The sequence below is a fragment of the Thermostichus sp. OS-CIW-33 genome, from assembly GCF_054059615.1.
In genome coordinates, this window is record NZ_JBSSCH010000014.1 from 1 (window position 1) to 54,550 (window position 54,550).

Sequence of the window (54,550 nt, forward strand, 5' to 3'; positions counted from 1 at the left end):
GGCTCATAAGTTCATTGTACTTCATCAAAGCGCATTCCTCCCGGCACTGACCCTACGGGTACAGTGCGGGGCTCCTGCGATTTCTAGCTGAGCTGGGGGCTCAGAAGCCGTGGGCCAATACTTCCTCGGCGGCGCGAGTTCCCGCCCCTGGGGTGAAGTCGCTGTAGCCCACGGTGTGTAAAGCTGACTCCAGAGCAGCCAAGGTCATCAGCACATCGCGGTCGCTGATAAAGCCCAAATGGCCAATGCGGAAGATTTTGCCCTTGAGGTGGTCTTGTCCAGCGGCAAGGGCGATGTCGAAGTGTTTCTTCAAGGTGCTGCGGATGGTGTCAGCGTTGATCCCTTCGGGAGCGAGTACAGCTGTTACCGAAGGACTGGCCGCTGACTCTGGATCAACCAAGAGCTTTAGCCCCAGAGCCTTGACGCCAGCACGGGTGGCCTGGGCCAGCTTGGCATGACGCCGGTAGATGGCCTCCAAACCCTCTGCCCGCATCATCTGTAACGTCGTTCGCAGGGCATAAAACAGGTTCACCGCCGGGGTAAAGGGAGTGGTGCCTTGGCGCAGGGCCTTTTGCGCCAGCTTAAAGCTCCAGTAGTACTTGGGAAAGGTCGAACGTTGTGAAGCGGCCATGGCCCGTTGGCTCACGGCCACAAATCCCAAGCCCGGTGGGATCATATAGCCCTTCTGGGATCCCGAGGCCACCACATCCAAGCCCCATTCGTCCATTAACACCGGCATTGCCCCCACGCTGGTGACCCCATCCACCAGGACGAGGGCTTCCCCGTGCTCGCGAGCAGCAGCAGCAATGGCTTGCACATCGTTGGCTACGCCGCTGGAAGTCTCCGAGTGGGTGAGGATGACGGCTTTGATGGTTTTTTCCCGGTCGGCAGCCAGCTTTTCTTGAAAGATCTCGACGGGGTAAGGGATCCCCCAGGGGGTTTCCACCCGCTCACACTGAAGGCCAAACTGCTCGGACATTTCCGCCCAGCGCTCCCCAAACTTGCCGTTCACCCCCACCAAAACCCGATCCCCAGGGCTGAGGGTGTTGAGGATCCCGGCTTCCATAGCGCCGGTGCCACTGGCGGAAAAGACAAACACATCGGAGGTGGTTTGGTGCAGCCAGCGCAACCCATCGGTGACCTCTTCCAAAATGGCGGTGAACTCTTTGCTGCGGTGCTCGATGGGCCCTCGTGCCATCGCCAGCAGCGCACTCTCGGGAACGGGAGTGGGGCCGGGGATCATCAATATCAGCTTGTCTTTCATGCTTGCCCTGCTTGGGATGCAAGTAAGGTTTAAAAGGTGGCGGCCAGATTCGAACTGGCGCATAGAGGTTTTGCAGACCTCTGCCTTACCACTTGGCTACGCCACCCCATTGCTCAACTGGGCGCAGATATTGTATCCGAAAAGGGGATCCCCCTTCCAGTAACCAAAAGTAGCAGTTCCCAGCTCAGCTAGGCCTCAACCCTTTCTTCCTGCACCTTTAACAGACGGGATCCCAGCAGGCGCTGCAGCCAAGGAGCCAGAAACTTGCGGTTGGCCAACTGCTGCTGGGGATCCTGAGTTTCCAGAGGGAAGGGGGCAAGAGCCCGCAGGGCGGCAGTGGTAACACAGAACATGGCCTTTTGGAAGCTAAGGCAGATTTTCACCCGCAGGTCATCATCCCCGCGAGGCTGGCGGCGGTAGTGCTCTCGCAAGTAGGGGGGCAGGTGGCGCATCATATCCTGCATCAACAGGGTAGGCGGGATCCCAGCGCTGCCTACCGGCAGCGGATCGGCGTAGAGGGCGCCGTAGGCAAAGTCAGCCTGCTCTTGCGGAATCTGACCGGCCTGGGCGTTGTAGGAAACCGTGCCCATAAAGGGAAAGGAGCGGAAAAACACCGCCTCCACATAGGGGATAGCCGTATCTGATAGGAAAGTCAGACCCGCCGAGAGAGGGATGATCTCGTAGCGGCGGCCCCAGATGCAGGGAGCGTAGGTGATAGGCTTGTCGGCAGCTGCCACCAACCCCTGCTGGATGTGAGCCACCACGTCGGGAATGGTGAGGTGGGGTTCTGTCTCAGAGCGCTTGGCCAGCGCCAGGAAAATATCGCTCATCACCCGCCAAAACTGGCCCAAGCCGCTGTACATAGCCAGCATGCGCACCTGTTCTAGAGCAAAGTCGGGAAACAAGATCCCCAAGCCCTGCAAGAAGGGGTTAAAGCGGATTTTGGCCCGGATGGCTCTCTTGGCCCGCTCGACAAATTCAGGGGTATCCAGGTAGCGGTCTAGCCCCCCTCCCCCATGCCAGAGCATGGCCTTCATGCAGTATTCAGCAAACTCGTAGTTGATGCGGTCATGCCACAGGTAGCGCAGCCATTTGCCCAGGGTAATCTCGCCGTTGAAATACTTAAACGCCGGGAAGAGCTCCAAAAATTGGTGGTCGGCAATGAAGATCAAGTTGCGAGAATAGGCGTCCAGAACCTCTCCGTAGCTGTGCAGGATCCCGATCACCTCCAGGCGATGGATCTGCGCATCCGGCAAGAGGGCTCCCCCTGCCTCTAGACGCTGGACAATAGGAGCCAGTTGCAGTTGCTCCAGAGGAGATAAGCCGGCCAGAAAGAAGCAGGAAGGAGCAGGAGCAAGAGTGGCAGTCATGGGAGCAAAAGAAACTCCGTCGATCTCATCAAATCATCAAAAGTCTCATCAAATCATCAAAAGTCTCATCAAATCATCAAAAGGAAGACAACCCAAACTGAAAGGCAGTGACCAGTCCTGCAACACCAGCTAGGTTAGCCTTGGCCAAGGCCAAGGTGGTGGACTCCACCCAGCGGGTTGCCCAGCTAGGCTGCAGGCCCAGTAACACCACCAGCGTTGCCAAAACAACAGCAGGCAGGCGCTCTTCAGTGGCGTGGCGTTGCATGGCTATGGCCACTTGCGAGAGGCGCCCAAAAAAGACACGGTTCACCATCAGCAGAAAATAGGCCGCCGTCAATCCCGTCCCCACCATGCACAGGAGCGTTTGCAGGGGAAAGACGGCAAAGCTGCCCCGAAAGAGGGTGAACTCAGCTATAAAGCCCACCATGCCCGGTGTGCCGCCACTGGCCATCACCCCTAGCACCATCAAGCTGCCAATAAGCGGTAAGCCCCGCTCCGGGTTGAGCAATCCCCGCAGCAGCTTGAGATCCCGTGTGCCGGTGTTGGCATAGACGGCTCCCACCAGAAGAAACAGCAGCGAGGAGATGAGGCCATGGCTGACCATCTGAAAGATGGATCCCACCAGGGAGAGGGGAGTGGCTGCTGCTACAGCCAAGAGGATGTAGCCCATGTGGGCAATGGAGCTGTAGGCCACCAGCTTTTTCATATCCTGCTGCACCAAGGCGTTCAGGGATCCATAGAGCACGTTAACCACCGCCCAACCGGCCAGCCAGGGCCCTGCCTGCTGCCAAGCATCCGGTAAGAGCTGCAGGCCAAAGCGCACCAGGCCGTAGGTGCCCAACTTCAAAAGCAAACCCGCCAGCAACACGGAAATGGGGGTGGAAGCCTCCACATGGGCATCCGGCAACCAGGTGTGGAAGGGCACCAAGGGGATCTTGATGGCCAGCCCCAGCAGAATGGGAATAAGCAACAGGGTTTGTTGCACCAGGGGCAAGGGGTGAGCCTGCAGGACGGTATAGGTAAAGCTGTGGGCATCGCTCAGCCAACTGAGGCCGAAAAAGCCTACCAACAGCAGGATCCCTGACAGAGCTGTGTAAATCAAGAACTTGGTGGCTGCATAGGTGCGGCGCGGCCCTCCCCAGATGGCGATGAGCAAATACAGGGGGATCAGCTCGACTTCGTAGAACAGGAAAAACAGCAGCAAATTCCGAGCCAAAAAAGCTCCGGCCACCGCTGCCGCCAGCATGAGCACCAAGCTGTAGTAGAGGCGGGGCCGCTCCACCTGGCCGCTGGCCCAAATGGCCATCAGCACCAGTAGCCCGGTCATCACCACCAAAGGCAGAGAGATCCCATCCACTCCCACCTCATAAACCAAGCCCAACTGGGGGATCCAGGCCATCTTTTCCGCCAATTGCAGGGATCCAAGGTGGGGGTCAAAGATCAGCAACAGCCCCGCGCTCAGGCCAAACAAAACCCACCCAAACCCCAAGGCCAAAGCCCGGTGCAAGCCCTTCCCCGCCTGCTCGGGAATCAACCCAATCAAGATGCTCCCCAACAACGGGATCCCAATCAAAAGGCTCAACATGGCTCTCTCCCATCAATAGGCCAACCCCAAATGGGGCGAACGCAGTAGCCAAGCTGTAACCAACACCATCCCGATGACAATCACCAGCACATAGAGTTGCATCCGCCCCGACAGGGTGTACTTGAGGGCTTCGCCGCTGAAGAAAAAGGCCAGGCTCACCCCGTTCACCAAGCCGTCCACTCCGTTGCGATCCAGCCACTCCAATCCGCGGGAGAGGGCGCTGACCGGTTGCACCACCAGGGCTTGGTAGAGGTGCCCCGTGTAAAAGTCGTGGGCCAGCAGATCCTGCAACTCCGGCCAGGGCAGATATACCCTCCGTTGGTCCCCCCAGTACAGCCAGCCGCCAATGGCTGCCCCCACCAGCCCAGCAGCCGTCAGCAGAGCCGCCATCCACCTCAGCTGCGGGTTCCAGTCGGGATAGAGCCCCCAGCGCCCCAACAGCCAGGGCATGAGCAAGGTTTGCACCGTCAGGATGCCCATGGGCAGAGCCATCAACCAGCCCACCTCAGGGGCCCGGCGGGTTTTGGGTTGCGGGGATCCCAAAAAGACCAGGCCAAACACCCGCGCCAGGTTGAGAGCCGTCAGCCCATTCACCAGCAGCAGCACCCCCACCAGGGCCGGCTGCACCCCGCTGTAGACCAGCGCCAGGCGGGTCAGCGTCCAAAAGCACCCTAGGGGCAGCAGAGCCACCATCCCCAGGGATCCCACGGCAAAAGCGGCCACCGTGGCCGGCATGCGGCTGCGCAGGCCCCCCAGCTCTGTCAAATCTTGGGTAGAGGTGGTGTAGATGAGGGATCCCACCCCCATAAACAGCAGCGCCTTAGCCAAGCCGTGCATGAGCAGCAGCTCCAGGGCCAAATCCGGCTGCTGCATCCCCACTGCCATAAACACCAACCCCAAGTAGGCGCTGGTGGAATAGGAAAAGGTGCGCTTGAGGTCAATTTGCGCCAAGGCCACCAGGGATCCGCCCAGGGCTGTGATCGTGCCGATGACCACCAAGACCCCATCTGTAACTGGCGATAGGGCCAAGAGCGGCTGCAGCTTAATCAGCACAAAAGCCCCGCAGGCCACCACTGCCGAATTGCGCAAAATCGAAGCCGGGTTGGGCGCTTCCATCGCCTCATCCAGCCACAGGTGCAGCGGAAACTGGGCGCATTTCCCCAAAGGCCCTGCAATCAAAGCCAACCCCATCAAAGCCGCCCAAGCCGGATCCAAGCTAGTCGTAGCCGCCCAGTCCCGCAGGCCGGAAAAGGTCAAGGCCCCAGAAAAGTTGGAAATTGCCACCACCCCCATCAGCAGCAACAGATCCCCTACCCGCTTGGTTAAAAACGCATCCCGCGCCGCCGTCACCACCAGAGGCTGGGCGTACCAAAAGCCCACCAGCAAATAGGTGGAAAGGGTGAGCATCTCCAGCAGGGCATAGCTGAAAAACAGCGAGTCGCTGAGGGCGATCCCTGTCATTCCCCCCTCGAAAAAGCCCATTAGAGCGGCAAAGCGACCCAGGCCCCAGTCCCTATCCAAATACCCCAGCGCATAGATCTGGGCCAGCAAGCTCAAACCGCTGATCCAGACGACGGCCCCCATTGTCAGGGGCGAGATCTCCAAAGACAGGGTCAAATCCAGATCGGCCACCCGAAACCAGAGGTAGTTCAAGATCTGGGGATCCCGACCCCAAACCTGCCGCAACAGCCAAAGGCCATGGGCAAAGGCGGCAAAAGTCAGAAGGATGTTGAGGTAAGCTGCCGGGCGCGGGCCACTGCCCTTGACCCACCCCGTTGCCCAGGGAATGGCCAAAGCTGTTCCCGCCCACCCATAGCAAGGGATCCACCAACTGCTCTCTAACCCCAAAAGAAGGTTCAAGGCCATCAAATACTTAAAAACGGAAAACTAAACTTAACAGCAATATAAACTTAACAGCAATAAGTCGGGCCTTTTAACGACCTGCTCCCCATTTCACAATATATTTCACAATGTGTCTGGCTCACAATGTGTCTGGCTCGAACGGTTCCAAAACCGGGCCGGATGGCTTGAGCCAATCTCGAAGTTGAGCGGCAATGCGCCGGGCGGCCCCTGGGGGTCCCATGCGGCGGCGTCCATGGGCCCGCAACTCAGCCGCGTAGTTGGGATCGGCGGCCAGGCGTTCCAGAATCCGGCCAACCACGGCGGGAGCCTGCTCCACTGAGGTCAGGTGGACGGCGGATCCCAAAAGACGGGTCTGCGCTTCAGCAAAGCGCGGGGTAAACTGGGGCCCTTCTCCCGGCAGGGTTACCACCGGTTTTCCCAAGCCTACACATTGCTCGGTAGCCGTTCCCGCCATGGCCAGCACCACTGTTGCTCGTTGGGCACAGGCCCCGAAGTCCCCCCAAACCAGAAGCACATCGCTGCGCTGAGATGGGATCCAAGCCTGAAGCGGGTCTCGCTCCAGGTTGGGGCTGAGGGCAGCATAGACTTGCAGCTCCTTTGGGAGCCGCTCCACCACCTGCATCATCAGAGCCCAGTTGCGATAGGCTTCCGGCGGACGGGATCCGGGCAAGAGCAGCAAGGCCGGTCGGTGGGGATCCAAAGGCAATGTCCCGCGTGGCTCTAGGCCATCCATCATCGGGTTGCCCAGGTAAAAGGCCCTTAGGCCCCGTTTTTGCAAAGCTGTAGTCGTCAGCTCATCCCGCAAAAAAGAACCCAGGCAGCGTCGGTGGGCCATCAGCCAGCGCTCCCAGGGCAGGTAATCGGAAATCGGCTGCCCAAAAGGGATCCAGGGGTGTCGGTAGGGACCCCCTTCATCCCGCCAGTAATAGTCCGACTTGGCCGTGCCCACAAAGGCGTAGGGGATCCCGCTCCACCATGCCATCAGCAAGGGCACAATATCCCCCACGGCCAGCACCAGGTTCCTCTGGGCTGCTGCCCGCCGAACCAACGCCAATTGCCGCCCCGTCAGCCCCAGCAAACCGGCCCGCAAATCCCGCCACAACTGCCGCCAATCCTGATAAATAAACCCCCCCGACGGCATCACCTGGGCAATGGGCAGCAGGGGGATCCCTTGGCGTTGGTAGGCTGTCCCTTCTCCCACAATCGGCAAGGCTTGCACCGGGATCCCCAGTTGGACTAGGGCAACAGCAAGGCGACTGCCCACCTCATCTTCCCCGTGTCCATTGCTCAGACACAGCACCTGCGGTGGATTCGTTGGATTCCATTGGGTTTCCACAGCTTGCCGTAGGCGCAATCTGGGCTGAATCAAGAGGGATCCCCCAGCTCACCAGAAATCTCCTCATAGAATAGAGCCAATCCGAGCAGGGAACCGGGGAGATGATCCGAAATGAGCGACAACGAGCCGAGCTGATTGCAGCGGTAGAAGCCCTTCAGCTGGAAGGCCCCTACTTTATAGAAGAGCGCCTCGCCCGCCATCGCGGCCCTTTCTTGCGGGCAGTGAAAGATGTGCCCGTAGGGGGAACTTGGTGGGAGATCCGCTACTTTCCCGCCTGCGAGCGCTATGCTTGGGCCTACTTGCCGGAAGGGGCCGGCCCACGGGCCTTCGCCTGGGGACACACGCCGCAGCAAGCCTTTCTTAACGCCTTATGGCATCACCCTCTTTCTCCTCAGGGCCAAGGACAGCCTCAGGGAAACCATTCCGATTTACAGTGAATTGACTACTCTCCACCCTACTGACTTGCTTCCGGCTAAGGGTAGGACGGGGCTTTAGGCGCATTTTTTTGGTAAAAATTAAGCAACTCTCTTCCCACGTATAGGGAACATGAAACCCCAGGCCGTCGCCCGTATTCTGGATGCCAACCTCGATCGAGCTCGTGAAGGACTACGGGTATTGGAAGAATGGTTTCGTTTCGGCCTGGAAGAGGGAGAGCTCTCTGCCGAATGCAAGGCCATGCGCCAAGCCCTAGCCCGCTGGCACAGCGATCCCCTGCGTTTGGCCCGCGATACCCCCGCCGATCCAGGCACCCAGATCTCCCACCCCCAAGAGGAGCAACGGCGGGATCTCCGCCACCTCTTGCAAGCCAATTGCAGCCGTGTGCAAGAAGCCCTGCGGGTGTTGGAAGAATACGGCAAGTTGGCCGAATCCCACCACTGGGTGGCCCCTGGCCTGGCCAAGCTGGCCAAAGACATGCGCTATCGGCTCTACGTCTTGGAAAGTGAACTGCTGGGCGGATCCCTGCGGCAGCGTCTCCTGGCAGCCCATCTTTATTTGGTGACCAGCCCTGTGCCCCACTGGCTAGAGGTGGTGGAAAAATCCCTGCGGGGCGGGGTGACCCTGGTGCAATATCGCCGCAAAAACCTCCCCGACGGCGAGATGCTGCGGGATCTCAAGCAGTTGCGGCAACTGTGCAACCGCTACCAGGCGCTGATGATCGTCAACGACCGCGTGGATTTGGCTCTGCTCAGCCAGGCAGATGGGGTACACCTGGGCCAGACGGATCTGCCGGTGGCTGAAGCCCGACAACTGCTGGGATCCCAGCGGCTCATTGGCCTGTCCACCACCAACGCCGAAGAGTTGGCCCAAGCCCTGAACAGCGACGTGGACTACATTGGCGTCGGCCCCGTTTACCCCACCCCCACCAAAGCGGAGAAACCCCCTGCCGGCCTGGAGTACGTGCGCCTGGCTGCCGAGAAAGCCCACCTGCCCTGGTTTGCCATCGGCGGCATCGATCCCCACAACCTGCCCGAGGTGCGTCGAGCTGGGGCCACCCGTGTAGCTGTGGTGCGGGCTTTGATGGAAGCTGCCGATCCCACCCAGACAGCCCGCACCATGCTGGCCGAACTGCAAGGGATCCCTGCCCTATCCTAAAGATCAACCGTGAAGCTCAACCGTGAGCATTTTGCTGCTTATTGGCTGTTCCAATCCAAATGGTTTCTGAACAAGTGAGAGGAAGATGAAGTAAGGATGTTCTAAACTCCAGAGGCGATGACAGAAGCCGCAAGAAAAACAAATCCAGACAGCAGGGATCCTGCCCTGGTCGAGATCCCGGCGGAGCTGCAAGCAGGGCTGGTGACAGAGCTGGATTTGATGATCCGGGCCCGCTACCCCCTGGTTTACTTGGTCTCTCCAGAAGAAGAGCCTGCCGATGCCGTGCTAACCCAAGTAGCCAGACGGACAGACCCACCGCGGCAATTGTTGTTCTGGGACTTGGTGCGGGGCTGGCAAGATACAGGCGAGGATCGGGGCTCCATCATGGCAGCTCTGGGGCGGGTGTGGCGCTCTGCCCCCAACGAGGACACCCTGTTTGTGCTGCGGGATCTGCACTTTGTGTTGCGCAACGCCAGCAGCGACAAAAACGCTCCCATCATCCGGGAGCTGAAAAACCTCAGCCGCGAGCTCAAGCGCACCCGCAAGATGCTGATCCTGCTCAGCCACACCCTGGAAGTGCCCAGCGACCTGACGGAGGAGATCACCGTCGTCGATATTCCCCTGCCCAACAGCGAAGAGATCAGCCGCCTCATCCAGCTCTATGTGGCTCCAGATAAGCTCAAGCTTACCCCTCTAGCCCGCGAGCAACTGGTCAAAGCCTGTCAAGGGCTGAGCCGAGAACGTATTCGCCGCGTTTTGGCCCGCGCTTTGGCCGCCAAGCAGGAGGTCAATGAAGCCGATATCGACCTGGTGCTAGAGGAAAAAAAGCAGGCCATCCGCCAAACCGGCATCCTGGAGTTTTTCACCGCCCGCGAGACCCTCAAAAGCGTGGGGGGCCTAGATAATCTCAAGGCCTGGGTGCGGGTGCGCCAGGAAGCCTTTACCGAAGAGGCGCGGCGCTATGGCCTGCCCAACCCCAAAGGCGTGCTGCTGGTCGGGATCCAGGGCACCGGCAAATCCCTCTCCGCCAAGACCATCGCCAATGAGTGGCGGCTGCCCCTGCTGAGATTGGATGCCGGGCGGCTGTTTGCCGGCATCGTCGGCGAGTCGGAAAGCCGGGTGCGGCAGATGATCCAACTGGCAGAGGCGATGGCCCCCTGCGTGCTTTGGATCGACGAGATCGACAAAGCCTTTGGCAACATCACCAGCAGTGCCGATGGAGATTCTGGTACCAGCCGCCGGGTGTTTGGCAGCCTGATTACCTGGATGCAGGAGAAGACCAGCCCCGTTTTCATTGTGGCCACCGCCAACAACGTGCCTCTGCTGCCGCCGGAGCTTTTGCGCAAGGGCCGCTTTGACGAGATTTTCTTCTTGAACCTGCCCACCCAGGCTGAGCGCAAAGAGATCTTCCGGGTGCATTTGCAGCGGTTGCGCCCCAGCCGCCTGCGAGAATTTGACCTGGAAGCTTTGGCAGCCGCAGCTCAGGATTTCAGTGGTGCCGAGATCGAGCAAGCCATTGTAGATGCCATGTACAACGCCTTTGGGGGCAGTGGCAGCGGCGCCCGGCGGGACTTTACCCAAGAAGATATCCTGCAGGCCATCCGCGAAACCGTGCCTTTGGCCTCGATTGCCCGCGACCAAATCGAGAGTCTTAAGTGCTGGGCTGCTCAAGCGGGCGCGAGAACGGCCTCTCAAGATGCCCAGGTGCTGCAGGAGATGAAGCAGTGTTTTGCCTCTTCTTGAGATTCAGAATGGGTGAAATCCACCTCCCAGCCCAAATAAGGCGGCTAGTATGCCAATACCCACAGCAACTCCAGCCGCTATCTTCAAGTTTTCTTCTAGGCTTTTAGCATCTGCCTTTTCCTTCATTGCAGTTAGCAAAAATAGCTGATCCTCCCCACTCAGCCCACTTATAAAATGGGGATATAGATTCGATAGGGACAGCTTTAAAATGATCGATCCTACTTCTACAGTGAAGCTCAAGCTGGGAAAGCTTCGAGTTCCTATCTTTCTCTATCTGGGCTATTACTGATTTTGCCTCTTCCTGTAGCTTCTTAGCGCTCTCAACTTGCGACTTGCTATATCCTTTATCAAAAATGGCCATAAAAAGACTAATAACTGAGATTAAAAAGAGCACAAGCCCGATTGAGCTACTTAAGGCACCAATGAACAAGCTCAGGACTAAAAGCGAGAGGGCACCCAGTATAGTGTCACTTTTGGTGGCAAAGGTATGATCAATTTTAGCTTCCTCTTGTTTTATTTTATTTTATTCTGATAGAGATCAAGTTTCTCCTTAACTCAGACTTAACTTGCTCTACTCTTTGGTTATAGTTGGCCTCGATGTTTTTCTTACGACGTTCTATCTCTTCTGCAGCTTCCTTTATCTTGTCGAAGTCAAAGGGCCAAGGTTTGCCATCTTGGGTGCTGTAGCTGCGTTCCGCTTTCAAGTCTTGGCCATGCCCGCTCCCTTTCGTGGACGAAGTCTGGGAAAGTCTTTGGGAGTCATAGGCTTTTCGCTTCACAGGATCGCTCAGTATCGAGTACGCCTCCTGAATAGACTTAAACTTTTCCTCAATGTACTGCCGCGCTTTAACAGGCGTATCTGGGTGAAGTTTATCGGGATGGTATTCTTTGGCAAGCCGCCTATAGCTCTCTTTAATTTCTTCTAAAGTTGCATTGGGCTGTAATTCCAGCTCGCGGTAAAGGTCTTTCATGGGAGGATCCGGCGCAGGGGGCCTTGTGCCAGCTACTTTGATGCAGGGATCCTATTCCCTGAGGGGAAGCCTTGCAAAGTGCTACTCAATACCTAGACTCTTTTTTAAGCCTATTTTAGGGATCGGACAGCTCCAGCCAAGCAGCCCTTGGCTCCTCCCTCAGTAGATGCTTTTTCAAGGACCAACGTCCAGAAAGGCGGGGTTATGAGCAAGCTGCTGCGGCTTGCCGCGCCAAGACCCACTCCACCAGGGTGCGCACCCCATAACCGGTGGCCCCTTTGTTGTTGTAGCCTGCATCCTTCTCTGTCCAAACGGGGCCTGCTATATCCAGGTGGGCCCAAGGGGTTTTCTCCACAAACTGCTTCAGGAACAGGGCAGCGGTGATGGATCCCCCTGAGCGGGGACCAGTGTTTTTCATGTCGGCCACAATGGAGCTGAGACCCTCGAAGTAGCCTTCCTCCAGCGGCAGGCGCCAGATTTTTTCGCCGGAAAGATTGGCAGCCTGCTGTAGCTCCTGGGCCAGCGTCTCATCTGGGGTGAACAAGCCGGCAATTTCTTCCCCCAGAGCAATCACACAAGCACCGGTCAGGGTAGCCAGATCGAGGATGGCATCAACGCCCAGCTTTTCCGCAAACACCAGGGCATCTGCCAAGGTGAGGCGGCCTTCTGCATCGGTGTTGTTGACCTCAATGGTCTTCTGGTTAGAAGCGGTGAGGATATCCCCTGGGTGGATGGCATGGCCGCTGATCATGTTTTCCGTGGCAGCGACGATGAAGTGCAGCTCCACTTGCGGCTTGAGGGCGGCTAGGGCCCGTGCAGCTCCCAAAACTGCCGCTGCTCCCCCCATGTCGGTTTTCATCATGGCGATGCTGCGGGAGTCGGTTTTGATGTTCAGCCCACCGGAATCGAAGGTCAGCCCCTTGCCCACCAGGGCCAATTTGGTAACAGGATCCCCTTGTGGCGGCTTGTAGGTGAGGTGAATGAACTGGGGCGGCAGGTCAGAGGCTTTGGCCACACCCAAAAAAGCCCCCATCCCCAGAGCCTCGCATTCTTCCTGTCCCAAAATCTCCACCTCTAGGCCATATTCCTGGGCCAGTTGGCGGGCGGTATCGGCCAGGGCAAGAGGAGTCACAATGTTGGCGGGGGCAGCCACCAATTCCCGAGCCAAGATGGTTCCTGCGGCCATCTCAATGGCCCGCTGCAGCGCGACTTCGTAATCGGGGCGAGCCTGGGCCAACCCCGGCACCAAAAGGGTTACTTCCTGCACAGAAAAGCTGTTTTCCTCTTCCCCTTTGGCTGAAGATTTAAACCGATTGTCCCGGTGCGCCACCAGTAGGCAGGCTTCGGCCACCGCCTGAACCCCGCGCACCCGATCCAACCCCGTCTCCGGCAAAGACAGCATCACCTGCTTGGCTTTTAGGCTGTGAGCCTGGCGCAGGCCGTTGGCTGTGGCCCGTCGTAGGGCTTCTAGCGTTAGGGCGGCGGGATCCCCTAGCCCCACCAACACCAGTTTGCGGATCTCTCCTGTCAGGCGCAGGGCAACACTGCTATTCGGCTTCCCCTGAAACCCCTGCTCCTGAACGGTTTCCGCCACCAGCCCTGACCACGCCTTTTCATCCCAAGAGGCGATCTCAGGGGGCAGAGGAAAGCGGCCATTCCCGCCGGAAGCGGCAAAGCAATAAACCAGGGCACATTCCCCTTGAGTGAGTGGCGGCTCGCTGAGATGAAGCTGCATGAGAAATCCTTGACCAAGCTGTTGACATGGGATCCCCAGTCTATCCAATTTCGCCGGCTCTTAGGGCAAGGGATCCCCCCTCTAGTGGGCGGGCCGGAAGATCCCGAAGCAGGAAGTGTAGCCGTGTAAAAAGGTGGATCCCCCAACGGGGCCGATCTCACCATTGCAAAAGAACCCCCCCAAGGGCAGCTCTCCAAGCAATTCCCGAAACCGTTGCGAGTCAAAATCGGGAGTGCCGTACAGGCCCTTGCCTCGCCCCAAACAGGAGAACATCAACGCCCCACAAGGCTCCGGCCTCGGTTGAGAGGGGCTTTGCCTCAAGTTGCGCTCGGCACAATAGCGGCTGAGGGCCCAACGCAGATCTTCTGCCGAAGTCTGGGCATCCCGCAGATGAAATTGCACCGTCTGGCCAGGGCGCACCTGATCCCCGATGGCCAGCGCCCCCACGCGCGGATCAACGCCCAAGATTACGCGAATGAGGAAATCTCCCGGCGTCGGCTCCGACTTGAACTCATCCATCAGCAGGCCGATGAAGAGAGAGTGGCGGGCCAATCGCTGATCCACGGGACTGAGCCGCTCTGCCAAGTCCTGCAAAACCGCTAGAGGAGGGCGACCCTCCAAGCCAAGAATCACATTCCCCTCTGCTTCCGTCACCCGCAAGGGATCCCCAATGGGGCGACACCCTTGGGCCACCACTGCATCCAGCACCACATTGCCGTAGAGCGCCAACCCCACCGTCCCTTCTCGGTACAGCTCCCGCCGAGGTGTGGAGGTACGCGCATCCAGCAAAAATAGGGCGTTGCCTCGAGGGCCGCGGCCCCCACTGGCCAATCCCCCCACTTTGACGGATCCCGGATAGGCGAAATCCAACCCCTGCAGCAACTCTGAGATGCCAGAGGAAAATCCATCGGCCAAGAGCAGAAAATGAGGCTTGCTCTGCGGCGAAACCCCAACACAATCGACCCAGGCAGAAGGAGCCGCATCCAAGTCTGGCAATTGGTTCCCCCGCAGATGAAAAGGATGCAGCACCACCTCCGGCATGACCGCCAAAGACAAGGAGAGAGCCGGGCCATCCTCAATTTCATGCCCGCCACCCACAATGCCACCGCCGGAGCAGCCGATCAAAACGTCCACCTCCAGCAGCCCCGACAGCAATGGCAACACCCGGATGTATTCGCTGGCAAAGGCCGCCGACACAAACAAAACCCCCAGGTTGGGCCGCAGAGGCTGAGAGGGGACATACCCCGTCAGCAGCCCCGGCAACCCACCGGATCCCACCGTCTGCACCTGCCGACTCAGGACACTTTTCAGCTGGGCCGCCTGAAGCTTTGCCTTGGCTTCCTCCACCACCTGCCGCAGAGCCGCTTCTAGGGAAGGGAGCTGGGAGAGCGCGTTCACCCACTGCATCGGCGTGTTCCTACGGTCTGGAGTTTGCTGTCTTTAGGCTAGCAATTTATGGCCGGGCTGGCTGTTCTGCACGGTCTCTGTTCAAGACAGGATCAGGGCAGATAAGGCCGGGGATCCACAGGCGCGCCCCCGCCGGGGCGGACTTCAAAGTGCAGATGCGGCCCTGTGCTCCAGCCGGTGCTGCCGCGGCTCATGATTGTCTGCCCCTGCTGCACGTACTGGCCTGTGGAAACGTAAATCTGATGGCCGTGGGCATAGCGAGTAACAATTCCGTTGGGATGGCGAATGTCCACTCGATTGCCGTAGCCATCCCCAGCATTCCCCGCGAAGATCACCACTCCCTCCTGAACGGCTACAATGGGGGATCCCACGGGGCCAGGAATATCTACCCCTGCATGAAGGCGACCGCGACGGTAGCCAAAGCCAGAGGTGATTTGCCCGGGGACCGGCCAGATAAACCCACTGCTGCGGGCCTGAGGAGGAGCTGGAGGAGGCGCTGGCGGCGCTGGCCGAGCTTGTGGCTGGCTCTGAGCTCGTCGGGCAGGAGCAGGGGTGGGCTGCGTACCCGGCGCCGGAATCGTAAGGCGTTGGCCAATGCGCAGCCAGTGGGGATTGCGCAAGTTGTTGGCTTGAATAATGGATCGCTGAGTTACCCCATAGCGGGCGGCGATCCGTTCGATGGTGTCACCGGCTCCAACTGTGTGGGTCAGGGATCCACCGGCCAAGAGGGCCTGCCGTTCTTGTTCCATTTGCTGGGCCCGGCGTTGCTGCTCCGCCTGTAATCGAGCTTGGGCTTCGGCTTGGCGTTGGGCTTCCTCCTCTTGCTGGCGGCGCTCTTCCTCTTCGCGAGCTTTCTGGGCAGCGATCATCTCCTTCTGACGCTGGATCAACTCGCCCACATCGCCGGGGATGAGCAGGCGTTGGCCAATGCGCAGATATTCCGGGCGATCCAGAGGAGTCGCTTCGATAATCCGCTGCTGGGGAACTCGGTAGCGGTTGGCAATGTCCTCCAGTGTGTCTCCCTGCTTGACGGTGTAGATCAATCCCGGCTGGCTGGGGATGAGGAGAACTTGCCCCGGCTTCAGCTCAGTACTGGCCTGAATACCATTGGAGACGGTGATGGCAGCCGCGTCGAGCTGATACATCTGGGTCAGTTGCCAGAGGGTTTCCCCCGGCTGAATTTCATGCTCCAGAATGCCTCTGGGCCCTTCTCCTGTCGGGATTCGCCCTTCTGCGAAGGCTTGGCGCAGCTGCTCCTTTTTCCGCTCGTAGTTTTGCTGCAGAGCGCCAGATAGCGTATGCACAGAGGGTGGGATCGGCTCTACCGCCGGAGACAGGGGGCGATTCAACTGTCGCTGCTGTAGGGTAGCGACTCCGGCCAAGCCCAGCATCAGCAAAAGACCAGTGGCCCAAGCCGGATATCCCCGACGCGCAGGAGCAGAATCCCCAGCCTCTGGATGGGCTGTCTCAGGCTCGGTTGGGCACCTGGGGGTGGCCGGCAGCTGCTCTTCCCCAGCTTCTGCGCAGGGATCCGCCTCCAGCTTCAGAAGCCATACCAGGCCCGTTAAGCTGAGAGAGAGGGCCAAACCAACCCATCTTGGCTTCGACCGCCCAGAGAGAGGGGCTGGAGCCCACTCCAGAAGATAGGCTTCCTCGGCAGATGAATCCGCAGAAGTCCAGGACTGTTCTGAAGGGATCCCTGCCGAGCCCTTTGGGGGTGGGGGGGAAAGGGTGCTCACGGCAGCACCGCGGAAATCCAGCTCCCCGTTTTGGGGATTGGGGAAAGTGGGTTTTAAAGGCATCCTCACACCAACAGGCTGACACTAGAGTGCAAGAGAAGAAGATGTCAAAATGAGGGGCATAAGCCCCTTGGCACCGAGCACCCCAGGGGTGACTCAAGCCGGGGTGGAGCTCGCTAATGAACAGGCTGGCTCGCACTCAGGTTAGAGTACCGTAGTTAACAAATCTAGACAAGTCTTGGCAGGTAATTTCAGCCACAATGCTTGCCTCACAATGATTCCAGCCCTTGGCTCGTTGAGATTTTGTCGAGCCTCATCCGATTCAAGACAAAGTGCGCCATCGTCTTTTTTTGGAAGACAAAGCCTGTTTTGCTGTAGCTGAAACTACAAACTAGGGATACCCATGGATTTGGTTGTCTATAACACATTGACTCGCCGCAAGGAAGTGTTTCAGCCGCTGGCAGCAGGTGGATCTCAATCCGTTTCCGTCGGCAATTCCCAGGGATCTGCAGCTCCAGTTGCGGAGGAGAAGCCCCTGGTGCGGATGTATGTCTGTGGTGTAACGGTTTACGACCTCTGCCACCTCGGCCATGCGCGTACCTACGTGGTTTGGGACATGGTGCGTCGCTACTTGGAGTGGCGCGGCTACCGAGTGAAGTATGTGCAGAATTTTACCGATGTGGACGACAAGATCCTCAAGCGGGCGTTGGAACGTGGCGAATCCATGCAAGCGGTGGCGGAGCGCTTCATCGCCGAGTATTTCCGAGATATGGATTGCCTGAACATCAAGCGGGCCGATTTCTACCCGAGGGCAACGCAATCGCTGCAAGCCATGTTCCAGTTGATCCAATCTTTGGAGCTCAAAGGCTTTGCCTACCGGGTACGGGATCCGATTCGACACCAGACCGACCCGTCTTCCCTCCTGCAAGCGGGACACCAGCCAGAGACCCCCGCCTCTGTTCAGTACTCTGTTTACTACTCTGTCCGCAAGTTCCCGGATTACGGCCAGCTATCCGGTCGAAAACTGGAGGAGATGGAGGCGGGAGCCAGTGGCCGGGTAGGAGAAGAAGGAGCTGAGAAACAGGATCCCTTCGACTTTGCCCTTTGGAAAGCGGCCCCCCCTTCTGAGCCGGGGTTTGCCTCCCCTTGGGGTTGGGGGCGACCGGGCTGGCACATCGAATGTTCCGCCATGGTGCGGGAGACCCTGGGAGATCACATCGACATTCACGCCGGCGGGGCAGATTTGATTTTCCCCCACCACGAAAATGAGCTGGCCCAATCGGAGCCAATCACCGGCAAGCCGATGGCCAAGTACTGGATGCACAACGGTTTTCTCAACATCAACGGCGAGAAAATGTCCAAATCTTTGGGCAACTTCACCACCCTGCGACAGGCCCTCGCCGTCTATCACCCCATGGCCTTGCGGCTGTTTCTGTTGCAGACCCACTACCGTAGCCCCATAGATCTCACCGAGGCAGCCATGCAGGCGGCTAGCCGTGGCTGGGAAACCCTCCAGAAAGGGATCCACTGTGCCCAGCACTTCTGCAAAGAAGAAAAGGGATCCCCTGATGCTGAGGCCATGCAAGCCTTTCAAGCTGCTATGGACAATGATTTTGGCACCCCTGAAGCGCTGGCTATCGCCTTTGAATTGGCCAAAGAACTCACCCGCGAACACAACCTGTTCACCCATCAAGGCCAAACCCATCTGGAGCCCCAGGCCCTCAAACAAAAAAGCGCTGCCTTGCTGGAGATTTTGGCTACTTTGGGATTCTGTTGGCCCTCATTCTCTGAATTCGAGGGATCCAAAGAAGCAGCTACAAATGGGGAACTTAACTTTAAAAAAATCGAGGAGCTGATCGCGCAGCGCTCGGCAGCCCGCAAGGCCAAAAACTTTGCCGAAGCCGATCGCATTCGGGATCAGTTGAAAGCCTTCGGCATCACCCTCATCGATCAAAAAGATGGCACCACCCGTTGGCTGCGAGAATAGGGGTTGAGGAGCATTCCTCGGGCTCATTCAAAATGGATATGGCTGTAACCTAGGGGCTCAGAGGGGCAAAGTGCTTCTCCCTTCGTTTGGATTGCTGGAAAAGTTCGGCTAGAGTCAGATCAGTGACTGTGTCAACGTCTCGGCGGATCTCAATGCTTTCTCCAGCTACCGCGCAAACTGATCTGAGTCCCATCGATCTGGATTGCCTGCTCACCCCTGAGATTCAGCGGCCAGCCCGCTACTTGGGCAAAGAGTTTGGCGCCGTCCACCGTCCTTGGGATTCGGCACGGGTGCGTTGGGTGCTGAGCTATCCAGAGCTGTACGAGGTGGGAGCTTCCAACCTAGGCCACCTCATCCTTTACAACATCCTCAACGCTCAGCCGGATCAACTGTGTGACCGCACCTACTTGCCAGGCCCGGATCTGGCTGCCCGCCTGCGGCAGTTGGGGATCCCCCTCTTTGCCGTGGAGTCCCGCCGCCCTCTGCGCGCTTTCCATATCATTGGCTTCAGCCTGGCTTACGAGCTGGGGGGCACCAACATCCTGGAGATGCTGGACCTAGCCGGGATCCCGCTCAAGTGGTGGGAGCGGCAGCCCTTTACCCCGGAAGAGTGCCCTCTGATCTTTGCCGGTGGGCCAACCGCCACTTCCAACCCGGAGCCCTTTGCCGACTTTTTCGATTTCTTCGTCTTCGGAGATGGGGAAGAGGTGCTGCCGGAAATTGGCCAAGTGCTGGCCGGATCCCTGTCCAAGCCCCGCCGAGAGGTCTTGCTGGAGCTGGCCCAGGTGCCGGGGGTGTACGTGCCCCAGTTTTACGAGGGGATCCCACCGCGGCCCATCGTGCCTGGGGTGCCGGAGCGCATCCGCCGTCGGGTGGCCCTGCCTCAACCCCAATACTCCGTCGGCCTGGTGCCTTTGGTGGAAACCGTCCACGACCGCCTGGTGATGGAAGTGCGGCGGGGCTGCACACGGGGCTGCCGATTTTGCCAGCCGGGAATGCTTACCCGCCCAGCGCGGGATGTGGATCCGGAAGCAGTGGTGGAGGCTGTGGTGCAGGGCTTGCGGAGAACAGGTTACAACGAATTTTCCCTCTCTTCTCTCAGTTGCTCCGACTACCTTTCCCTGCCGGCGGTGGGAGCGGAGCTGCACAACCGTCTCCTCAGAGAACACATTGCCCTTTCCCTGCCCAGCCAGCGGGTGGATCGCTTTGATGAGCAAATTGCCGCCATCATGAAGGGATCCCGCCGCTCCGGCCTCACCTTTGCCCCCGAAGCTGGCACGCAACGGCTGCGGGACATCATCAACAAGGGCCTCACCGATGCCGACTTGATTCGCGGCATTCGCACCGCCGTCCAAGAGGGCTGGGACAAAATCAAGCTCTATTTCATGATTGGCCTGCCCGGCGAGACCGACGCCGATGTCCTGGGGATCGCCCGCACCGTCGAGAGGTTGCAGCGAGAATGCGCTGCGGTAGGCCGCAAGCGGGTGGAATTTACCCTCACCCTCTCCAACTTCACCCCCAAGCCCCACACCCCCTTCCAGTGGCACCGGGTAGACTATGCCGACGTGCAGCGGAAGCAGGCCCTGCTGCAGAAGGAGCTGCGCCGGCTACGGGGAGTCAAGGCCCACTTCACCGATATCCGCTTCAGCATCCTGGAAGACTTCATCGGCAAAGGGGATCGCTCCCTGGGACAGATGATCGAGCGGGCCTGGCGGGCTGGGGCCGGCATGGACGCCTGGTGGGAAAACATCGACACCGCCTATGCTGCCTGGGTGAGGGCCTACTGCGGCGAAGAGGTGGATCCTGCCGCCGATCCGGTCGCCCTCTGCGCCCGTCTCCCCATCCGCGAACTGGGCCTGGAGGATCCCTTGCCCTGGGATCACATCGATACCGGCATCGACAAAAAATGGCTGCAAAAAGACTACCGCCGCGCCCTGGAAGCCCTCACCGTGGAAGACTGCTCCTTCGAGGGCTGCTCCGCCTGCGGCATCTGCGGCCCCGGCTTCGGCCACAACATCGTCATTCCCCCTCCGCCCGTCCCGCCCCTGCAGAGCAAACCCACCCCCACCCCGGATCCCCTGGAGCCGGAGCCACCTGCCCAGCGTTTCCGCATCACCTACGGCAAAACCGGGGATCTGCGCTGGCTGGGCCACCTGGATCTCATGCGCCTGTGGGAACGGGCCTGTCGGCGAGCGGGGTTACCTCTGGCCTTCAGCGGCGGCTACCACCCCATGCCCCGCCTGGCCAACGCCAACGCTCTGCCCATTGGCCAGGAAGGCTATGGCGAAATCCTGGATCTGGAGCTGCTGGATCGGCCTGAAGGTCCTCTGACGCCTGAGAAACTGCGCGCCCTTCTGAGCGAACAGCTGCCCCCGGAGATCCCCATCCAAGCCGTCCAAGAAATTAGCCTTCGGGATCCCTCGGCCACCGCAGCCGTTTACGCCGCCGAATATCAGCTCACGGTGAGCTGCGAGTTGCCCAAAGCCGTTCACGGCAGCGGGACGGAGTCCTCTTGGCCTGCCTGGGTCACCCAGATCCTAGACGCGCAGGAAATCTGGATTGAAAAAACCTCCAAGTCTGGCAAGTCCTCTCCCTTCAATGCCCGCGCCCTGCTTTACTACCTAGAGTTTCAGGGCCTGACCCCCGAGGGCAGCGCTTGCCTCCTTTACCGGGGCAGTTGCCGCAACGACGGTGCCTACCTGCGGCCCACCCATCTGGTTCAAATGGCCGAGTCATTGGGGTTGCCCCACTGGACACTACAGACGGCAAAGCGGCTGCGCCTGTTGTGGGAGAACCCCCTAGCCGATCCAGATTGAGCACTTCCTCTGGGAGCAACCCAAGGGCTAAGGGTCTGTCTGGGCTGAGGGATCCCACAAGCGCTATAATGCTGCTATTGCTGGCTCCTGCCGCTGTGGGGCTCGCCAAGCATCAACTTGACCAAGGGCGGGGTGAGCAGCAGGCAAAAGCTGGGCCGGATTCTGGAATGGAGACACTCTTAACTCAGTACCCAGGGCAGGTAACAGGCGTGATGGGGTCGAGTCGATAGGTGCAACAGAAAAGTGTGCCTCTTCGACCTAGCCCAGATCTAACCAGAAAATTTTACCCTGAGAAGGTGCTTCTTTCCGCGCGCAAACCCTGTCTTGTTGTGGACTATCGCTACGCGACGCTTTCGCGAACAGGCTGGGCCGCACAACTGGGGTTCTGCAATGGGCCAGCGTTCGATCTCCCGAGGCGGAGCCGTCTTGCTCCCTGAGCCTATCGATTGAGCCCATCCATGAATCTCCATGCAAACCTCACCGAATCCATTCATCCCATCCGATGAGTTTTCCTTCCAATCAGCAGAAGCCCCCCGCTGTACCCACCAGAGCCAGCATTGGGTAGTTCACATGCACTTAAACTCACCTCACCCATTGGAGAGGAAACAAAGCCAAGCGTCAAAGCAGAGCTGAGGGTAATGGACAGCCCCATGATGAGTCAATCCTGGTCAAAGAAACTTAAGCGGATCCCAGCAAAAGGACAACACCTCGCCAGAATGAGGGTTCAACCCGTAACCGCGTGCCCTTGGGGCGGGGAGGGAAGTTAATGCCCAGGCAGATTGTCATTGCCGAGCAACATCGAGTGGCAGCCGTCTTCGCCGAAGATCAAGTGCAGGAGCTGATCGTCGCCAGCGGCGCTCACCAAGTGGGAGACGTTTACGTCGGAATCATCGAGAACGTTCTGCCCAGCATCGATGCCGCTTTCGTCAACATCGGCCCTGCAGAGCGCAATGGGTTTATCCACGTCAGCGACCTGGGCCCGCTGCGCCTCAAGCGAAGTCATGCCTCGATTTCTGAGCTGGTCTTGCCGCAGCAAAAGGTGCTGGTACAGGTGATGAAAGAGCCCACCGGCAACAAAGGGCCAAGGCTTACCGGAGATTTGGCCTTTCCAGGGCGGTACTTGGTGTTGCGACCCTACGGAAAAGGCGTTCATCTGTCCAGCCGCATCGAGGATCGAGAAGAACGCAACCGTTTGAAGTCGCTGGCCATTTTGATTAAACCCCCGCAGATGGGCCTGTTGGTGCGCACCGAAGCGGAAGGTGTGTCCGAAGAAGCGATGATCGACGACCTGGAGCAATTGAAGAAACTCTGGGAAGATATTCAACAGCAGTATCAGGCAGCACGGGGGCCGGGGCTACTCAACCGGGATGACGACTTTATTCAGCGGGTGCTGCGGGATGTTTACTCCGACGATGTGAACCGTATTGTGACCGACTCTGCGGCAGGAGCGAAGCGAGTCCGTAGCTATCTGCAGGGCTGGAACAAGGGCCAAATGCCCCCTGGTGTCGTTGTCGATGCCCACCGCGAGCCCACCCCCATTCTGGAGTATTTTCGGGTCAACGCGGTTATTCGGCAGGCGCTGCGGCCACGGGTGGATCTGCCCTCTGGCGGCTACATCATCATCGAGCCCACCGAGGCCCTGACGGTAATTGATGTTAACTCGGGCTCCTTCACCCAATCGGCCACTTCTCGGGAGACAGTGCTGTGGACAAACTGTGAGGCGGCTACCGAGATTGCCCGCCAATTGAGGCTGCGCAACATTGCCGGTGTGATTGTGGTGGACTTCATCGATATGGATTCCCGCCGCGACCAGTTGCTGGTTTTGGAGCATTTTAACAAGGCCCTCTCCAGCGACAAAGCTCGCCCACAGGTGGTCCAACTGTCGGAATTGGGGCTGGTGGAGCTCACCCGCAAACGGCAGGGGCAAAGCCTTTATGAGATCTTCGGCCATTCTTGCCCTACCTGTGAGGGGCTGGGGATCCTAGCCCGCTTGCCGGGGGCCGAGCCAGGGCATCTGTTAACAATAGAAAGCGGCCTGACGGTAACGCTACCCACCGAGGTGGAAGAAGGGGATGAGGAAGAGGCCGGCCCGATCCTGCCCCGCGATGGCAACTCCCAACGGGCGCGCCTGCGAGTGGGAAGCGATGGGCTGTCTCGAGGCGATAGCCGTGCGCTGCTGCGGCGGTCGCGCTCTGCCCCCGGACAACGACGCCCCAGCCCGGATCCCTTTACGACTTCAGACGATCTGGAGGAAGAGCCACGGGTTGAAACGGGACGCAAGCGTCCCCGTGAAGACTGGGGGGATCCCCGCACTGGCCAGCGCCTCGTTGCCCGGAGCCTGGATACTCCTGTAGAAGAGGAAGCCCCAGAGCCGATGCAACTGCCAGGGGGCGGAGCAGACCTAAAGCGTCAAGAGCCCCGCCGTTCTGGCCCTGGGGAAGAGGCAGAATCCGCCTCACGCAAAGATCACACTTCCCCAGCCCGCACCGTTCGCGCCAGCGGGACGGAGTCCTCAGAAGGCCGTCCGGCCCCGGTACGGCAAACGGTCACCGTGGAGATGACCCCGTTACAACAACGGGTCTACTCGGAGTTGGGGCTGTCGCCGCTGTTGCTGCTTGACCAGCCGCCGCCTTGGGGCCGAGACACGGCGGTTAGGGTGGTTCTGCCGGGAACTCTAGAGGCGGAAAGTCCGCCCAGGATGGAGACTGAGGCAACTTCTCAGACAGAGGAGTTTGCACCCGAACCGGATGCCTTGCAGGAGAAGGAGCCGCTGGATACCGTTTCTCCACCCGAACCCTCGGAACCCGAAATCCCTTCTGCTGAATCGTTCCCGTCAGCCGTGCAGAGCAGCTTGGCCGAGCCAGCGGCGGAACTGGGGATCAGCCCTGCCCAGCAATCTCCGGCAGCCTCCAGGCGACGGCGCTCCCGCAGCAGTTAGGCGCTGCTCTCAAGCCCAGGGGCAGGCATGGGAGTATGGTGGAGCGGGCAAGGCCGAGTTTGATCTGGGAGGGATCCCTTTGGCAGCAGGGGATCCTGCGGGTGGCGGGGGTGGATGAGGTGGGGCGGGGAGCCCTGGCTGGGCCGGTAGTGGCGGCGTCGGTAATTTTGCCGGCCCAGATGGATCCCAAAGAACTGGAGGGAGTGAGGGATTCCAAACAACTGCGTCCGCAGCAACGCGCTCAATGGGCGGAACGGATTCGGCAGGTGGCTTTGGCTGTGGGCGTTGGCAGTGCCTCTGCTGCTGAGATCGACCGGCTCAACATTCGCCAGGCCACGGTGCTAGCCATGCAGCGGGCTTTGGCCAAGTTGGATCCAATCGAACACATTTTGCTGGATGGATTGCCGCTGGCCGAGCTGGGATCCCGGCAAACGGCCCTGGTCAAGGGGGATCACATCAGCCTCTCCATTGCCGCTGCTTCAGTTGTGGCCAAAGTCTGGCGAGATGCCTTGATGCAGAGCTGGGATCGGCAGTACCCCGGCTACGGCTGGCGCACCAACGCTGGCTATGGCACGCGGGAGCACCGACTGGCGTTGCAGAACTTGGGGCCCACCCCGCAGCACCGCCGCAGCTTTGCCCCCTTGGCAGAACTGAAAGTCAGCAGATATGATGGTTAATGCAGTTGCATTGCCCACGTAGCTCAGTGGACTAGAGCACTGGGTTCCGGTCCCAGGTGTCGGAGGTTCGAATCCTTTCGTGGGCGTCTTCAGGCATATAAGTTCAGCCATATAAGTGGGCAACATACTCTCCGTACCCGTTGTAGGGCAAGGTGGGAACGATTTGCCACTGGGAACGGGATCCGAAACCGATCAAGACTTCCTGCTCCTGTGACCAGCGGGGGTGGGGCACCCTAGGATCCACATTGGCCTCAAATCCATACTCCTCAGGGGCGAGGGTATTCCAAAACGTAGAGGGTTGATGATCCAAAAACTCGATTTTGACGATGGATTTTCCCCCCTTAAAGCCATACTTCCAGGGAACTACCATGCGAATTGGCGCTCCGTGCTGTTTGGGCAACGGCTTGCCATAAACGCCGAGGGCAAAAAAGGCCAACTCGTTGGCCATTTCCTCGATCCGCAACCCTTCCGTGTAGGGCCAAGGCAAGTTGGGGGGCCAGATTGGGCCAGGCATAATTTCCGGATCGTAAAAGGAAGTGAAGCGGACAAATCGAGCCGTCGGCAAAGGATCCACCCGTTCCAGCAACAGCCGCATCGGAAAGCCCAACCACGGCACCACCATCGCCCAGGCTTCCACACAGCGAAAGCGATAGATGCGCTCTTCGAGGGGGAAGTTAAACAGATCTTCCAGGCCCAACCGCTGAGGATGCCGCACCAGCCCGGTAATCTCGACAGTCCAGGGATCCGTGGGCAAAGCCTGTGCAGCCCGCCAGACGCGCTTTCCGGAGCCAAACTCGTAAAAGTTGTTGTAACGAGCAGCTACAATCTCCTCGGTGACGGGCCTGCCCACATCCGAAAAGTGGGGGTTGAGTGGGATCCCCCTCAGCTCTCGTTCTACCGAGGGAGCAGCTCCCCTGCTGCCAAACCCAAAAATAGAAAAACTGGCTCCCACCCCAACGGATCCCAGTTGCGCTAGAAATTGCCGCCGGCTGAAAAACATCTCTTCTGGAGTGACCTGTGCCTCTCGTTGCCAGGGGTGAGGAACTCGGATCCCGAACATCCATCAGCCATCCTTTGATTCAGAGTCAGGGAAAAAGTCTGCCGCCCGAACTACTACATCCTAAATGAATTACTACATCCTAAACGGATCTAAGCCGACATTCCCCGAGCTCGTTTCCAGCGCTGCCCCATGTGTAGTCATTTCAAATGTAGTCATTTCAAACAGCAATGAAACGATTTGTTATGTCTGTCCCTGGCTCCCCTCTCCTTTTGAGAGAGGGGTTGGGGGTGAGGGAAACCCTGCAGGCTGGGATGATCGGTGACGAAATCACGGTATAGCCGTGTTGGCTGAGTCCGTGCTGCTGGAAAAAAGTGTGGGGATCAGCTAAGGACTTGAGCTGGGCTCCGGCAAAACGTAGATGGACTCCACTTGCCGCCCTGCCGATGGCACTGCCTGGATGGTGCCCTTGTCGATGTGGTAAATGACTTTCTCCGCTTGCAACTGATTCTCCCCTTGGTTGATGATGACCTGGCCCTCCAGCTCAATGCGTTGCTCCTGGCTGTAATACACAGCTCTTTGGGCGCGGGCCGTAAGCCGCTCGGCAGGAAAACTGAGGGTGACATTGCCAATGGCCGTAAAAACCCCTGTGTTGGCGTTGGCCTCCTGCACATCGGCGCTGATGCTGATGGCACGGGGATTCTGACCCCAAGCCGGGATCCCAAGGGCCAGCACCACACCCACAGCCCAGCCCAGTGTCTTCAGCCGCTGCCAACTCTTCCGGTCAAGCGTTATCTCCAAAGTCATGCCCCATCACCCCGTCAAACCACCCCAGCAGCCAGTCTAGCTTCTCAATCCTGGTCATAATGGCGGGGCAGCCTACTGATCCGTTCCCTTTCTCCCCTGGGGCAGAGCTTGGGCAAGCTGTCTTTCCAATTCGGCAACGCGCTGCATGAGCTGTCGGTTGGCTTCCAGCAGCTCCCGCGCCTGGCTGTTGAGGTAGGGATCCGACTCCCACCAATTGATGCCGATCTCCTTGGCCTTATCCACCGAAGAAATCAGCAGGCGAATGCGCACATTCAGCAACTCCACATTGCCCACCGAAACGGTGATGTCTCCGGCGATCACAATGCCCTTGTCCAGCACCCGCTCCAGCACATCGGCCAGCGAGGAGCCATGAGTAGCCGTGGTCAAGGGTTGAGAGCTAATCGGCACAGAGTTCATCGACCTCCAAAGTGTACCAACAGGCAAAAGACTCAGCCAGGCAGTTGGTCTAGCAGATAATTCAGCAACTGGGATCCCTCTTCATAGCGCTTGCCAGCCCGGGGCAACAGCACATCCGCACACAAAGCGCGAAAATCGGCATTCTCTTTGCTAACTGCCAGCTCATGTTCCTTGACAATGCGCCCGATCATCAAACAACTGCGCAGGCTGGGGTGGCGCGTCAGATCCAACTTGCGGCGAAAAGCCCGCACAATGTGGACGATCTTGAGGGCGTCGGGGCCGGATAAGCCTATTCGCGAGGTGAGAATCTCCTTTTCGGTCTCGATGTCCGGCTCCCCCATATCGATGGTGATCATCCGATCCAGCAGCGCATCTTGGGCCCTGTGAACCCCGGTATATTCCTCCGGGTTAGAGGTAAAAATGGCCCGGAACTGGGGATGCACCCGCAGATATTCCGAGCGGTTGCTGTCCGGCGGCAACACCAGCAGCCTCTCCTCCAGAGCACTCAGGAGAGCATTGTTGGCCTCAGGGCGGGAGCGATTGAACTCGTCGTAGATGAGGGTAAACCCCTCTCGGCAAGCCAAGGTGAGGCGGGCATCCACCCAGCGCTGCTGCACATCCTCCTCCGTCTTCACCACCGAGTGAATGAAGTTGTCCACCACCCGCCGATGGGTAAAACCGGTGCGCCCCCCGATGAGGTCGGAAGAATCGAAGCGGTCATCCCCATAGATCAGCATGATGGGGCGGCCCAGCAGGCTGGCCAGATGCATCGCCAAAGTGGTTTTGCCCGTACCCGAAGGCCCCCGCAAATGCACCGCAAAGCCCGATTGCAAATAGCGCAAAGCGCGGCGGGTAATCCGCTCAATGTAGGGGGTGTTCACGAACTGGCGGGGACGCGCCTGCAGAACCGTGGCCATGGAGATACTCAACCTCTTTGCTGCCCTAGACTCCTTTGCCTTGACTATAGCCCGGATGTTCTTCCTGCGCTCGGCACAACTAAACTGCGACCGTCCCCGACACCATGCGCCGCAGCGTAGCCAAGATTTCCGAGGGATCCAACCCCAGATCCACCGCGCCGCGGGCCAACAAATCCCGCACCCGTTCCCGATCCCCAATTACCTGCAGCAGGGTCAAGTTGGGATCCTGTGCTTGTAGGGCACTCACATACTTGTTGACATAGTCAAGGATGGGATCTACCTGTTTCTCAACAGTAGGCGGAACTTCAGGGGGTTCGAGCGTTGTCAAACCCCCTGGGGGTTGGGAAACAGAGACCGGGGCGGACGGCTCCACCGGGGCTTGGTCTTCGGCTATGGGCGTTGAGTCAGAGGCAGATATTGGCGCCTCACCGGCAATCTCAACGGAACTGCCAGAACCTTCACCGGAAATGGAGACCTCAGGTTCTGGGGCGAGGACAGGGATCCCATTGCCCCACACCTGCTTATGCAACTCCGCCCGGAAAGTGGCCAGGGATCCCCGCAGGGCCTGGGCCTGGGCTTGCTGTTCCTGAGCCATCTGAGCCAGCTCCTGTCGAGCCATTTGCCGGAGAGCCTGTACCCACTGCCGCAAATCGGCGCAAAAAGACTGCCGCGCTTGCTGAGTTTCGCCGGCCATCGCCTGCCGAGCCTGCGTATAGGTGCTCAGCAAATGCTCCACAGCCGCAGTCAAGTTAGCCCGGAAAGCCTGCAATTGCTGCCGGCTGACTTCCAATTGAGCAGCTCGTTCCTGCTCCAGGCGAGCCAGACTCTCTGCCACCGACTTGGCCCGCTGAGCCGCCGCTTCCGAACGGGAGCATTCGTCCAGGGATCGCCTCACAGCCCGCTCCTGCCTCAGTTTCTGCAATTGGCTGCGGGTTTGCTCCGTCTGGTGCCGTATTGCTTCTTGTCGTTGCTGGCGGCGCTGCCCCAGCTCAACCATCAGGGCTTGGTGCTGCTCTAGGCGCTGCTGCCGGGATCGGCTTAACAAACTTCGGTTTTGAGTCACCCGCCGGCTGCGAGCTATGGCCCATTGTTCCTGCAAACTCATGGTGTTCAATCCCTTTACGTCGTGTTCAATGCTTGGGTGGATACAGCTTCTCTGCCCCTTCAAACTCGATATCCAGCTACCATGCCAGTCTGCAGCCCAACACGTCTGCAAGACTCGATCCCTGAACGAAACCCATGAGAGCAAGGCAGAGACCAGAGGTGGATCCCTGCCTCGCTTTCCGAGAGCCTTCACAGCGGCCAGCTCCAGACCCCCGCCCAAGACCCATGACCCGTCAAACCATCACGGTATTGAAGGCAAGGGGATTGAGTGATTGGGCCAGATTTAGACGGCAGGGGCAGCAGCAGTAGCCGTCAGACCCACAGCCTCAGCGTATTTCAGGTAGGTTTCCACAGAAGCCACAACGACGCGGGCTTCAATGGCCAACAGCTCGATCCCAACCAAAGAAACCCGCACCCAGGCATCGACCACGATACCTTTATCCAAGATGCGATCGATCACTTCGGCCAAGCTGGACGAGGAGTTCACTTTCTCTACTGCCATAACGATCTCTCCTGCACTGATACTGCTGATAATGATGAGGGTTGAAAAGGACAGACAACTCGGCGGCAAAATGGCATGTAGAAGGGATCCCAGCTGAGGATTCACCTTCCCTAGGGCGACAGCCGCACCCTCTATCACCCTAGCCCTATTGTGCTGGCTTTTTTCGGGGAGAACACCCGTAGATTCGCTTAAAAAAGACGGCTAAAAAAGACGGCGAACTCGAAAGGTTTACCGCTTCTCTAAGCGCCATCCCCCCTACATAGTACTCGCCAGCAGAAAAAATGGGCAAAGATGAGGGCGAGTTTTGAGCCCAAGTTGTGGAAGTGTGGTGGAGGGGCAGTGGGAAGCGGCAGGGATCCCCTATACTGGGGGCAGTGGGCTTGCTGACATACCGTTTCTCGCTGGCTGATAGGGCTGTCGTGACCGATTTCAACACCGGGATCCCGAGCGTGCGTCGCCTGCAGAAGGTCATCAAGGATCGGGAAACCCTCGAGGTCAAACTCAATACCGGAGATGTCTTCGTCGGCCAGTTGCGCTGGCAGGATCCCGATTGCCTCTGTTTAGCCGATGCCGAGGGGCGGGAGTCGCTGCTGTGGCGGTCTGCCATTGCTTTCATCAAGGTCAGGCCTCAGTCTTAAGTACTGCTCCGGATCCCTGTACAGCTCTTCTTCCCAATTTTTGAATTGAATAAATCTTTACAACAACTCAGGGCTTTTCTGTCTCCCTCTGAGGGCAGTTTTCTCCAGTTGACCCACTCCTGCTGGGTTTTTGGAGCGGTTGACTACCCTGCCGTCGCCCTGAGTCTATCCCAAAGCCGTCCCCCATTGCTCCGCAACGCTGTTGCAACTGTGTCAGCGGGCCGTAGGCCTTGAGGACGAGGCTTTAGACCCAGTTTTTTGGTAAAAATGCCAATTAAGAAGGGTATGATAAGGAGTGTTAAAAAATCTGATCTCTCCTCACCCAGCCATGACGACTGCCCCCATTGAGATACCTCTTCAGCCTGCCGCCCAACGGCATAACCACTACAGCCGCGAAGACTTTTTTCGCTTTGACCTCTCCCAGGGATCCCTTGTGGACTGGACGGGTGCCCGCAATGTCTTGGTGAGCGAAGACTTTATTCTGGGCTTGCAGCAGGGCCTGGAAGAAGAAGTGGGAGATGCCTCAGCTTCTCTGATGTACACCATCGGTCAAGAGTGGGGACGCAACGATGCTGTCCATTTTTCCCGCTGGTTTGAGGAGGAATATCGGCGCCACCCCAAGCAGAGTAATCTAATGTTTCTCTTGGAAACCTGGTGGTGGCCTCTGACCTCCCAAGGATGGGGGCGCTGGGAGGTGGAGACCGAGAGTCGGCGGCAAGGGTTTATTTTCATCAACCTCTTTGACTCCGCCGTGGCCCGCACCCTGGGGGATGTCGGTAAACCTGTCTGTCATCTTTACGCCGGATTATTTGCCGGCTTTTTTAGCACCATGGTGGAACGGCAGCTCAACTGCATCGAGATCCAGTGCTATTCTATGGGGGAAAGCTACTGCAAGTTTTTGCTCGGCAGCAAAGATCGCATTGATGCGGCTGCCTTCTGGCTGAACGAAGGGGCCAGTGCTGGTGAAATTGCCCAAAAATTGCGTTCAGGTCAGGGAGTAGCTAAGGCATGACCTGGAAGATTACTTTAGAGGATTCGGTGCAGAGCTTTTTTGCCCGTCTAAATTGGGATAACCGCCCCCTACAGATGCGCTCTCTGCCAATGCCTTTTCTGCAAGTGCGGGAGCATTTTGGTTCCATCCCCTGGGCGGGGGATCCCCTGAGTTTGGCTGCGCATTCTCTGGGATCCCTGTCGGCAGCACCAGAACCCGAGCCGGCAGAAGAACAGATCACCTTGGCAGATCTGTTCAGCTTGTTTTGAGTCTCCTAGCACCCACCGACCTCCGGGAGAAGCGAGATGGTAAGCCCCTTGGAGCAGATGCTGATCGAGTCGGAAGCCCGCTACCTCAAGCCAGAGGAGCTGGAGCATCTGAAGGCCTATGTTCTCGGCTGGCCAAAACGACAACATGTGTACCGAGTTTTGCGGGAACGGGAGAGCCAGGTGGTGAGCCAAACCCTAGATGCCCTGCAAAAGGAGATGCCCGACCTTTCTCCCCAAGTGTTGGATCTGTGCCGGCGACACCTGCTGTTGCTGCTGCGTCACAGCGCTATGGCCATGTTGCTGCAGGACGAAAACCTCCTGAAAGAGCGGCTGCTCGAGTGGATGGAAGAAGAGGTGCGCCTGTACGGACTGCAGAGGGTTTATGAGGTTGCCTATCGGATTTTCCAGCAAGAGCTGAGAGACCATCTGGCCCCTGGAGAGTTGGAGTTTATCCGCCCTTTGATCACCCAGGTACAGGTGGCCTTACTGTTTTAGAGCTAGATACTTTTTTGCTTTTTGCATTTTTCGGTGCTAGAGCGCTCTATCTCAACTAGCCGGAGACTTCAGTGTCGTTGGAGTTAATGTTAGCGTTGTAGTAAATCTGCCCAAGGGGTATTCAATTGCTGGAGGGATCGCCATAAGATTTGGAGCGTAAACAACCGTTCTCCCAGCTCAACAACCAACGAACTGTCAACTGCACCCTGCTCCTATTTGGATGCTTAAAGCTCAATAACGACTTGGATTGGATAACCAGGGGATCCCTTATGACCGGCACTAGCTCTATCTCCAATGGCTCAGTCACCTTTGATCCCTACACGCCCGTTTTGGCCAACTACTACACACCCAGCGCTTATCTGCGAAGCGATTTGGAATCGGGCTTACTGGAAAGTCGCCACGGTGAACGTCTCTTGGCCCTTCCAGAAGCATTGCTGCGGGGCATCTACACGGGCCTGGAATACGAGACTGGCCAGGCTGCTCGTTTGGTATTGCGCAACTGTGGTCGGATGTGGGGCAAGGAGTTTTTCCGCCGTTTTGCCCAAGAACTCTCCGACTACTACCAGAAGCCTTTGGCCGAGCTGGAGATGGGCCTTTTCCTGCAAAGTCTGAGACAAGCTTGGAAAACTCATGGCTGGGGATTGATCGAGATCGACTGGACTTACAAAGATCAAGGAGTGCTGGTGGTGTCGATTCGCAATTCCCCCTTCGCTGCCGTCACGCCTCCCCATTTCAAGCGGCCGATGGGCTTTCTGGAGGCAGGGCTGTTGGCCACCTGGTTTAGCCAGCTAACCGGCCAGGATTTGCTCTGCGTGCAAACCGCCAGCGAGGCTTTGGGAGCGAAGAGCAATTTGTTTGTCGTGACCGCTGCTGCCCGCCTCAAAGAGGGAGAAGCCTGGGTGGACTCCGGCCTCAGCCACGAGCAGATCCTGGAAAAGCTCCTGCAGCCCAGCTAGGCGATGGGGGCTGGTTTTCCCCAGAGGGATGGGATCCCAACAGGGATGAGTCTGTATAATTTTCTGGAAGCAAGGCGAGCTCAAGCGCGCGAGGGTGTGGCCATTGGGGTGGCGAGTCAGAGCAATTCGGGGAGCCATCACCGTACCTACAAACAGTGCCGAGGCCATTGGCGCGGCGGTGGCTGAGCTGCTGGATACGCTAGAGCACCGCAACGCCTTCGATCCGGCTGAGTTGGTCAGCGTTATTTTTTCCGTTACTCCTGATTTAAATGCAGCTTTTCCCGCCCAGTTTGCTCGTCGTCGCCCCGGTTGGGAGTCGGTGCCTCTGTTGGATGTGCAACAGATGGAGGTGAGCGGCGACTTACCCCGTTGCATTCGGGTTTTGATCCAGTTGAATACTCCACTTGCTCAAGCGGACATGCAGCATGTTTATCTGCGAGGTGCCCGCGAGTTAAGGCCAGATCTCAGCACTGTTTGATCGATCCATACAGCACCAGCACAGGGTTGACACTCTCACCGACTAAAGTCGGGGGATTTCTACACTGGAGGTGGGACAGTCTGTTGCCATGGGCAACATGGGGCATGATGGATCCCGGATTTGCCCCGCTTATTCTGGGGGAAAAGAATGGCTTAACTCAAGTTGATCCGGGTCGTATCACTACTGATTTGGGAAGGCGCAGAACATCCAGATTCACTCATAGACTTACTTGGACTTACAGTCATTTTAAACAGGTATGAAACATTTCCATCCAGCTCCCCTTTCTTTTTGGGAGATGGGGTGATGGCAGCGGCACAGAGCACTTGGGGGGCTTCTCAATTAGCTTAAAATGACTCTACTTAAGATAAGAGTAGATCTGAGAGCTCAAGGAGACAGCTTTTCTCGCAGACGGTTTTCCCACTGTTGCAGTTGCTCTTGGCGAGCGGCCACCTCTGCTTCGCGACGGCTCAGCTCTTGGCTTTGCCGAGTCAAGGATTGCCGCCAGCTTTCAATCTCCGACAGATCCACCAGACTGTGGGTTCGGGATAGGTTGTGCAACATCTCCACCAGCTTCATGGCTGCCTCTTCCACCCGCCGTACCTGCCGCTCTTCCGAAAGCTCAACCAGCAGCAACACCCCAATGTTGTAAGGGCCAACCTCTTTGCAGGTGACCCCTTCTGGCTTGCGCAGCGGCATCCAAACCCCGTCCTCGGCCTGCCGGGCCAAGAGCTGCAGCTCCCCCTGGCCGAAGAGACTTTTTTTGTGTACCCGTGCCAGATACAGCATGGAACATGCAGGAAGATGCTGCCGATTTTAGCACCGATCCCTTTTATTGAAGAGGGATCCCGTCCCTACACCCAAACCTGGGTTTTGTTGTCCGTGCCACCAGGAGGATCAATGCTAGGATCGGCTGTGGAATGGATAAGGCTCAACGCTCTCCCGTCTTCATCGTTTAGGGATCCCTGGCATGTTTCTCACCCAAAGCCCCTACTTCTTGATGGCAGCGCTGGTGGCTATTGCCAGTGGAGCCATCTTCGCGGTTCGGTTCATCAAGCGAGAGGCCTCCGCTGAGTATGACGTGATTTTTGCCACGATGGGCCTGATCTATTCCGTCTGCTTGCTCTTGGAAGGTCAGCGGCTCATCCCGTTGCTGTTCTTTGCCCAGGTGCTGTTGGCGGTGATGGCCGGCTGGTTTGCCCTCGAAACTTTCCGGTTGCGCATCCTCTTGAGTGAAAAGGCACGGCAGGTGGGCGGGGCTCGTCCGACCGTTCGGCGGCAAGGCTTTGTCCGCACCTATCCCCCGGATGGCTATGCCCAAGGACGCACGGTTTCCACTCGAGCCGAGGGATCCCGTATTCGCGATACATCCTCTTACAGTCGCTCCATTCCTGGGCGCAGTGGTGAAGATCCTAGCCGTCGCCCGCGGCCCCAACTGACCAGCGATACCCGTGTGCGTCCCCGCCGCCGACCCGAAGGGGATGAGTATTACGAGGAACCAGGATCCCGCCTGCGTCAGGACACCGACTACGATGAGCCGGCTCCGCCGCCAGAGGCCCGCCGCCCCCGTCGTCCTGCCACCGAAGAGTATCCAGAGGATGTGGATGTGCAGGAAGAGCGCAGCACAGGTACAGCTACCCGCCGCCGTCCCCCACGGCTGCCCCAAGACCAAGGGGAAAGCTACGCAGATGAACCCCCCCGCCGTCCTTCCCGCCGCGTTGTCGAAGTAGAGCCAGTAGAAGTGGAGCCAGAAGAGTATGATGACGATCTGTTCTGATAGGCTCTCAATGCCGATCTGAACTTGATAGAAGCAGCGCCAGGGTCAATTAGTCGGATCCCTCAGCCTGTGTTGCGCATCCCGGCGGCAATGCCGTTAATGGTAAGTAAAGCTCCACGCAGAAGTTCAGCTCGGTCGTAGCGTGTTCGTCCGGTGCGGGATCCCTGATGCTCTCGCAGGCGCTTGAGGAGGGAGACTTGGATAAAGCCGAGGGGCACAATAGAGCGGTTGCGCAACTGCACCGAGCGCTTCAAATAAGGGTCGTTCTCCAACAGTTCGCTGTGACCCGTAATCTGCAGCACTATTGTGCGGGTGCGGTGCATTTCTTGGGCAATACACTCAAACAGCTCCATCGCCCGCTCTAGACGTTCTGGAGAGCTCATCTCCCGCACGTAGTGACGCGCTATTTGCAAATCCACCTTGGCCAAGGTCATCTCCACTTTGGAGATCACCATGCGGAAGAAAGGCCATTCGCGATAGAGGTGCTGCAGGTGGTTGAGGTTGTGCTCGCCCCTGGCCACGTATTCCTGTAGGGCGGTGCCAACCCCATACCAGGCCGGCAAGAGAAAGCGGCTTTGCGTCCAACTGAATACCCAGGGAATGGCCCGCAGGGATCCGATGTCTTTTTGGCTACCGCTGCGGCGGGCGGGACGGGAGCTGATCTGCAGTTGGCTGATCTCTTCAATGGGGGTGACCTCGTGGAAAAACTCCACAAAGCCCTCCTGCTCGTAGACCAGGTTACGGTACACCTGCCGGGAGCGCTCCGCCAAGGATTCCATCAGGCGCGACCACTCGTGCAGATCGTTGGGGTAGGTGCGCAGTAGGCTGGCCTGGATCACGGCGCTGGTGACGGTTTCCAGGTTAAAAATGGCCAGATCCTGGAGGGAATACTTGGAGGCCAACACCTCTCCCTGTTCGGTAATTTTGATGCGGCCCCCCACACTGCGCCCTGGCTGAGCCAAGATGGCCTCGTAAGCCGGGCCCCCTCCACGGCCCACCGAACCGCCCCGGCCATGGAAGATCTGCAGCTTCACCCCGTAGGATTCGGCCACCGTCTGCAGGCGTTGTTGAGCCTTGTAAATCTCCCAGTTGCTGCTCAAAAAGCCGGAATCTTTGTTGCTATCGGAGTAGCCCAGCATCACCTCCTGCAGATTTCCCTGCTGAGCCAAGTACTGGCGATAGAAAGGGATCTCCAGCAACTGCCGCAAAACTTCCGGGGCCCGCTTCAGGTCTTCGACGGTCTCAAACAGCGGCACCACCGCCAGGGATCCGCGACCGCTAATGGGATCGTAGAGACCCACCTCCTTGGCCATCAGCAGCACCTCCAACAGGTCGCTTAACTGGCGGCTCATGCTGATTACATAGGTTTGGCAAATGGCCAAGCCGAATTCCTGCTGCATGCGGCGCAGGGTGCGAAAGGTGGCGATCAGCTCTGCCGTTTTCTCGGAAAAGGCGATCTCCAGCGGTATCAGAGGCCGACGGGTTTGCAGCTCCTGCAGGAGAAAGGCGGTTTTTTCCTCTTCCGTCATCTCGCTGTAGGGGCGCGGCAAAATGCGCAGGTACTCGAAAATCTCCGTGAGAGCGGCTTCGTGGTAGCTGCTGTCTTGGCGGATATCCAGATGGGCCAGGTGAAAGCCAAACACCTGTACCTGTTGAATGAGATGATCCAACTGACGGCAGGAAAGGCCGCTGTTTTTCAAGCTTTTCTGGATAAGCTGCAAGTCGGCCAGGAATTCTTCCGCGTTGGCATAGGCGTTGTCCACGGGGGGAGGGGTGGGCAAACAAGCGGAGTCGGCCAAGTTGCGGTTGCGCTCCCGCGTTAACTCCAGCCGCCGCTGAATGTAGCTGAGCTTGAGGCGGTAGGGCTCTTGGCGGTATTGCAGCGAAAACGATTCGTAAACCTCAGGCATGAGGCGGTGATCCTGCTCAAGGGCATCCAGCAGTTGGCTGTCCACATCCCCCCAGTGCAGGGAAATGCTCAGGGTTTTGGTGAGAGCCTTCACCGATTCGATGTACTTGCCCAGGATGAGGTTGCGCTGATAGCGGGCCGTTTGCCAGGTAACATCGGCGGTGACGGAAGGGTTGCCATCCCGATCCCCGCCTACCCACGAGCCGAAGTTGCAAAATCCTGCCGGCGGTGGCTCGACGCTGGGAAAAGCTTTTTTCAGGCTGCGGCTGAGGTACTCGTGCAGCAGGGGGATGGCCTGAAACAACACCTCTTCAAAATAGTGCAAAGTGTAATCGACTTCGTTCAAAACAGTCGGCTTGGACTGATGCAACTCGTCGGTGCGCCACCAAAGCAAGACTTCTTCCGCCATCTGTTCTTTTATCATCTGGGCCTGCAAAGGCTGGGTTTGTTCTGCCCAATCCAGTTGGCCGAGCAGGCGAGAGAAAGCTCGTTGCTTCTCGCGGATGGTGTGGCGGACGATCTCGGTGGGGTGGGCGGTAAAGACCATGCGAATGTGCAACTGCTCCAGCAATCTGCGCAGTAGGCCCGGCGGCACCCCTTGGGCCCGCAGGTAAGGGAACAGCCGTTCAAATTTTTCGTTTTCTCGCACGGTACGTTGTTGGCTATCCACCATGCGCATGTCCGAGTCTTCTGCCCGTTCGTAGTGCTGTTCAACAATGTTGATCAACTGGAAGAAGAGGGCAAAGGCCCGTGCCGTTTGGATGGTGGCGTCGAGGCTGAGGTACTCGATAATTTGTAGTACCTCTGGGATCGGGTACTCCAGGGCTTGTCCTTCTGGGGAACACATGGAACGCAGCCGCTGCAACAGATCCACCAGAGACTGACCACACTCCTGTAGAATCACCGATTCCCAGAGTTCTTCCACCAATTGCAGGCGACGGTTCAACAGGTTGTTCCTGCGGTTGAAGGCTTCGTTGACTTGAAGGGAATGGGCCAAGGGATCCCGTTCCCCAAACAGGGATGCCTCCTTCAGCCCGTTGGCAGAACCCGCTGCCCCCTCTGCAGCGGTCAGGTGGGGGGAAGAGGTCATGAAGGCAGCTCCTAGAATAACCATCCCAATATTAGAGCCTGTTTGTCGAAACGGCAGATGTAGCAGGTATCACGCTCAGATTGCGGTCTTCTCCGCGTCGGATTTTGTAGTTGAGCCTACAAATTGCAAGAAAAAAGTGTTTTACCTTGCCGCAATACCGGTCTAACGCCTTGTTGACAGGAGTTCTGGTGGCTGCCACCCTGTTTATCAACGCACATCTGCTGGATCCCGACCAGGGATTGGACAAAATCGGGCAACTGGGTTTTCACGTCGGTGGGAGATTTTTGTCTGCCGGCGGATGAGGCGGGGATCCGCTCAGGGGTGACCACGGTGGTGGAGGCGGGGATCACCTTCCCGGCGTTTTGTGCAACGGTGGCGTCAACTGCCCAGACGCGGGTTTATGCTTTGATCCTTACTCTGCTCTACATCGCCACTGCGGATTTCATCGCCCACCGCCTCAGGCTGGCTGTGGATTGGAAAAATCAAGATCTGGATCGGGCCAGAGCAGTGATCGAGACCCATCGCCAGGTGGTGGTTGGCCGCAAGGCTCGTCCCACCCTCAAGCTGGGAGAGAGGGAATCACCCACGCTCACTTCCGCTCTGATTCTTGGCGAAGAATATGCCTGCCGATCATGATTCATCTGGGCCGCTTCCCGATGGATGAGGTGTTGGATCCCTTCGATTTGTTGGATCGCCTGCGTTCGGGAGAGATTGTCAGCAACGAACAAAAGGCCCGCGCCCGCGACTACGCATTGCAGGTGGTAGAGCTAGAATCCAAGGCAATTGCAGCTTTCAACCGCAAGCTGGCAGCCTTGTCACTGCTTTGAGCCACTCTGGATTGGATGCCCATTTTGTGATCTCGGATCAGCAGTGGATGGAACGGTGTCTATCCCTGGCCCGTTCCACACCTCAGCGTCCCTCTCCCAATCCGCGGGTGAGTTGCGTGATCGTGCAGGGGGATCGGGTGGTGGGGGAAGGCGTTCATCCGGGGGCAGGGCAGCCCCATGCGGAGGTGTTGGCTCTGCAACAGGCGGGATCCCTGGCCAGAGGGGCAACGCTCTACGTCAACCTGGAGCCCTGCAACCACTATGGCCGTACCCCTCCCTGTACCGAGGCCATCCTAGCTGCCGGGATCCGGCGGGTTGTGGTGGGGATGCAGGATCCCAATCCCTTGGTGGCTGGCAAAGGGATCCGCCGCCTGCAGGAGGCGGGGATCGACGTGACGGTGGGAGTGCTGGAGCGGGAGTGCCAGGAGCTGAACGAGGGGTTTGCCTTCGCCATTGTGCGGCAACAGTGTTTCGGCCTGCTGAAATACGCCATGACCCTGGATGGCAAGAGCGCCGCCGCCACCGGCCACAGCCGCTGGATCAGCAACTCTCCGGCGCGGCAGTGGGTACACCAACAGCGGGCCTGGCATGATGCCGTCATCGTTGGATCCCGAACCGTTTGGCAGGATAATCCGCGCCTCACCTGTCGTCTGGCGGAGTTGCAGGGATCCCAGCCGTTGCGGGTGGTCCTCAGCCGTTCCCTGAACCTACCTCCCGTCGCCCATCTGTGGCAGGTGGAAGAAGCGCCGACGTTGGTGATCACAGAAGCTGTGGCAACCCATCCTTTGTGGGGATCCCTGGCCAAGCAGGGGGTGGAGCTGCTGCATCTGCCCCAAGTAACCCCCTCGCGGGCGGCACAGGTGCTCTTTCAGCGGGGGTGTCTGAGTGCCCTCTGGGAATGCGGGGGCACGCTGGCCTGGGCAGCCCTCAAAGATGGGGCGATCCAGAAAGTAGCCGCCTTCATCGCTCCCAAGATCCTAGGCGGAGCCGCTGCGCCAACCCCGGTAGCAGGCGAGGGGATCCCTGATGTAAACCAAAGCTGGCAACTGGTGGAGCCGCGGCTGGAGACCTTGGGGGATAACTGGCTAATTACCGGAAAGATCTCCTCTTCAGTTGGCCACAGTAACCTACTAAAGTGACCAGCTTTCGATTGCCATACAGGGAGCTTCAGGTTTCTGAACGAACAGGCTGATATCTGTTCAATGTAAATGGATATACTCATCAGAAAAACACGGCATTTCTGCAAAGTGGGGTTCAGAATTGAGCTCAATTGTGCTAGGCTGGTCAATGTTTTGGGGGGGTCAATTGACGTTTTGGTAAGGTCAGCAAAATCAAGCTGTAGGGATCTGCTGTAGGGATCTATCGAGATTTTCCTGAGGTGAGCCTTGCAAACGGCAACGACGAAGACTCTAGCCTCTTTGTCCAGCCCTTCTTTGCTTGCCCGGTGAGCGGCTTGAAAGTCGTCCTATCTCATTTTCAAGTACAAATCCCAGGATAAGGAAGGGCATTGTGTTGAATCTTTTTGCCGGCCTGCTGTTTGCATCCGCTTTCCTCAGCCCATCGGGAAACGTCGTCATCGAGGGGGATCCAGGGGAGTGGGTTTTCGCCGATCATCAAGCTCTGGAAGGGCTTACTCTAACCCTTCTCACACGGCCCGGAGAGAGCTTGGCCTCTTGGAGAGAGATGCTCTCCGTCATGGACGTTCATGTCGAGGGATCGCCGCGCTTTCTTGCCAACCACATGCGGGACAACCTCCTGGCCAACTGTCCCCAAACGACTTGGGAGCTCCATCGGGAGAGCGAAGAAGATGTGCTCTACGAGTTTCGCAGTGCTGGCTGTCGTGGAACGGTGAGTGGAGTTGAGGAACATGAGATTGGCCGGATCACCCGAGGCCCAAGCGGCAGTGTGCGCATTGCCTATGCCGCAAAGCCAGAGATGACGTCCGAAGTGTGAAGCCGCTGGCTGAACTTACTGGGCAGCGAGGTGGGGACAGCTCAGGGTTTTCCCATTCGCAACCTCAGCGGGGCGATTGCACAGCCTTCTTCCCCGGTTTCGGAAGCCCCAACCGCAGAGCGGCAGATCGCCCGGTGGCTGCAGGAAGCAACCGATGCCCTGAAGCAGCAGGAAGATTTGCTGGCCGAGCTGGATCGCCTAGGTCAGGAAGCGCAGGCGGATGCCCGTGCCTACAGCCAAGGAACCCCCAAAGAGGCGGGGCTAAGGACAATCGGCCTGTACCGAGGTCGGGGGGACGGCAGCCCTGGCGAGGCCACAACCGAGTTCAAGACCACCGACACGTTGATCTGGGCCATCTTGCCGGTGGGCAACCTTCCTGTCAACGCCAAGGTGGAGATGCTCTGGTACTACGAGGGCGGAGAAGCTGGGGGCGAGCAACTAATCCGCAAGCTCGATGTTCCCTGGGATCCCTTGGCCGATACCGTGCGAGGCTTTCTGAGCTTCAGCCAACCCTACACCGGGCGCTACCGCGTCGAGATTCATGTCAACGGCGAGAAGGTAGGAATTGGCCGCTTCACAATCCAATAGTCTCCTGCAAGAAGTACCCCTCCTACGGGGTTACACAGGCTTGGGGGTGGACAATCTCCATCACCAACTCCGACGGGGTGAAGACTGTTGTGCTGGGATCGAGAGGAGGGCTTGCTATCCTCGACGAGTTCTGCATATGGGCCTGACTTTGAGGTTGTAGATAAGGCTGGTGCGGTATTGCAACAGCAAATTACGCAGGTAAAGGGGCAAGTTGCGTCGGTAGAGGGAGCGGGTTTTGCGGTAGATAGATTTGCTGCGCCGGTTAATTGCTTGGCTGCGCCGCTGCAAAGAGGTTTGGAGTGGACGTTGGAGTGCCAGGGATCCGGGCACACGCATCAACCTTGGCCGTACCATATCCCCCCTCGAGAGCGGCGTTGAACGTTGGATCCAGTGTAGGGGATCCTCAGGGAAGCAGCCGCCAGCGGGTCAGCCTATTCTGCAGGTGGTCTGCCCAGCTTGCCGAGATCCCGGCAAAAGCTTCATCCCTCTCCAGATCTTGCAGCAACTGCCGACCCAGAGGTGCCAGACGATACCGATCCGTGATCCCCTGCCCATCCACTTCCCGCCGCAACAGCCCTACCTGAATCAGCCACATCAGCTCCTGATCCACCCGCATTTCCGATAACGGGCGTCGGCTGTAGCCCGCTTGAACGCCGGCCCAACCTGCAATCTTCGCTGGTGGGATCCCTTTTGTGCTCATGGCCTGCAGCAAGGGCAACCGAAAAGGGCTGCAAATCCAGGCACGCCAAGCCCTTCTGTACACTGACTCAGAGTCATGGAGCATGAGGGACAAGGGGAGTCCTTATGTTCTTATTCAATTCTGTCAATGGCCGTTGAGCAGCAGGCTTGTTACAATAAATTACGATATGTTGATCATCCTTGCCATTGTTGTCCTCCTGGGATTCTGGGCGCTGCGCTTGATGGAGCAGGCTTTTCAGAGTCAGGAGTTCTCGCGCATGTTGGCAGGGACACTGGTGGCTGTGGCTGCCGGCGGCGTCTTGACCTGTTACTTTCTGATGAGCGATACCCTTCAGATGTTGTTTCATCTGCAAGCGCAGTCCCCCTCTTCCTACTCTCAAGATCTGCTCTCCGATTTGAGCTGGCTTGATCAGTAAATGGGCGGTCATGAGCTACACCAATGCAGTAGCTCCGCTAGCGAGGTTGTGACGCAGCTTTTATAGTCGTTTTAAGCCGGAATGAAACATTTCCATCTAGCTCCCCTCTCTTGCTGGGGGTAGGGCGGCAGCGGAGAACGCTTAGGGAGTGTTTCAATCTAGTTTGAAATGGAAGGCCAAAGTATCTGGGGTTATGGCATCCTCCTGCATCCGCAAGGATGGAGTAGCAAGACCTGCCGCCCGCTTGCCAACAGTGAGCGGGAGAAATCCTGCAAGCTGTGAAAAAATCCGTTGACTTGAGCCGTGGGAAGAATGTCAATGGGCCAATTGGGTTGCCAGCCAGGCTCGGATGCTTCGGATCATTTGGTGGTTGGGGGCCAGTAGGTTCTGGTAGATCAACTGTCCAAAAGCATCGATGGGGCTGAACTCCTCCCCGACTTGGAAAGGATAGCTAAAACCCAGTGGAGTGAGGTGATCCCCCTCGAGATGCTGCCACTCGGTGTGGCCTTGATACTTGCGGCAAAGCTGCTGGTAGAGCAGAGGAATGTCGTCAATATCATCCTGTCGAAATTCCACAAGCAGGTTGTTTCTAACCGGATACTGCTCCTCAATTAAGCGGTTGGTTTCTGTCGGGGAAGGCTCGAACTCCAACCACAGGTTCACAGGCGGCGAGGAGGATCCCATCCACATCCGCCACAGATCGGCGAGCTGTTGTTGAGGCCAAGCTTGGGTCAACAGCCGCAGCAATGGCAAAGCCCGATCCAACCCGGCATTGCTGTAGGCCAGAAAAATATTGCCTCGCCGACGGGATCCCAGAGAAGGAACGGCTAGACAAGAGAGGATCTGCAACTTACAGCCCAGGCTATGACCCAAGCCAAACAGAGGCAACTCCAGCAAACCCTTGCTTTGCAGGCTTCTGTGCAAAGATTGGGCTGCGTTGAGCGCCAGTTGGGCGTGATCGATATCGGTGGTGTAGGGGGTGGCAACAACGGCCATGCCCATACGGGCCAGTTCTTCCAGCAGGCGGCTGTAGAACACTTGCGGGGCAGCTCCCACAAAAGCTCCACCCAGAAAGTGAACGACGGCGCGGGGTTGAGGGGGCAGAAGGAACCAAGTATGCCCATCGGTTTGCCAAGTTGGTGCCATGGTGTTGCAACCTCGCCTGCGATTTTGTTGGAGCTTTTCCCACAACCCGGCAGATCCCACTTGCCCACCTCACGCCGGTTCCCTGCGCTGGCCAGCCCCTGGAACTCATCCTAATGGACATCTTGCCCAGACATGGGGATCCCCAGTTAACTTCTGATGCAGCAGGCAAAACTCTGCCCCGCCTCAGACTGAGGTTCTAGCACCGAAGGGTAGTGCGCTACACTCGCCGAGATTGGGTTTTGAGTGTAGGATCCCTGCCCAAAAGTTGCTGCGGCTGCTATGACTAGGGCAGTGGGTGGTGAGGGATCGTGATGAAGACTTCACAGCTTGAAAAAGGATGCCTGCTGATCGATTGTCAGGGCTTCGATGAAAAGACGATAAACCTATTTTTGGCGCCTGGGCCCGATCCCTACCGGGAAACAGAGGAATTTCTCCTGGACTGCGAGATGCGGGCAGATGAGCTGCCCCGACATTTGCGGCGGGCCTTGCTGGAGTTTCAGTTGTATTCCAATTCGGAAGGGATCCTGCTGCTGCGGGGCTTGCCCGTGGATCCCGGACTAGACCATACCCGCACACCGGCTCTGGCGCAGCGCTCTGAGGAGAAAACCACTTTTGTCAGCGAACGCTGCTTGGCAATGATCGGCAGCCGCTTGGGGCATTTGGTCTCCTACATCCAAGAAAAAAACGGGGATTTGTTTCAAAACTTGGTGCCTACTCCCGACAGCGAAGAAGTGCAATCTTCTGAGGGATCCCGCACCCGGCTGCAGTTTCACCGCGAGACGGTTTTTCATCCCTACTCACCAGAGTTTTTGCTGCTGTTTTGCCTGCGCCCCGACCATGATCGTGTGGCGGAAACCACCTACGCCAGCATCCGTCATGTCCTGCCTCTGCTAGGAGAGCGAGAGCGGGAGCTGCTGTTTGAACCCCTGTATCGCACTGGCATCGACTACTCCTTCGGCAACCGGCAAGCCCTGATCAATGGACCCATTTTGCCGGTGCTGTATGGCCGTCGAGAGGATCCCTTCTGGAACTACGACGAAGACCTGATGGTGGGGCTCACCCCCGAAGCCAGTCTGGCTCTAGAAGCCCTGAGGAAGGGAATCCACGCTGTCTACCGAGGCATCAAGCTGGAAACAGGGGATCTGCTCTGTATTGACAACCGCCGCACCGTCCACGGACGGACTGCCTTCTCTCCCCGCTACGATGGCTTCGACCGCTGGATCCAACGCTCATTTGTGGTGCGGGATCTCGGCCTTTCGGCAGGGGATCGCCATCCCGGTGAGCGCATCATTCGCACCGCCTTCGCAACAGATGATGAGGCCCAAGCTGCCCTCAATGGGGAGCAGGTCTGTCTCAGAAGATCCTGAGAAGTTTGCAGACTTCAGCGCCATCCATAGCTCAAGTCCGTAAAAGTACTATTGGCGATTTCCCCGAAAGGGTTTGGATGAGTCGCCCCAGATTCTGATGTCAAAATACGTGATCCTCACGATGGCTATCGCAGAGCGTTTCCAGCATTCTAGGCTTATGAGCCAAAGCCATCAATTCTTCTCACGATTGCGAGGTTAAGATGAGCATTCGCCAGATCATCGATGAGGTTTTACAATCTTCGGTTTTAACTCTGCAGCAGGAATCCAGCATTAACCAAATCCTCTGGGAAAAAAACTATGATCTATCTGATCTAGAGGCTTTAGATAAGCTGGTGGAAGCCATTTTGCGCCAAGAGGTAAGGGCTGCTTCCGATCCCTGCTAGAAACCTAGCCTTGCTTGCAAACGACGGCAGATCTTGCTCAAAACTTACACACTTACACAACGCACAACTGAGAGCAATTGTGCATGCTCCTAGCATGAGTCGGGATGAGATTCCAATCTCTCGACAATTTCCCGGATTAAATGCTCATCAGAGCGATTGATCTCGGGGTGGAAAGGCGCCTGTTTTAAGTAGCGCTTGAGATCCTGGCAGGCTTGCTGCCAACGGCCCAACTGATAATACAACAGCCCGCGATCCCTTAGGTGGGGCAAGGATTCAGGGATCAACAACAAGATCCGTTCCGCTGCTGCCAAAGCGGGTTCCAGTTCGGCGCGGCTCAGATAAATTTGCTTGAGGTTGTTGAGCAAGCGTACCAAGATCAGGCGGGGAGGGGTGGGGCGTAGGTGGCGTTCTTGGAAAGGGATCCCAGGCCCGTAGATTTGCGACAAAAGCTCTCGACAATCTTCTGGAAATAAAATCTCCCCCTGCTGAAAGGGATCCACAAAAATCTCGGCGCCTGCAAACAGGGGCCGGATTAAAAAGTGGCCGGGCATGCCCACTCCTGCCATGGGAAAATCGATCCGCCGCGCCAGCTCTAGATAGATCAGCGACAGCGTAATCGGGATCCCGGTGCGCCGATCGATCACTTCGTTCAAAAAGCTGTTGCGTGGGTCGTAATAATCTTCGCGATTGCCACGAAAGCCCAGATCCTCAAAGAGATAGTGATTCAAGATCTTGATGACCCGCAGGGGATAACGCTCCGGGGGAAGGCGCTCTTGCACCTCTGCGGCCATCTCATCCAGAGCGGCCACATACTCTTCCACCTCCAGATCGGGATAGGCTTCCTGGGCAATCCAGAGGGCCGCCCGACCCAGATCGATGGGCTCCGATTGGATTTCAAGGGCAAAGCGTTGACGGGCAGCAGGAATGCTCATGAAATGTTAAATATTAAAAATATTGAGGTTCTTTGCAAGGATCTCGGTTAGAACAGCAGCGTGCAAAAGCTGGTCAACAGCAAGGTCACCGCCGTCAGGAGCAGGCTAAAGCTCCAAAGCCGCAAAGCGGCAAGCAGCAGGATCCCGATCACCCAAATCAGCAGAGCATTCCAATAGGGTCGGTTGGGGGCTTTGGACACATTAATTTTCTGGAAGAAGGGCAGCAGGATGAACGATACATCCAACAACAGGCGCGGCAGCCGCAAATCGTCCGGCAGCGGCAGATCTCGCACCGCCAAATAAAGCAGCCCCCAGCTCAACAAAAGCGGGATTAGGAGCAGATAGTTGGATTCGGCCAGCAAGGGTCGATCCACCACCAGCGGAAACAGAGGGCTGATCCCCCAGAGCAGATAGAGATAAAAGTTGAAGTTCAGCAGCGGCTGCAGCAGAGGGGGCACCTTGAAGCGTTGACCTTGGGATCCGATCCCGTTTACCTGAGCTGCGATTTTCTGGCCCAGGGATCCACCTTTTTGAGGGGTTTGCGCTGCCGGAGCCGCCCGCCAACCGCAGTGGTCGCAGTAGGGAGACTTGAACCGGTAGGCTGGGATCGGCTTGCCACAGGAAGGGCAACGTTGGATCGGACGAGGTTGAGAACTGGAAGCCATGACCACCCCGCGGTACTTCTGCCTTAGCATGCCCCAATGGCTCTCAGTTTACTCCCAGGGCAAATGACAGTGTGATACAGGCTGCCCCCAAAGCCGCGCCGGCCATGACCTGAACGGGAGTGTGCCCCAGCAATTCTTTCAGGTAGGGTTCTTGGAAACGGTCGGCGCCCTTTTCTTCAAACCATTCTTCCAGGAGGCGATTCAGCACCCGCGCCTGTTTTCCAGCGGCTTGGCGGATCCCCGCGGCATCGTACATCACCACCAATGCGAAAACCACCGTCGCGGCAAACAGCAGGCTGTCCCAGCCTTCCTGCATCCCCACCCCAATGGACAAAGCCGTCACCAACGCTGCGTGGGAGCTGGGCATTCCCCCGGTTTCCACCAAGACTCGCAGGTTAACCTTGCCTGACCGCACATAGGAAAGGATCAGCTTGATGGCTTGGGCCAACACACTGGCCAGCAAAGCAACCCAGAGGACATGATTGGCCATCAACTGTTGCAGCATACGGCTCTCCAGCACAGACATGCGAGCAGGGTCTCCAGGGATCCCATCTGATCTTGTCCCCTTGTCCTGTCCTAATGCTGACGGCGAGTGATGAAATCTGCCAGGGCCAACAGCGGCTCTGCCCGCGATCCATAGGGGCGCAACGTTTCCTTGGCCGATTGAATCAGCTCCTCGGCTTTTTGCCGGGAGGCCTCTAGGCCCAACAAGCTGGGATAGGTGGCTTTGGCGGCAGCTTGATCCTTTCCTGCCGTTTTGCCCAGTTGCTCGCTGGTGGCGGTGATGTCCAAAATGTCGTCCACAATCTGAAAGGCCAAGCCAATATCGCGGGCGTAGCGGCTCAGGCGGTCCAGCAGCTCCTCATCTCCCCCCGCCAGGATCCCTCCCGAAACCACCGAGACTTCCAATAGAGCGCCGGTCTTGTGGCTGTGAATGTACTCCAGAGTTTCCAGGGAAATGGCTTTGCCCTCCGACTCCAGATCCACCACCTGTCCCCCCACCAAACCGGTTGCCGCCACAGCATGGCCAATGCGGGCGATCACCTGTAACACCAACTGCGGCGGTACCCCCTGAGTTTGGCTAGCAATGTGCTCAAAGGCAAAAGCCAGCAGAGCATCTCCCGCCAAGATGGCAATGTCTTCGCCGAACACCTTGTGGTTGGTGGGTTTGCCGCGGCGAAAGTCGTCATTGTCCATGGCCGGCAGATCGTCATGGATCAGCGACATGGTGTGGATCATTTCCAGGGCACAGGCGGTAGGCAGAGCCTGCTCCACAGTGCCGCCGGCCAACTCGCAAGCAGCCAGACAGAGGATGGGCCTGAGGCGCTTCCCCCCTGCCAATAGGCTGTAGCGCATCGCCTCGTAAATGCGCTCCGGATAGGCGGGAACCAAAGCTGCAGAGAGAGCTTCTTCCACCTGTTGCTGACGCTGGCTCAGGTAGGCTTTCAGGTTAAAGGTTTGGGCAACCAAGCGGGGTTTCCTCTCAACTCGGCAATGGGGGGATCCTTGTCGAGCCGTTCTTCAACAGACTTGTCAGGTGTCATTATCTCATGTCCACTTTAATTGGGGATCCCAGCCCAGAGGCCAAAAGGGTAAGAAGTAACAGCAAGTTGCAGCCGATGAAGAAACTGCAGGGATCCTGAGCCGCCAACTTGCGGTTGCTGTCGCCACAATGTCAGGATTCATAAGGATCTTTAGCCGGATTGCCCTCCTATGTCCCACTCGCCTGTTCAGCTCAGCGCCACCTCCTCCACCGCCAGCGGTGCGGAGCACTTGGGTGACCGTTTGCTGCGGGCGGCCCGAGGGGAAGTGCTGGATCGCCCTCCAGTTTGGATGATGCGCCAGGCGGGTCGCTACATGGCGGCCTACCGCGAGCTGCAAAGCAAGTACACCTTTAAGCAGCGTTGCGAGATCCCGGAGCTGGCCGTCGAGATCTCGTTGCAACCGTTTCGGGCCTTTGCCCCTGATGGGGTGATCCTGTTCAGCGATATCCTCACCCCCCTTGAGGGCATGGGCATCCCCTTTGAGCTGGTGGAGCATCAGGGGCCAATCATCGACCCGCCGATTCGTTCCCAAGCCCAAATTGAACGCATCCGCCTCCTGGAACCGGAAGAAAGTCTGCCCTTTATCAAGACCATTCTCAGCACCCTGCGCCGCGAGGTGGAAGGGAAAGCAACGCTGCTGGGGTTTGTCGGCTCCCCCTGGACTCTGGCCTGCTATGCCGTGGAAGGGCGCAGCTCCAAAGATTACGCCCACATCAAGAGCTTGGCCTTCGCGCAGCCGCCATTGCTGCATCAGTTGCTGAGTAAGCTGGCCGACAGCATTGCCCGCTACGTGATCTACCAGATCGAGTGCGGCGCCCAGGTGGTGCAGTTGTTCGATACTTGGGCCGGCCAGCTCAGCCCAGCCGATTACGAGTGTTGGGCCTTGCCCTACCAAAAGCAAATTGTGGATCAGGTGAAAGCTCGGTATCCGCAGGTGCCGCTGATCCTCTACATCAACGGCAGCGCCGCTTTGCTGGAGCGGGTGGGCAAAGCCGGCATCGACGTGTTCAGCCTCGATTGGATGAGCGACATGGCAGAGGCCAGGGCCCGCCTGGGATCCCTAGCGGTGCAGGGCAATCTGGATCCAATGGTGTTGCTGGGATCCCCGGAGTTCATCCGGCAGCGCACCCTAGAGGTGATTCGAAAAGCCGGATCCCGTGGGCATATCATGAACCTGGGCCATGGCATCCACCCAAGCACTCCAGAGGCCAATGTCCATCACTTTTTCGAGACGGTGCGCCAGTCGGCAGAGCTCCTAAAAGCCCTCTAGCCCAACAGGCAGTGGGAACCCCTCTTCCCTGAGGTGTTTTTGCTCAAGGGCTGTACAGCCATCCCTAGGGATCCCCGGTGTACATCAGCGTCATCATTCCCACCTACAACCGCCGTCCCATTTTGGAGCAGTGTCTGCGGGCCCTGGCGCAGCAGCAGCCCGGCCCCTACGAGGGCTACGAGGTGGTGGTGGTGGACGATGGCTCCACCGATGGCACAGTGGAATGGCTGCAGAACAACCCCGTTGGCTTGCCCCAGTGGAAACTGTTGCAGCAGGAGCACCGCGGCCCCGCCGCTGCCCGCAACCTGGGGTTTCGCCACGCCCAGGGATCCCTCATCGTCTTTATCGACAGCGACCTGGTGGTGGTGGATCACTTCTTGGCCAGCCACGCCCAGATGCTGCGGCGGCACGGCGTTACAGGGGATCCCCGCTCCCCCCACGAGGCCAAGGTCTTCACCTACGGGCGGGTGATCAACACCAGCAATTTTCAGGATCCCCGCTCCGAACCCTTCAAGCCCACCGATTTTTCGGCAGCCTTTTTCGCCACCGGCAACGTGGCCATTGCCCGCCATTGGTTGGAGCTGGCCTGCGAAACCCCCGCCGGCCCCTTTGACGAGCGGTTTCACCTCTACGGCTGGGAAGACCTGGAGCTGGGGGTGCGGCTAAAACGTTTGGGCCTGCGCCTGGTCAAGTGCCCCCAGGCCACCGGCTACCACTGGCATCCGCCCTTTGAGCTGCAGCAGATCCCAGGATTGATTGAGCGGGAACGGCAGCGGGGCCGCATGGGTATTCTCTTTTACCAAAAACACCCCACCTGGGCCGTGCGCCTGATGATCCAACTGACGCCCCTGCACCAATTCCTGTGGGGCCTTTTATCCCTGGGGGGCTGGCTGAACGAGAAGCGGGTGGAACCGCTGCTGCGCTGGTTGATCCGGCATGGCCGCTCGCAGTTGGCCTTGGAGCTGTGCCGGATTTTTTTCCTCAACTGGTACAACGTGCAGGCCGTTTACGAAAGCTACAGAGCGATGAAGGCGCGAAATAAGGGGATCCACTCGGCTTGAGCTGCCACCAGGGCGGGGTAAGTGAGTCGGCCATAATCCTTGCCGGGAATGAGAGGCTGGCCGGGATCCGGATCGGCACAGCTCAGGGGTTCCCAAACGGCGCCGGCCCCCTTGACAATGGCCCACACTGCCGCCACATCCCAGATCTTGGGCGAGCGTTCTACCGCCCCCAAAAGGCTGCCACCGGCCACCGCCAGCAGGTTGTAGGCAGCGCCCCCCAACATCCGCGCTTTGCAAGGGAATTGCGGGCTAATCCAATGGCTGCTGCGGGAACAGAAATTGAACAATTGGTTGGGGCCGGGTGAGGCGGTGCTAGGACGGATTGGCTGGGGACAGGCGGGATCCCGGTCGTGGCGGGTGAGAAAAGCTCCTGCTGCTGCATCCCCAGGAAACCGAGGCCAATAACCGTAAAAAGTCTGGCGGATGGGCGGCAGATGGACACAGCCAAACACCGGCACGCCCCAATGCAGCAAAGCCAAGGAGCTGCCCCAAATGGGGATCCCACGGGCAAAATTGGTGGTGCCATCCAAAGGATCCACTACCCAACACCACTCCTTCTCGGGAAAAATGTGGTTGGATTCCTCGCTCAGATAACCGTGATCGGGGTAGGCAGCGGCAATGGCCCCTTGAAAAGCGCGATCCGCCCACTGGTCAGAAGAGGTTACCAAGCTGCCGTCGGCTTTTAAGGACTCCGTCCCGCTGGCGCGAACCGTAGGGTGGGCCTGGCCAAAGTCTGCCAAGAGCTGGGATCCCACGCTGGCCGTAGCCTGCAAGGCAAACTCGGTAACCTCCAGCCAGAAAGGGGATAGAGCAGCAGTTGCAGAAGGAGCACTCATGCCCCAATCCTAGCGGGATCCCTGGCTTTTGGGGTGGAAAAGGGGTCGCAATGGCAGCGGATCCCTCACAAGCAGGTTCTAGGCCCATAAGCTGAATAGAATCAAATCATAGGTAAACTCCCCAGCTGGCCACCCTCCTCCATGAACCAGCGCCTGATTGGACAACTGATTGGCAACCGCTACCGGCTGACCCGCCACATCAGCGAGGGTGGCTACGGCAATGTGTTCGAGGCGGTGGATACCCAGCTCAATGACGAGCTGGTGGCCGTCAAGTTGTTGCGCCCGCCGCCCCCGGACATGGGCCCAGAGTACTACCAGCAACTGCAGCAACGCTTCATGGATGAGGCCAGGGTCAGCGCTCTGTTGGGCGAGCACCCCAACATCGTGCAGGTGCGCTCTTACGGCCTGTACCAAAACCAGCCCTATCTGGTGATGGAGTACCTGAATGCCAAACCCTACAGCGGCCAGGGGTTGGACTATGTGCTGGCTCGGGAAGGCCCCTTGCACCCAGAGCGAGTGGTGAACTTGGCTCTGCAAATTTGCTCTGCCCTGCACCACGCCCACAACTTTCAGATGGATCTGGGCAAGCACTCCATTCGCGGCGTCATCCACCGCGACATTAAACCCAGCAACATCTTTGTGCAGAAAGGGCCCGATGGGAAAGAGCGGGTCAAGATCCTGGACTTCGGCATTTCCAAGCTCATGGGGGAGACCTCTCGTGGCCTGACGCAGACGGGCTATTTTTTGGGCACGATGGTCTATGCCTCGCCCGAGCAAATGCGCGGAGAAAAGCTGGATGGCCGCTCCGACATCTATTCCCTGGGGGTGGTGCTGTACGAGCTGTTAACTGGTGCGTTGCCCTTCGAGCCGGATACCGACACCTTGCAAGGCTGGTACCACGTCCACAACTTTCAAAAGCCCCGCCCCTTCCAAGACCACAAGCTAGCCCACCCCATCCCTGCTGCTCTGGAGAGGGTCATCCTCCAGTGCCTAGAGAAAGACCCTGCCCTCCGCCCAGCCAACATGGAAGGGCTCAGCCAGCAGCTACAGGCTGTCTATGGAAACAAGGTTGCCCCTCCTGCCCCGTTCGTTCCCTCAAGTTCATCTCCTGCATCTCCAGGTGTTCGCCCCCCGCGGATCCCGACCGGATTTGGCCAGCCGACTTCCCAACAGCCGATGGGTCGAGCCGCCCCAGACGAGGAAGAAAAGCTACAACGGGCGGTAAGGCTGATCGAGGCAGGCGAGTACAAGATGGCCGTCCATCTGCTCAATGAGCTGATCCAGAGCGCCCCCAACGAAGCCCGCTACTATCTCTACCGCGGCCTGGCCCACCAACGGCAGGGACATTGGGGCCTTGCCCAGATGGATTATCAAGGGGTGCTGCGGCTGGAGCCGGGTAACCCTTCAGCGGAACAGGGGCTGCGCGAGGTGGAACAGAAGGTTGGGCAGGAACATGTCAACAGCAAGTCCGGCTCTCATCTGTTGGATGCACCCCTGAATGCACCCCGCCTGGGCAAAGGGTCGGCGTTGAGTTGGCTCTTGGCCAATTTGGGGGCGGCTGGGATCGGCTACCTGGGGCTGGGGGCATCAGCGCCTCTGCTGGCGGCTTTGGGATCGCTACAAGAAGCGGTGGCTGGAGCCGGCCTTGGCTTGCTGATGGGGCTGCTGCAGTGGCTGGTGTTGCGGCGGCAGGTTTCGGTGGGATGGGTGGCTGCAACTTTGCTGGCCACGGCTTTGGGCTGGGCGGCGGCGGATTTCCTCGCTCCCCAGGTGGGGGTAGCAACCTCTGCTTTTAACCCGACGGATCCCTGGCTCCAAAATGTCTTGCAGGCAATGGGAGATGCGCTGCGCGGTTTGCTGGTGGGGGTCGGCGTTGGTGGGCTGCAATGGGCCTTGTGGTCTCAGCGCTGGAAAGGTAGCCGGGCTTGGATCTTGGCGGCAGTTGCCGAAGGGGCAGGATCGGCTCTGTTGATGGGTTGGCTGCTGGACAATACTACCTTGAACAGTTGGCTGCTGCTGATCGTGGGGCTACTGGCCAACACGCGCCCCCTTAGCGCAATGGTGCTTTTGAATTTGCGCCGGATCCCTCCTGTTCAAAGTCAACAACAAGCCCCTTAGCCCACAGGGATCCCATCTGAGTTCTCTCTCTCAAGAAGAGGGAAAGACAGGAATCAAAACCGCTCATTATTTTTCTCACGATTTTTCTCACGGTTACCGGGGAGCGCCGTGAGATCCCCAGCTCAGAGCTACGCGACTGGTTGTAGGGAGTAGGGTCGTTTGAGCTAGTAAACTACCCGACTCCGACCGCTAAAGCGGTACGGAGCGGGCTTTCAGTAGCCCTGAGCCTGCTCTGCTCCACCAGAGAACAAAACAGGCCCGAACCTCTAGGCTGGTTTACGACAGCCCCCAAGAGCGCAATCACCTTCGCACCGTTAAAATCCGCATCCCCTTCCCAACCGCAGTGCCCGCATTTGAACTGCTTACCCTTGCGATAG

General features: G+C 58.2%; 50 protein-coding genes, 2 tRNA genes and 1 pseudogene. 26 read left to right on the forward strand and 27 right to left on the reverse strand.

Going from position 1 to position 54,550, the window contains the following annotated elements; genetic code table 11:
* Positions 1–100: 100 nt before the first annotated feature.
* The 6 genes from ACVWZG_RS10355 to ACVWZG_RS10380 form a co-directional block, all read right to left on the reverse strand.
* Positions 101–1,264: a pyridoxal-phosphate-dependent aminotransferase family protein gene (locus ACVWZG_RS10355; protein ID WP_457406611.1), complete on the reverse strand. Its 1,164-nt coding sequence runs from the start codon at positions 1,262–1,264 to the stop codon at positions 101–103.
* 34 nt (positions 1,265–1,298) lie between these two features.
* A tRNA-Cys gene (locus ACVWZG_RS10360) sits at positions 1,299–1,370 on the reverse strand.
* Between the two features lie 82 nt (positions 1,371–1,452).
* On the reverse strand, positions 1,453–2,634 hold the full coding sequence (locus ACVWZG_RS10365; RefSeq protein WP_457406608.1) for a CO2 hydration protein: 1,182 nt from the start codon (positions 2,632–2,634) through the stop codon (positions 1,453–1,455).
* Positions 2,635–2,710: 76 nt separating this feature from the next.
* Positions 2,711–4,219, reverse strand: coding sequence for an NADH-quinone oxidoreductase subunit M (locus tag ACVWZG_RS10370; RefSeq protein WP_457406605.1), 1,509 nt, complete (start codon positions 4,217–4,219; stop codon positions 2,711–2,713).
* 12 nt (positions 4,220–4,231) lie between these two features.
* Positions 4,232–6,085 (reverse strand): NAD(P)H-quinone oxidoreductase subunit F, encoded by a 1,854-nt coding sequence (locus ACVWZG_RS10375; protein ID WP_457406603.1) that lies wholly within the window; start codon positions 6,083–6,085, stop codon positions 4,232–4,234.
* Positions 6,086–6,200: 115 nt separating this feature from the next.
* On the reverse strand, positions 6,201–7,448 hold the full coding sequence (locus ACVWZG_RS10380) for a lipid-A-disaccharide synthase-related protein (RefSeq protein WP_457406675.1): 1,248 nt from the start codon (positions 7,446–7,448) through the stop codon (positions 6,201–6,203).
* Between the two features lie 71 nt (positions 7,449–7,519).
* Between ACVWZG_RS10380 and ACVWZG_RS10385 the strand changes: the two genes are divergently transcribed.
* The 3 genes from ACVWZG_RS10385 (at position 7,520) to ACVWZG_RS10395 (ending at position 10,754) form a co-directional block, all read left to right on the forward strand.
* Positions 7,520–7,855 carry a hypothetical protein gene (locus tag ACVWZG_RS10385; RefSeq protein WP_011433411.1) on the forward strand — a complete coding sequence of 112 codons (336 nt, stop codon included), beginning with the start codon at positions 7,520–7,522 and terminating at the stop codon, positions 7,853–7,855.
* A 109-nt stretch (positions 7,856–7,964) separates the two neighbouring features.
* A complete protein-coding gene (locus ACVWZG_RS10390) occupies positions 7,965–9,011 on the forward strand; it encodes a thiamine phosphate synthase (protein ID WP_414357668.1) in 1,047 nt (348 codons plus the stop codon).
* Between the two features lie 219 nt (positions 9,012–9,230).
* The gene (locus ACVWZG_RS10395; protein WP_414373801.1) at positions 9,231–10,754 is read left to right on the forward strand and encodes an AAA family ATPase; all 1,524 of its coding nucleotides are present in this window, start codon (positions 9,231–9,233) and stop codon (positions 10,752–10,754) included.
* Between the two features lie 518 nt (positions 10,755–11,272).
* Here ACVWZG_RS10395 and ACVWZG_RS10400 read toward each other — a convergent pair.
* The 4 genes from ACVWZG_RS10400 to ACVWZG_RS10415 form a co-directional block, all read right to left on the reverse strand.
* Positions 11,273–11,725: a J domain-containing protein gene (locus ACVWZG_RS10400; RefSeq protein WP_457406599.1), complete on the reverse strand. Its 453-nt coding sequence runs from the start codon at positions 11,723–11,725 to the stop codon at positions 11,273–11,275.
* A gap of 202 nt (positions 11,726–11,927) precedes the next feature.
* Positions 11,928–13,460, reverse strand: coding sequence for a leucyl aminopeptidase (locus ACVWZG_RS10405; protein ID WP_414356823.1), 1,533 nt, complete (start codon positions 13,458–13,460; stop codon positions 11,928–11,930).
* An 81-nt stretch (positions 13,461–13,541) separates the two neighbouring features.
* Positions 13,542–14,867, reverse strand: a complete 1,326-nt coding sequence (locus tag ACVWZG_RS10410) for an FIST signal transduction protein (protein WP_457406598.1) — start codon at positions 14,865–14,867, stop codon at positions 13,542–13,544.
* 92 nt (positions 14,868–14,959) lie between these two features.
* Entirely contained in the window at positions 14,960–16,669 is a 1,710-nt protein-coding gene (locus ACVWZG_RS10415) for a LysM peptidoglycan-binding domain-containing protein (protein WP_457406597.1), read from the reverse strand.
* Positions 16,670–17,009: 340 nt separating this feature from the next.
* Between ACVWZG_RS10415 and cysS the strand changes: the two genes are divergently transcribed.
* From cysS to ACVWZG_RS10440, 5 genes are all read left to right on the forward strand, one after another.
* Entirely contained in the window at positions 17,010–18,593 is a 1,584-nt protein-coding gene (gene cysS, locus ACVWZG_RS10420) for a cysteine--tRNA ligase (RefSeq protein ID WP_457406594.1), read from the forward strand.
* 152 nt (positions 18,594–18,745) lie between these two features.
* Complete coding sequence (locus ACVWZG_RS10425; RefSeq protein ID WP_457406593.1) at positions 18,746–21,409, forward strand: TIGR03960 family B12-binding radical SAM protein; 2,664 nt, start codon at positions 18,746–18,748, stop codon at positions 21,407–21,409.
* Between the two features lie 766 nt (positions 21,410–22,175).
* Positions 22,176–24,347, forward strand: a complete 2,172-nt coding sequence (locus ACVWZG_RS10430) for an Rne/Rng family ribonuclease (protein ID WP_457406590.1) — start codon at positions 22,176–22,178, stop codon at positions 24,345–24,347.
* Between the two features lie 35 nt (positions 24,348–24,382).
* Complete coding sequence (locus ACVWZG_RS10435; protein WP_457406588.1) at positions 24,383–25,024, forward strand: ribonuclease HII; 642 nt, start codon at positions 24,383–24,385, stop codon at positions 25,022–25,024.
* 12 nt (positions 25,025–25,036) lie between these two features.
* Positions 25,037–25,110: transfer RNA gene (locus tag ACVWZG_RS10440), tRNA-Arg, on the forward strand.
* Between the two features lie 17 nt (positions 25,111–25,127).
* Here ACVWZG_RS10440 and msrP read toward each other — a convergent pair.
* The 6 genes from msrP to gvpA form a co-directional block, all read right to left on the reverse strand.
* Positions 25,128–26,084: a protein-methionine-sulfoxide reductase catalytic subunit MsrP gene (gene msrP, locus ACVWZG_RS10445; RefSeq protein WP_414407546.1), complete on the reverse strand. Its 957-nt coding sequence runs from the start codon at positions 26,082–26,084 to the stop codon at positions 25,128–25,130.
* A gap of 324 nt (positions 26,085–26,408) precedes the next feature.
* Positions 26,409–26,828, reverse strand: coding sequence for an LptA/OstA family protein (locus tag ACVWZG_RS10450; RefSeq protein WP_457406585.1), 420 nt, complete (start codon positions 26,826–26,828; stop codon positions 26,409–26,411).
* A 72-nt stretch (positions 26,829–26,900) separates the two neighbouring features.
* On the reverse strand, positions 26,901–27,245 hold the full coding sequence (locus ACVWZG_RS10455) for a gas vesicle protein (protein ID WP_414389911.1): 345 nt from the start codon (positions 27,243–27,245) through the stop codon (positions 26,901–26,903).
* A gap of 32 nt (positions 27,246–27,277) precedes the next feature.
* Entirely contained in the window at positions 27,278–28,162 is an 885-nt protein-coding gene (gene gvpN / locus ACVWZG_RS10460; protein WP_011433426.1) for a gas vesicle protein GvpN, read from the reverse strand.
* A 79-nt stretch (positions 28,163–28,241) separates the two neighbouring features.
* Positions 28,242–29,267 carry a gas vesicle protein GvpC gene (gene gvpC, locus ACVWZG_RS10465; RefSeq protein ID WP_457406583.1) on the reverse strand — a complete coding sequence of 342 codons (1,026 nt, stop codon included), beginning with the start codon at positions 29,265–29,267 and terminating at the stop codon, positions 28,242–28,244.
* A 282-nt stretch (positions 29,268–29,549) separates the two neighbouring features.
* On the reverse strand, positions 29,550–29,768 hold the full coding sequence (gvpA, locus tag ACVWZG_RS10470; protein ID WP_011429717.1) for a gas vesicle structural protein GvpA: 219 nt from the start codon (positions 29,766–29,768) through the stop codon (positions 29,550–29,552).
* Between the two features lie 317 nt (positions 29,769–30,085).
* Here gvpA and ACVWZG_RS10475 point away from each other — a divergent pair, with 317 nt between their 5' ends.
* The 6 genes from ACVWZG_RS10475 to aroH all read left to right on the forward strand — a co-directional run bounded on the left by ACVWZG_RS10475 (position 30,086) and on the right by aroH (position 33,595).
* Complete coding sequence (locus ACVWZG_RS10475) at positions 30,086–30,406, forward strand: Hfq-related RNA-binding protein (protein ID WP_414415719.1); 321 nt, start codon at positions 30,086–30,088, stop codon at positions 30,404–30,406.
* A gap of 328 nt (positions 30,407–30,734) precedes the next feature.
* A complete protein-coding gene (locus tag ACVWZG_RS10480) occupies positions 30,735–31,418 on the forward strand; it encodes a V4R domain-containing protein (protein WP_414407497.1) in 684 nt (227 codons plus the stop codon).
* On the forward strand, positions 31,415–31,666 hold the full coding sequence (locus ACVWZG_RS10485) for a hypothetical protein (RefSeq protein WP_414330906.1): 252 nt from the start codon (positions 31,415–31,417) through the stop codon (positions 31,664–31,666). The genes ACVWZG_RS10480 and ACVWZG_RS10485 overlap by 4 nt, the downstream gene beginning before the upstream one ends.
* A gap of 36 nt (positions 31,667–31,702) precedes the next feature.
* On the forward strand, positions 31,703–32,161 hold the full coding sequence (locus ACVWZG_RS10490) for a hypothetical protein (protein WP_457406580.1): 459 nt from the start codon (positions 31,703–31,705) through the stop codon (positions 32,159–32,161).
* Between the two features lie 269 nt (positions 32,162–32,430).
* Positions 32,431–33,117: a V4R domain-containing protein gene (locus ACVWZG_RS10495; protein WP_414407007.1), complete on the forward strand. Its 687-nt coding sequence runs from the start codon at positions 32,431–32,433 to the stop codon at positions 33,115–33,117.
* A gap of 103 nt (positions 33,118–33,220) precedes the next feature.
* Positions 33,221–33,595 (forward strand): chorismate mutase, encoded by a 375-nt coding sequence (gene aroH, locus ACVWZG_RS10500; protein WP_457404023.1) that lies wholly within the window; start codon positions 33,221–33,223, stop codon positions 33,593–33,595.
* A gap of 384 nt (positions 33,596–33,979) precedes the next feature.
* On the opposite strand, the gene ACVWZG_RS10505 is transcribed toward aroH, so the two are convergent.
* A complete protein-coding gene (locus ACVWZG_RS10505; RefSeq protein ID WP_414330894.1) occupies positions 33,980–34,381 on the reverse strand; it encodes a hypothetical protein in 402 nt (133 codons plus the stop codon).
* 181 nt (positions 34,382–34,562) lie between these two features.
* Here ACVWZG_RS10505 and ACVWZG_RS10510 point away from each other — a divergent pair, with 181 nt between their 5' ends.
* Positions 34,563–35,369, forward strand: a complete 807-nt coding sequence (locus tag ACVWZG_RS10510) for a Ycf66 family protein (protein ID WP_457406577.1) — start codon at positions 34,563–34,565, stop codon at positions 35,367–35,369.
* 62 nt (positions 35,370–35,431) lie between these two features.
* On the opposite strand, the gene ppc is transcribed toward ACVWZG_RS10510, so the two are convergent.
* Positions 35,432–38,368 (reverse strand): phosphoenolpyruvate carboxylase, encoded by a 2,937-nt coding sequence (gene ppc / locus ACVWZG_RS10515; protein ID WP_457406575.1) that lies wholly within the window; start codon positions 38,366–38,368, stop codon positions 35,432–35,434.
* A gap of 273 nt (positions 38,369–38,641) precedes the next feature.
* Here ppc and ACVWZG_RS10520 point away from each other — a divergent pair, with 273 nt between their 5' ends.
* From ACVWZG_RS10520 to ACVWZG_RS10540, 5 genes are all read left to right on the forward strand, one after another.
* On the forward strand, positions 38,642–39,004 hold the full coding sequence (locus ACVWZG_RS10520) for an amidohydrolase family protein (RefSeq protein WP_414329152.1): 363 nt from the start codon (positions 38,642–38,644) through the stop codon (positions 39,002–39,004).
* Positions 39,001–39,195, forward strand: coding sequence for a hypothetical protein (locus tag ACVWZG_RS10525; RefSeq protein ID WP_457406572.1), 195 nt, complete (start codon positions 39,001–39,003; stop codon positions 39,193–39,195). The genes ACVWZG_RS10520 and ACVWZG_RS10525 overlap by 4 nt, the downstream gene beginning before the upstream one ends.
* A gap of 26 nt (positions 39,196–39,221) precedes the next feature.
* Positions 39,222–40,334: a bifunctional diaminohydroxyphosphoribosylaminopyrimidine deaminase/5-amino-6-(5-phosphoribosylamino)uracil reductase RibD gene (ribD, locus tag ACVWZG_RS10530; RefSeq protein ID WP_457406672.1), complete on the forward strand. Its 1,113-nt coding sequence runs from the start codon at positions 39,222–39,224 to the stop codon at positions 40,332–40,334.
* Between the two features lie 370 nt (positions 40,335–40,704).
* The gene (locus tag ACVWZG_RS10535; RefSeq protein ID WP_457406570.1) at positions 40,705–41,148 is read left to right on the forward strand and encodes a hypothetical protein; all 444 of its coding nucleotides are present in this window, start codon (positions 40,705–40,707) and stop codon (positions 41,146–41,148) included.
* A 30-nt stretch (positions 41,149–41,178) separates the two neighbouring features.
* Entirely contained in the window at positions 41,179–41,736 is a 558-nt protein-coding gene (locus ACVWZG_RS10540) for a hypothetical protein (RefSeq protein ID WP_457406568.1), read from the forward strand.
* Between the two features lie 114 nt (positions 41,737–41,850).
* Here ACVWZG_RS10540 and ACVWZG_RS10545 read toward each other — a convergent pair whose 3' ends face one another.
* Both ACVWZG_RS10545 and ACVWZG_RS10550 read right to left on the reverse strand, forming a co-directional pair.
* Entirely contained in the window at positions 41,851–42,090 is a 240-nt protein-coding gene (locus ACVWZG_RS10545; RefSeq protein ID WP_414356161.1) for a hypothetical protein, read from the reverse strand.
* A gap of 49 nt (positions 42,091–42,139) precedes the next feature.
* Positions 42,140–42,520, reverse strand: coding sequence for an Npun_F0494 family protein (locus ACVWZG_RS10550; protein WP_011433445.1), 381 nt, complete (start codon positions 42,518–42,520; stop codon positions 42,140–42,142).
* 82 nt (positions 42,521–42,602) lie between these two features.
* Between ACVWZG_RS10550 and ACVWZG_RS10555 the strand changes: the two genes are divergently transcribed.
* A complete protein-coding gene (locus ACVWZG_RS10555) occupies positions 42,603–42,851 on the forward strand; it encodes a hypothetical protein (protein ID WP_011433446.1) in 249 nt (82 codons plus the stop codon).
* Between the two features lie 315 nt (positions 42,852–43,166).
* On the opposite strand, the gene ACVWZG_RS10560 is transcribed toward ACVWZG_RS10555, so the two are convergent.
* Entirely contained in the window at positions 43,167–43,997 is an 831-nt protein-coding gene (locus ACVWZG_RS10560; RefSeq protein ID WP_011433447.1) for a DUF1350 family protein, read from the reverse strand.
* 311 nt (positions 43,998–44,308) lie between these two features.
* Between ACVWZG_RS10560 and ACVWZG_RS10565 the strand changes: the two genes are divergently transcribed.
* A complete protein-coding gene (locus ACVWZG_RS10565) occupies positions 44,309–45,364 on the forward strand; it encodes a TauD/TfdA family dioxygenase (protein ID WP_457406565.1) in 1,056 nt (351 codons plus the stop codon).
* A gap of 200 nt (positions 45,365–45,564) precedes the next feature.
* Positions 45,565–45,747, forward strand: coding sequence for a hypothetical protein (locus ACVWZG_RS10570; RefSeq protein ID WP_414342619.1), 183 nt, complete (start codon positions 45,565–45,567; stop codon positions 45,745–45,747).
* An 89-nt stretch (positions 45,748–45,836) separates the two neighbouring features.
* Here ACVWZG_RS10570 and ACVWZG_RS10575 read toward each other — a convergent pair whose 3' ends face one another.
* From ACVWZG_RS10575 to crtE, 4 genes are read right to left on the reverse strand one after another with little or no spacing between them, the layout of a single operon-like run.
* On the reverse strand, positions 45,837–46,679 hold the full coding sequence (locus ACVWZG_RS10575; RefSeq protein WP_457406563.1) for a SirB1 family protein: 843 nt from the start codon (positions 46,677–46,679) through the stop codon (positions 45,837–45,839).
* A 47-nt stretch (positions 46,680–46,726) separates the two neighbouring features.
* Complete coding sequence (locus ACVWZG_RS10580) at positions 46,727–47,374, reverse strand: hypothetical protein (RefSeq protein WP_414373459.1); 648 nt, start codon at positions 47,372–47,374, stop codon at positions 46,727–46,729.
* Between the two features lie 13 nt (positions 47,375–47,387).
* Entirely contained in the window at positions 47,388–47,870 is a 483-nt protein-coding gene (locus ACVWZG_RS10585; protein ID WP_414400501.1) for a divergent PAP2 family protein, read from the reverse strand.
* A 50-nt stretch (positions 47,871–47,920) separates the two neighbouring features.
* Positions 47,921–48,814, reverse strand: a complete 894-nt coding sequence (gene crtE / locus ACVWZG_RS10590; RefSeq protein ID WP_414350897.1) for a geranylgeranyl diphosphate synthase CrtE — start codon at positions 48,812–48,814, stop codon at positions 47,921–47,923.
* A gap of 243 nt (positions 48,815–49,057) precedes the next feature.
* Here crtE and hemE point away from each other — a divergent pair, with 243 nt between their 5' ends.
* Together hemE and ACVWZG_RS10600 are read left to right on the forward strand one after the other, a co-directional pair.
* The gene (gene hemE, locus ACVWZG_RS10595; protein ID WP_457406559.1) at positions 49,058–50,158 is read left to right on the forward strand and encodes a uroporphyrinogen decarboxylase; all 1,101 of its coding nucleotides are present in this window, start codon (positions 49,058–49,060) and stop codon (positions 50,156–50,158) included.
* Positions 50,159–50,235: 77 nt separating this feature from the next.
* Entirely contained in the window at positions 50,236–51,219 is a 984-nt protein-coding gene (locus ACVWZG_RS10600) for a glycosyltransferase family 2 protein (protein ID WP_011433457.1), read from the forward strand.
* Here the strand turns inward: ACVWZG_RS10600 and ACVWZG_RS10605 are convergent.
* On the reverse strand, positions 51,174–52,055 hold the full coding sequence (locus ACVWZG_RS10605; RefSeq protein ID WP_011433458.1) for an inositol monophosphatase family protein: 882 nt from the start codon (positions 52,053–52,055) through the stop codon (positions 51,174–51,176). The two genes, ACVWZG_RS10600 and ACVWZG_RS10605, sit on opposite strands and share 46 nt — an antisense overlap.
* A 141-nt stretch (positions 52,056–52,196) precedes the next feature.
* Here ACVWZG_RS10605 and ACVWZG_RS10610 point away from each other — a divergent pair, with 141 nt between their 5' ends.
* Entirely contained in the window at positions 52,197–54,173 is a 1,977-nt protein-coding gene (locus ACVWZG_RS10610) for a protein kinase domain-containing protein (RefSeq protein ID WP_457406557.1), read from the forward strand.
* Between the two features lie 172 nt (positions 54,174–54,345).
* Here ACVWZG_RS10610 and ACVWZG_RS10615 read toward each other — a convergent pair.
* Positions 54,346–54,550: pseudogene (locus ACVWZG_RS10615) on the reverse strand (RNA-guided endonuclease TnpB family protein); the annotation flags it as partial.

Coding starts and splice junctions, on each gene's coding strand:
- gvpC (WP_457406583.1), bottom strand. CDS start 29,267: ATGAGTTTGCAGGAACAATGGGCCATAGCTCGCAGCCGGCGGGTGACT.
- ACVWZG_RS10585 (WP_414400501.1), bottom strand. CDS start 47,870: ATGTCTGTGCTGGAGAGCCGTATGCTGCAACAGTTGATGGCCAATCAT.
- ACVWZG_RS10435 (WP_457406588.1), top strand. CDS start 24,383: ATGGTGGAGCGGGCAAGGCCGAGTTTGATCTGGGAGGGATCCCTTTGG.
- ACVWZG_RS10580 (WP_414373459.1), bottom strand. CDS start 47,374: ATGCTAAGGCAGAAGTACCGCGGGGTGGTCATGGCTTCCAGTTCTCAA.
- ACVWZG_RS10555 (WP_011433446.1), top strand. CDS start 42,603: ATGTTGATCATCCTTGCCATTGTTGTCCTCCTGGGATTCTGGGCGCTG.
- ACVWZG_RS10425 (WP_457406593.1), top strand. CDS start 18,746: ATGCTTTCTCCAGCTACCGCGCAAACTGATCTGAGTCCCATCGATCTG.
- ACVWZG_RS10610 (WP_457406557.1), top strand. CDS start 52,197: ATGAACCAGCGCCTGATTGGACAACTGATTGGCAACCGCTACCGGCTG.
- ACVWZG_RS10565 (WP_457406565.1), top strand. CDS start 44,309: ATGAAGACTTCACAGCTTGAAAAAGGATGCCTGCTGATCGATTGTCAG.
- ACVWZG_RS10395 (WP_414373801.1), top strand. CDS start 9,231: ATGATCCGGGCCCGCTACCCCCTGGTTTACTTGGTCTCTCCAGAAGAA.
- ACVWZG_RS10365 (WP_457406608.1), bottom strand. CDS start 2,634: ATGACTGCCACTCTTGCTCCTGCTCCTTCCTGCTTCTTTCTGGCCGGC.
- ACVWZG_RS10605 (WP_011433458.1), bottom strand. CDS start 52,055: ATGAGTGCTCCTTCTGCAACTGCTGCTCTATCCCCTTTCTGGCTGGAG.
- ACVWZG_RS10545 (WP_414356161.1), bottom strand. CDS start 42,090: ATGGTACGGCCAAGGTTGATGCGTGTGCCCGGATCCCTGGCACTCCAA.
- ACVWZG_RS10485 (WP_414330906.1), top strand. CDS start 31,415: ATGACCTGGAAGATTACTTTAGAGGATTCGGTGCAGAGCTTTTTTGCC.
- ACVWZG_RS10430 (WP_457406590.1), top strand. CDS start 22,176: ATGCCCAGGCAGATTGTCATTGCCGAGCAACATCGAGTGGCAGCCGTC.
- ACVWZG_RS10390 (WP_414357668.1), top strand. CDS start 7,965: ATGAAACCCCAGGCCGTCGCCCGTATTCTGGATGCCAACCTCGATCGA.
- hemE (WP_457406559.1), top strand. CDS start 49,058: ATGTCCCACTCGCCTGTTCAGCTCAGCGCCACCTCCTCCACCGCCAGC.
- ACVWZG_RS10490 (WP_457406580.1), top strand. CDS start 31,703: ATGGTAAGCCCCTTGGAGCAGATGCTGATCGAGTCGGAAGCCCGCTAC.
- ACVWZG_RS10450 (WP_457406585.1), bottom strand. CDS start 26,828: ATGACTTTGGAGATAACGCTTGACCGGAAGAGTTGGCAGCGGCTGAAG.
- ACVWZG_RS10480 (WP_414407497.1), top strand. CDS start 30,735: ATGACGACTGCCCCCATTGAGATACCTCTTCAGCCTGCCGCCCAACGG.
- gvpA (WP_011429717.1), bottom strand. CDS start 29,768: ATGGCAGTAGAGAAAGTGAACTCCTCGTCCAGCTTGGCCGAAGTGATC.
- ACVWZG_RS10510 (WP_457406577.1), top strand. CDS start 34,563: ATGTTTCTCACCCAAAGCCCCTACTTCTTGATGGCAGCGCTGGTGGCT.
- gvpN (WP_011433426.1), bottom strand. CDS start 28,162: ATGGCCACGGTTCTGCAGGCGCGTCCCCGCCAGTTCGTGAACACCCCC.
- ACVWZG_RS10415 (WP_457406597.1), bottom strand. CDS start 16,669: ATGCCTTTAAAACCCACTTTCCCCAATCCCCAAAACGGGGAGCTGGAT.
- ACVWZG_RS10575 (WP_457406563.1), bottom strand. CDS start 46,679: ATGAGCATTCCTGCTGCCCGTCAACGCTTTGCCCTTGAAATCCAATCG.
- ACVWZG_RS10400 (WP_457406599.1), bottom strand. CDS start 11,725: ATGAAAGACCTTTACCGCGAGCTGGAATTACAGCCCAATGCAACTTTA.
- ACVWZG_RS10405 (WP_414356823.1), bottom strand. CDS start 13,460: ATGCAGCTTCATCTCAGCGAGCCGCCACTCACTCAAGGGGAATGTGCC.
- ACVWZG_RS10550 (WP_011433445.1), bottom strand. CDS start 42,520: ATGCTCCATGACTCTGAGTCAGTGTACAGAAGGGCTTGGCGTGCCTGG.
- ACVWZG_RS10560 (WP_011433447.1), bottom strand. CDS start 43,997: ATGGCACCAACTTGGCAAACCGATGGGCATACTTGGTTCCTTCTGCCC.
- ACVWZG_RS10455 (WP_414389911.1), bottom strand. CDS start 27,245: ATGAACTCTGTGCCGATTAGCTCTCAACCCTTGACCACGGCTACTCAT.
- ACVWZG_RS10570 (WP_414342619.1), top strand. CDS start 45,565: ATGAGCATTCGCCAGATCATCGATGAGGTTTTACAATCTTCGGTTTTA.
- ACVWZG_RS10375 (WP_457406603.1), bottom strand. CDS start 6,085: ATGGCCTTGAACCTTCTTTTGGGGTTAGAGAGCAGTTGGTGGATCCCT.
- msrP (WP_414407546.1), bottom strand. CDS start 26,084: ATGTTCGGGATCCGAGTTCCTCACCCCTGGCAACGAGAGGCACAGGTC.
- ACVWZG_RS10495 (WP_414407007.1), top strand. CDS start 32,431: ATGACCGGCACTAGCTCTATCTCCAATGGCTCAGTCACCTTTGATCCC.
- ACVWZG_RS10370 (WP_457406605.1), bottom strand. CDS start 4,219: ATGTTGAGCCTTTTGATTGGGATCCCGTTGTTGGGGAGCATCTTGATT.
- ACVWZG_RS10525 (WP_457406572.1), top strand. CDS start 39,001: ATGATTCATCTGGGCCGCTTCCCGATGGATGAGGTGTTGGATCCCTTC.
- cysS (WP_457406594.1), top strand. CDS start 17,010: ATGGATTTGGTTGTCTATAACACATTGACTCGCCGCAAGGAAGTGTTT.
- ppc (WP_457406575.1), bottom strand. CDS start 38,368: ATGACCTCTTCCCCCCACCTGACCGCTGCAGAGGGGGCAGCGGGTTCT.
- ACVWZG_RS10410 (WP_457406598.1), bottom strand. CDS start 14,867: ATGCAGTGGGTGAACGCGCTCTCCCAGCTCCCTTCCCTAGAAGCGGCT.
- ACVWZG_RS10385 (WP_011433411.1), top strand. CDS start 7,520: ATGATCCGAAATGAGCGACAACGAGCCGAGCTGATTGCAGCGGTAGAA.
- ACVWZG_RS10355 (WP_457406611.1), bottom strand. CDS start 1,264: ATGAAAGACAAGCTGATATTGATGATCCCCGGCCCCACTCCCGTTCCC.
- ACVWZG_RS10505 (WP_414330894.1), bottom strand. CDS start 34,381: ATGCTGTATCTGGCACGGGTACACAAAAAAAGTCTCTTCGGCCAGGGG.